Source organism: Mesorhizobium sp. M9A.F.Ca.ET.002.03.1.2 (genome assembly GCF_003952365.1).
Lineage (GTDB): Bacteria > Pseudomonadota > Alphaproteobacteria > Rhizobiales > Rhizobiaceae > Mesorhizobium.
Genome location: NZ_CP034443.1, coordinates 6,266,544 through 6,324,214, shown reverse-complemented (window position 1 = coordinate 6,324,214; position 57,671 = coordinate 6,266,544). Strand labels below are relative to the sequence as shown.

Sequence of the window (57,671 nt, the reverse complement as noted above, 5' to 3'; positions counted from 1 at the left end):
CATTGAACACCAGGAGCCGGTTTTGGAACACGCCCTCCGACAGCAGCCGGTAGCACGAGCGCAATGTGTGCAAGAGGATGATGTTGTGCGCGCATTCGCAGATCGCGTGGTGGAACTCGACGTCGATTTCCGCCTCGTCGTCGAAATTGCCGGTCCGGTGCGCCTCGTCCATGCGCGCCATGATGCGGTCGAGCAGCGCCAGATCGTCCGATGTGGCGCGCCGCGCCGCGTACTCGGCCGCCACCGCCTCGATCTCGCGGCGGTATTCCAGATAGTCGGTCGCCGCCTTGCGGTGCATGGAAATCAGGTCCGTCACCGGCCTGGTGAACAATTGGCCGATGACATCGGCGACATGGGTGCCGCCGCCGGGTCGCGTGGTCAAAAGCCCGCGCCCTTCCAGCGCCTTCAGCGCATCGCGCAGGATCGGCCGCGACACCTCGAACCGGCGCGCCAGCTCGCGTTCTCCCGGCAGCCTGTCGCCGGTGCGTAAGATTCCTTCGAGGATCAGGCTCTCGATCTGCTGCACCACCTCGTCGGCGGTGCGGGAATGCTCGATCCTGGAGAAAATGTCGCTCAACGGGGGCGCCTGAGGGATTGAACCGATGTCACCCAGGATAAAGCCAGTGTCGCCAACTGGTCAAATTATTTATCCAATTCGGCCGTATGGCCGGTTGTGACGCCGCGGCAGTATATTGCTCTCGGCTAACTTGTTGTTTGCGTCCCCCGGCAATTGGCTCTAGAGGGACGCGATTGCACCAAGGGTTTCAGCGAAGCCTGTTTCAGCGAAGCCCGGGGGACCAGCCGTGGCAGACGACCCATCCAATTTCGAATTCCAGCCCCGCGTCAAGGGCAGCGTCATGGGCTTTCCAGCGCATGAGGGACGGCCCGGCGCGCTCGGCGAGGTTCACGCCCGTCCGCATCCGCTGGTCGAGAAACCGCGTGTGCTGGTGCAGCTTTCCTTCATGACCGAAGGCGGGTCCGGCGTCGACCAGGCCGTGCTTTCCGAATTGTCACGGCGCCTCGGCATCGCCGCGCCCGACCCTCATGCCCGCCACCACGCGATGAAGTGGGGCAAGGGCTCGCTGCGCTGGGAGCGGCACACGGAATTCTCGACCTATCTATGGGAAGGGCCGCTCGCAGAAAGCGGCAGGGCTCAGGAAGATTCGCCGTTCGGCCACGGGTTTTCACCGCCTGGAACGGTGATCTCCGGCATCAGGCTCGAAATCAGGAAGTGGACGCAGGCGAGCGAAAAGCTGATCGCCGGCTTCGACACGACCAGCCTTTGCTATTCGCTGGTCGAGCGCGGCAACGCCGCCATCGTCACCGATTTCCGCCAGGACGGCGACGGCATGACCCGCATGCTGGCGCTCGACCGCGGCCTGACGCCGGCACGCACCGGCGCGCTGGCGCAACGGCTGATCGACATTGAAACCTACCGCACTCTGGCCATGCTTGGCCTGCCGCTGGCGCTGACGCTGTCCGCGCGCACGCGCCGCATCGAGGACCGGCTGGCGCAGGCCACGCTGGAAATGAAGGTCGCCGAAACCCGCGACAGCCAGACGCTGCTTGCCGACCTGACCGAGCTTGCCGCCGAGCTTGAGGCCGATGCCGCCTCCAGCCTCTACCGCTTCGGCGCCAGCCGCGCCTATGACGGCATCGTCCGCGAACGGCTGGAGGCGCTGGAGGAAGAGGCGGTGCCCGGCTACGACACCTGGGGCGGTTTCCTGCAGCGCCGCGTGGCGCCGGCCATGCGCACCTGCCGTTCGGTCGAGGAGCGTCAGGCCAATCTGTCGACGAAGCTCACTCGCGCCACCACGCTGCTGCGCACCTGGGTAGATGTCGAGGTCGAGAAACAGAACCGCGATGTGCTGGCTTCGATGAACAACCGCGCCCGTCTGCAATTGCGGCTGCAGCAGACGGTGGAGGGTCTCTCGGTCGCCGCCGTCTCCTACTACGTCGTCGGCCTCGTCGGCTACGTCGCCAAGGGGGTCTCGATCTTCGGCCATACCTTTGCGCCGGAGGTCGTCACCGCCGCCTCGGTACCGCTCGCCATCCTGCTCGTCTGGTGGGGCGTGCGCCGCGTGCGCCGCCAGCACTCCGAACCCGCCAAGCCGGCGGCCGAGTAGGCACGCCTTTACCCTCCCCTTGTGGGGAGGGTCGGCTCATGATCGAAGCGAAGCGAAGATCGTGAGACGGGGGTGCTCGTAAAGCGCATCCCTGCGCCGAGCCCACCCCCTGCTCCGTTCGTTCGCGACCCTGCCTCCAAGGGGAGATGACCATCGCGGCGGATTGCCGCTGCGGAAGGCAGCCCGGCATCGGCGCTCGATTTCGGCCGAAGCAGGATTTGCAACAGGCGTTCGCTGCTGGTAAAAGATTTTTACCAGTTGATCGAAGGAGACTGTTGATGTCCGGTTTGCTGATGCCGAAGCCAGACGAAGCCACGATGCGCCGGCGCGACGAGATCGTCGCCGATATGCGCATCATCGTGCCGGGCGAAGGCGTTGTCGACGCTGCCAACGCCATGCGCGTCTTCGAGAGCGATGGCCTTACCGCCTATCGGCAATTGCCGCTGGTCGTGGTGCTGCCCGAAACGGTGGCGCAGGTTTCCCGCCTGCTGAAATATTGCAGCGCCCGCAACATCCGCGTCGTGCCGCGCGGCTCCGGCACCTCGCTGTCCGGCGGCGCGCTGCCGCTCGAAGACGCCGTGCTCATGGTCATGAGCCGCTTCAACCGCATCCTCGAGATCGATTTTCCCAACCGCATCGTCGTCGCCCAGCCGGGCGTCACCAATCTCGGCATCACCACCGCCGTCGAGCAGGAGGGTTTCTACTACGCCCCCGATCCATCCTCCCAGATCGCCTGCTCGATCGGCGGCAATGTCGCAGAAAATTCCGGCGGCGTGCATTGCCTGAAATATGGCCTCACCGCCAACAACGTGCTCGGCATTGAGATGGTGCTGATGAATGGCGAGGTGGTGCGGCTCGGCGGCAAGCATCTGGACAGCGAGGGCTACGACCTGCTCGGGATCATGACCGGTTCCGAAGGGCTTCTCGGCGTCGTCACCGAGGTCACCGTGCGCATCCTAAAGAAGCCGGAGACGGCGCGCGCGCTTCTGATCGGCTTTCCGACCAGCGAGCAGGGCGGCCAATGCGTCGCCGACATCATCGGCGCCGGCATCATTCCGGGCGGCATGGAGATGATGGACCGCCGGGCGATCCATGCCGCCGAGGATTTCGTCCATGCCGGCTATCCCCTGGATGTCGAGGCGCTGCTGATCGTCGAGCTCGACGGGCCGGGGGTGGAGGTCGATCACCTCATCGGCCTGGTCGAGGCCATCGCCTACAGGAACGGCTCGACCACCTGCCGCATTTCGCAGTCGGAGCAGGAACGGCTGAGCTTCTGGGCCGGCCGCAAGGCTGCCTTCCCGGCGGTCGGCCGCATCTCGCCCGATTATTACTGTATGGACGGCACCATCCCGCGCAAGGAACTGCCGCGCGTGCTGCATGGCATGCGCGAACTGTCCGAAAAATACGGCCTCGGCGTCGCCAATGTCTTCCACGCCGGCGACGGCAATCTGCATCCACTGATCCTCTATGACGCCAACGTGCCCGGCGAGCTCGACAAGGCGGAAAGCTTCGGCGCCGACATCCTGCGGCTCTGCGTCAAGGTCGGCGGCGTGCTGACCGGCGAGCATGGCGTCGGCGTGGAGAAGCGCGATCTGATGCCGGAGATGTTCAACCAGATCGATCTCGACCAGCAGATGCGGGTCAAATGCGCTTTCGACCCCAACCATCTGCTCAATCCCGGCAAGGTGTTCCCGCAGCTGCGCCGCTGCGCAGAACTCGGACGCATGCATGTGCACCGGGGGCAGATGGCGTTTCCGGACATTCCGAGGTTTTGAGGTGATGACGACTCAGAATAGGGGTTCCTCGCCCCCGCGAAGCGGGGGAGAGGTGGCTCGGGCGAAGCCCGAGACGGAGAGGGGGACGCCCGATCCGCCTAGTCGGCGTTCGCCTGAAAGGATCGCTCGCGCACGCGCGCTTCGCCAGGGGGACAATCAAGCGGAAGCAACTCTCTGGTACGAGTTGAAAGCCAAAAAACTAGGTGGCTACAAATTTGTAAGGCAGATGCCGATTGGGCCGTATTTCGCCGACTTTGTGTGCCGAGGCGAAAAGCTCGTTGTCGAGTTGGACGGAAGTCAACATGCCGAGAATTCCTACGACAGACGGCGCGACGAATTCATGCGTGGCGAGGGGTTTTCGGTCTTGCGCTTCTGGAATGTCGATGTTCTGAAAAAACCGAGAAGCGTTTGCGAGACCATTCTCGCGGTACTGGAAGGGCGATTAGCCGAAGACGTGGTCGCCTCGGACCTTCGGTTCGTTTTTGCGGCCAAGACGGTTGGAGGCGTCGCCCTATGATTGCCCCCTCTCCGCCTCGCTGCGCGAGGCACCTCTCCCCCACTTTGTGGGGGCGAGGAACCCAAGTCTTGCTGCCTCATTCCCCAGCATTCCAAGATCGTCAGACGACGGCGTTCCAGGATAGGGGTTCCTCGCCCTCGCGAAGCGGGGGAGAGGTGGCTCGGGCGAAGCCCGAGACGGAGAGGGGGGCGGCCGATGCGCCGAGCCGGCGCTCGCTCGAAAAGATCGCCCGCTCCCGCGCGCTTCGCCATGGCGAAAAGCATGCCGAAACGACTCTCTGGATCGGGCTGAGAGTCGAACACAGCCCCTATCGAAATGTCGCAGCTTCGCCTTTCGCAGCCAAGAAGTCAGGAGGTGGCGCTCTATGATTGCCCCCTCTCCGGTTTGCTTCGCAAACCACCTCTCCCCCACGTTGTGGGGGCGAGGAACCCAGGTTCTGCGCCCATGACCACCTTCACCCCATCCACCGCAGCCGAAACCCTCGCCACCGTCGCCTGGGCGGTGGCCGAAGACTCGCCGCTTGAAATCCTTGGCCATGGTTCCAAGCGCGGCATCGGCCGTCCGCTGCAGGCCGAACACACGCTCGACCTGTCGAAACTCACCGGCGTCACGCTCTACGAGCCGGCCGAACTGGTGCTGTCGGCAAAAGCAGGCACGCCGCTGGCCGAGATCGAAAGCCTGCTTGCCGAAAACGGCCAGCAGCTTGCGTTCGAACCGATGGACTATGGCCCACTGCTCGGCGGCAAACCGGGAAAAGGCACGATCGGCGGCGTGCTTGCCGCGAACCTTTGCGGGCCGCGCCGGCTGAAGGCGGGTGCGGCGCGCGACCACATCCTCGGCATCTCGGTGGTTTCTGGGCGTGGCGAGGCCTTCAAGTCTGGCGGCCGCGTCGTCAAGAACGTCACCGGCTACGATCTGTCCAAGCTGATGGCCAACAGCTGGGGCACGCTGGCCGTGTTCACCGATGTCACCTTCAAGGTGCTGCCATCAGCCGAGACCGAAGTCACGCTCGCTCTGCGCGGCCTGCTCGACGACCATGCCGCCGCCGCCATGGCGCTCGCGCTTGGTTCCAGCGCCGAAGTGTCGAGCGCTGCGCACCTTCCCGAACGCGTCGCGGCGCGGGTTGCCGGCGGCAGTCTCGGCAGCGCCGCGGCGACGCTGCTGCGCGTCGAAGGCTTTGGCCCGTCGGTTGCCTACCGCATCGCCTCGCTGAAGGATCTGCTCCGCAATGCCGGCCCGCTGGAGGAGATTGCGGGCGAAGCCTCGCATTCCATCTGGCGTGATGTCAGGGATTGCGCCCCATTCGCCGATGGTTCGGAAAAACCGGTGTGGCGCGTCTCCATGGCGCCGTCACAAGGCCACCAGATGGTGCTGGCGCTGCGCATGCAGGCGGCGGTCGATGCTTTCTATGACTGGCAGGGCGGATTGATCTGGCTGCGCATGGAGCATGGCGATCCCGAAGCCGATCTGCTGCGCCGACTGATCAGAAAACATGGCGGCGGCCACGCGACGCTGGTGCGCGCCGCCCCGTCGCATCGCGCCGCCGTGCCGGTGTTCGAGCCGCAGGCGCCGCAACTGGCAGCTTTGTCGGCAAGGCTCAAAGCCGAATTCGATCCGAAGAACATCCTCAACCCCGGCCGTATGGCGCCGGCTGCAGGCTCTGCTACTCTTGGCCCGGCAACCGAGGGAGCAGCGTCATGAGCGACATCAATCCAGGCCCGACCGATTCCGGCAAACCCGCACCGCGCCAGACCGACCGCTGGCTGGAACCAGGTTCGACCAACGCACTGGTCATCTACATCCTTTATCTCGCCAGCCTCGTCATCGGCGTCACCGCTATTGTCGGCATCGTTCTGGCCTATATCAACCGCGGCAAATCAGGTGGCTTCGTCGAGAGCCACTACACATTCCTGATCCGCACCTTCTGGATCGGCCTGCTTTATGCACTGATCTCGGTTGTGCTGATGATGGTGGCGATAGGCGTCGTGCTGATGTTCGCCGTCGCCGTCTGGTTCATCGCCCGCTGCATTCTCGGCCTGCAGGCGCTGCAGCGCGGCGAGCCGGTCAAAGACCCGGAAAGCTGGTTCCTCGGACTTTAGGATTCCTCGCGTGCAGACCAATTTTTCGCTTGCCCAGCTTGCCGATCCGCATGTCGCGGAATCGGAGACGATCCTGCGCAAATGCGTGCATTGCGGCTTCTGCACGGCCACCTGCCCGACCTATGTGACGCTCGGCAACGAGCTGGATTCGCCGCGTGGGCGGATCTACCTGATCAAGGACATGCTGGAGAACGGCCGTCCCGCCGACAAGGAGATCGTCACCCATATCGACCGTTGCCTGTCCTGCCTCGCCTGCATGACCACCTGCCCGTCCGGCGTCAACTACATGCATCTGGTCGACCATGCCCGCGCCCATATCGAGGAGACCTACAAGCGCCCGCTGCCCGATCGGCTGACGCGCGCCATGCTGGCCGTCGTCCTGCCTTACCCCTCGCGTTTTCGCGCCGCGCTTAAGCTGGCGAGGCTCGGCCAGCCATTCGCCGGCCTGTTCGAAAAGGTCCCGGCGCTGAAGCCGCTGGGCGCGATGCTCAGGCTTGCTCCGGCTTCGGTTCCCACGGCGTCGCCAATGGCTTCGCCGGGCATCCATGCCGCGCAGGGCACGAGAAAAATCGGCCGCGTTGCCATCCTCACCGGCTGCGCGCAATCCGTGCTTGATCCCGGCATAAACGACACGACGATCGCGCTGCTGACGCGGCTCGGCGTCGAGGTCGTGGTGCCCGAGGGCGAGGCCTGCTGCGGCGCGCTGGTGCATCACATGGGCAGGGAAGACGCCGCACTTGCCTCGGCGAGGCGCAATGTCGATGCCTGGACGCGGGCCATCGGAGAAGGCGGACTGGACGCCATCGTCATCACCGCGTCGGGCTGCGGCACCACCATCAAGGATTACGGCTTCATGCTGCGCCTCGATCCGGCCTATGCCGACAAGGCGGCGCGCGTCTCGGCGCTAGCCAAGGACGTCACCGAATACCTGGCAAGCCTCGACCTGCCCGAGCCGGTACGCAAGCCCGGCACGGTCGTCGCTTATCACTCCGCCTGCTCGATGCAGCACGGCCAGAGGATCACCCGCCAGCCCAAGGAGCTTCTGGCCAAGGCCGGCTTCGTCGTGCGCGAGCCGCGCGAGGGGCATCTGTGCTGCGGCTCGGCTGGCACCTACAACATCCTGCAATCCGAGATTTCGGCTCGGCTGCGCGACCGCAAGGTCAGGAATATCGAGGCGACCGGTGCTGAAATCGTCGCCACCGGCAATATCGGTTGCATCACCCAGATCGCTTCCGCCGCGAAGATGCCGGTGGTGCACACGATAAAACTGCTCGACTGGGCCTATGGCGGCGAACCACCAAGAATGAGTTGATTGCTCTGCATTCGCTCATGAGAATAGGCCGATGTCCGATTTGGAATCATTAGAGATTGAAACCATCGTTCGGCTGTTATCGAAGACGCCGCGCGCGACAATCCAGGCACGCTATGAAGACTGCACGGCAATCGCGGCCCGGCATCTCAAGGGCGGGTCCGAATTCCTATTTGCGCTGATAAAGGCGGCCGTCAAAGCCGACGTTCACCAGACTAGTCTGATTGACGACGTGATTTCGTTTCTCGACGATGCGTATTTGGCCCGTCTGGCATTTTTCCTGCAAGGAGAAGTGAAACGCGGAATAGATGTCGAGGATTTGCTTGCTCACGTCGCCTTGCAGGCGCCAGAATTGTTTCCAGACAGCACCTTGGGCGACATTCCCGATTTCGCGGACTGGCTGACGCATGATGATCCTCGTTCGCCGCCCGCTTGCCATCACTTCATCTTTGAGCAGGGCGCTCCGAGCGACATGTCTTTTCCGACGCATCGCAACCATCCCACCTGGCACCTTCCGGGGGCAGGACCGTCATTTGCGGTTGGCGGCGAGGGGATGGCCACCTGTCCGGCTTGCGGCAAAAGGTTGGTGCATCTCGTCACCTTGGAGGATATTGGAGAGCAAAGAGGTGCATTTCCTCGCCTCCGCCTTGAGACTTGCGAGGGGTCTCTCGAGCCGACCTACTATTCCCATGACGCCGCTGGAGTGCCGACACCAATCGCGCCGTTCCATTCTTCCGAAGACTTCACGTCCGGACCATCGACCAAGGAGAGCATCGCCCGTCTGGCGCCGACGCCGCAGCGATGGCTCAGGCAGTCGTGGTTGACAAGCAATTCGCGGCAAAACCTGTTTCGGCTTGGTGGCTTACCCTCGTGGGTTCAGGGACCGCAGTTTCCGCTTGTTCCCGGAACAGATCGGAAAATGAAATTTCTTCTCCAGTTCGATTCATTCGCCGGCTTCTTCTGGGGCAGCGGCGGAATGCTCTACGTCTTCTGGGACGATCACTCTCGGATCAGCTGCCACGTGCCGCAATTCACTTGATCAACTGCTCACGGCGCCTATTCCGCCGCGAGCTTATCCACCACGCCGTAGGTCGCCTGGTAGAGCGCGCGCTGGCGGCTCAGCGCCACCATCGTGTTGCGCAGCAGGATCGCCACGGTGATGGGCCCGACGCCGCCCGGCACCGGCGTGATCCAGGACGCGACATGCCTGACGCTCTCGGTATCGACGTCGCCGACGATGCGGCTTTCCCCGTCAGGGCCGGTTTCCGAATTGATGCCGATGTCGATGACGGCCGCACCGGGCTTGACCATGTCGGCCTTGATCAGCCGCGGCTTGCCGACCGCGACGAACAGCGCATCGGCGCGCCGCGCGTGCGCCGCCACCGAACGCGTCATGTGGTGGCAGACCGTCACCGTCGCGCCCTCGCTCATCAGCAGGAAGGCGATCGGCTTGCCGACGATCTCTGAATGGCCGACGATGACGACCTCGAGCCCCTTGAGGTCGAGCCCGGTTTCCCTGAGCAGTTCGACCGAGGCGGCCGCCGTGCAGGGCGCAAGGTCGAGCTGGTTGTAGACGATGTTGCCGATCGAGGCCGGGTGCATGCCCTCGACATCCTTGAGCGGATGCACCGCCGCCTGAAGCGTCCTGATCGGGATATGCACCGGCACCGGCCGCTGGATGATGATGCCGGTGACGCGCGGGTCGGCATTCAGGCCATGGATCGCCGCTTCGAGTTCGCCTGATGTGATGTCGGCGGCAAACCGCCTCTCCTCGAAGCCGATGCCGGCCAGGTCCGCCTTGGCACGCTGGTTGCGCACATAGACATCGACCGCGGCGGTGTCGCCGACGGTGATCGACACCAGTTTGGGCGGAAAACCTTCGGCGGTGGCGATCGCCGCATCCTCGCGCACGGAAGCGATGATGCGCTGGGCGACCGGGCCGCCCCTGAGATAGCGGCTGTCGTCGGACAGGGACATGAATGAACCCTTCTGTCTGGAAGCACTGCTGCCGACATAGCAAAAAAAGACCAAGAGGGGCAGCGGGAAAGCGAACCGCTATGCCTGTCGCGCGACATGCCGGCGAGCCTGCGACCCGCCAACCGGATGTCAGCAGAAACGAAAAGGGCAGCGCGGTTTATTGCGCTGCCCTTTCGCGACTGGCCGCATCCCCACACGGCCCGTCCCCCGTTACCCTTCGACTGGTCTCGAAAAGCTTTCCGCTTTCTGCACGATGTGATTCGCAGCCAGGATTATATCACCACGACCGTCGTGCCGACATTGACTCGTTCATAGAGGTCGACAACATCTTCGTTGCGCATGCGGATGCAGCCCGACGACACGGCGCCGCCGATCGTCCAGGGCTGGTTGGTGCCGTGGATGCGGTAGAGCGTCGAGCCGAGATAAAGCGCGCGCGCGCCGAGCGGGTTCTCGACGCCGCCGGCGACATAGGTCGGCAAATAGCGGCCCTTGGCGGCCTCGCGCGTGATCATCTCCGCCGGCGGTCGCCATTCGGGCCAGACCTTCTTCTGCGTGATCTTGTGCTTGCCGGCCCATTCGAAGCCCGGCTTGCCGGTGCCGACGCCATAGCGCCGCGCCTTGCCGTTGTTCTCAACCAGATAAAGAAAATTCTCCCTCGTATCGATGACGACCGTGCCCGGTTTGTGCGGGCCGTCATAGGCAACTTCCTGCGGCAGGTAGATCGGGTCGATCTGCGGGCGCGCAATCATGCGCTTCTTGGCCGGCGCCTGCACCGCCGCCGTGTGCAGTCGGGCGGGTTGCGCCTGCCGCTGATAACGGCGCTGCGGCTTTTGCATCTCTTGCCGGTTCGGCCGGACGATGCCCGGGGCGTGGCCAAGCTGCAGCACCCAAGGCGCCGAAAGGTCGGGGCTCACCACCACCGGCGGCCGGTCGGCATAACGGTCATTGGCGCTGGAGGATGTAGCGGCAGCGGCCAGTACGGCCGCGGCGCCGAGCAGCGGGAACAAAAATCTCTTCATCGGAACGCACCTTGATCGTCGAACATGCCGGGCGAAAAGCGTCCCCGGTTGCCGGGACATTGGGTGCGGAGCGGCAACCGAAACGTGAATCGGAATGCGTAAAATGCTGCTTTGTCAGTAAACCTCTTGGTGTGGTTACCGGCCGGTTCAGGAATCTGGTAAAGCCGGGGTAAAGCGGTGCAGAAAGCGCCTTAACGAATGGAATTTCGCCATGCATGAAAAAACAGGCCTGCTCGCCGGCCCCGATGGTATCGCGCGCTGCTTCTGGCACGGCAACCTACCGGATTATTTGCACTACCACGATCACGAATGGGGCCGGCCGGTCACCGACGACCGCAGGCTGTTCGAAAAAATCTGTCTCGAAGGCTTTCAGTCGGGCCTGTCCTGGCTGACGATACTGCGCAAGCGCGAGAATTTCCGCGAGGCCTTCGCCGGCTTCGATGTCGACAAGATCGCCGCCTTCACCGACGAGGATGTCGAGCGTCTGCTCGGCAATGCCGGCATCATCCGCCACCGCGGCAAGATCGTCTCGACCATCAACAACGCCAAGCGCGCCCGCGAACTGGCCGACGAGGCCGGCTCGCTGGCGGCCTGGTTCTGGACGTTCGAACCCGGCCCCGACGAACGGCCCGAAATCGTCGATCTCGCCCATCTGCGCGCCAACCCGACGACGGCGGTCTCGGTCCGCATTTCGAAGGAATTGAAGAAGCGTGGCTGGAGCTTTGTCGGCCCGACCACCGTCTACGCCTTCATGCAGGCCATGGGGCTGGTCAACGACCATCTCGAAGGCTGCGTCTGCCGCGAGCAGGTGGAGGCGGAGAGGAAGGCCTTCAAGCGGCCGACATAGCGTCCCCTTGTGGGGAGGTCACGCCGAAGGCGCGGGTGGGGTTACTCAGGCGCCGCCGGCGCCGGCCAGAAAAAGCCCGGCGACGATGGCCGCCACAGTGGCAAAAGCCGGGTAGATCACCAGCAGGCCGGTTGTCAGCGCATCGCGCATGGTCGGACCTGGGCGCTCGTCCGCGGCGATCTCGAATGGTCCAGCCGTTTGGCCTGCCGGCCTCGGTGCATGGCCATCGGCCGGCCGCAGCCGTGCGGGCAATTCGCGGGCGCCGCTGTCGATAATGTCGAATTTCCGTGCCGTGGTCATGGCCCGAACCCCTTGTTTCGGCGGGCTTTATCGGCTGCGATTGTGTCGGCACGATGCCGCGCTTATGGCGGAATTGTTTCATTTGTGCGTGGTTTGTTTCAGGAAAGGTGCAAACCCTTGCCGCTCCCGGCTGCATCGGTTAGGACACCCGCGCCGTAGAAATCGGTTACTTGACCGATCCACGGAGCGCTAGGAAACACCGAGTACCCATCCCATGGCTGACAAATCGGAAAAGATGAAAGCGCGGCTGCCGCGCGGGTTTGTCGACCGCGGCGCCGACGACATCCGCGCCGTCGAGAAGATGATGGCGACGATCCGTTCGGTCTACGAGCTTTACGGCTTCGAGCCGGTCGACCAGCCGCTGATCGAATACACCGATGCGCTGGGCAAATTCCTGCCCGACCAGGACCGGCCGAACGAAGGCGTGTTCTCGTTCCAGGACGATGACGACCAGTGGCTGTCGCTGCGCTACGACCTGACCGCGCCGATGGCCCGCTTCGTCGCCGAGAATTACGAGCGCCTGCCGAAGCCCTATCGCAGCTACCGTTCCGGCTGGGTGTTCCGCAACGAGAAGCCAGGCCCCGGCCGCTTCCGCCAGTTCATGCAGTTCGACGCCGACACGGTGGGAACGCCGGGCGTCGCTGCCGACGCCGAAATGGCGATGATGATGGCCGACGTGATGGAGGCGCTCGGCATCAAGCGCGGCGACTACGTGATCAGGGTCAACAATCGCAAGGTGCTGGACGGCGTGTTGGAGGCGATCGGCCTTGGCGGCGACGAGAATGCCGGGCGCCGGCTGCAAGTGCTGAGGACGATCGACAAGCTCGACAAGTTTGGCCCGGAGGGTGTGCGGCTACTGCTCGGCCCGGGTCGCTGGGACGGTGGCAAGGAAGGTGAAGGCGATTTTACGAAGGGTGTAGCGCTCACCAAGTCACAAGCTGATCGCGTTTTACTTTTGTCCAGTCCTAACGAGAGTGATGCGATGCAAAGTCTTCACATGATGTGGGGAGCAGTCGCAGGTTCGGACCGAGGTACGGAGGGCGTTCAAGAACTCGACGAGATCGGCAGCATGATTGCCGCTGCTGGTTACGATGATGGCCGTGTTAAGATCGACCCTTCCGTCGTCCGCGGCCTCGAATATTACACCGGCCCGGTCTACGAAGCCGAACTCCTGGCCGAGATCCCCAACGAAGAGGGAAAAATCGTGCGCTTCGGCTCGGTCGGCGGCGGCGGGCGTTATGACGGCCTCGTCTCGCGCTTTCGCGGCGAGCCGGTGCCGGCGACCGGCTTTTCCATCGGCGTCTCCAGGCTGATGACGGCGCTGAAGAACCTCGGCAAGCTCGACACGTCGGATGTCATTGCGCCGGTCGTCGTGCTCACCATGGACAAGGACACCGAAAGCCTCGGCCGCTACCAGAAGATGGTGGCCGAGCTGCGCGCCGCCGGCATCCGCTCCGAAATGTATCTCGGCGGCGCCGGCATGAAGGCGCAGCTCAAATATGCCGACCGCCGCGGCAGCCCGGTCGCCATCATCCAGGGCGACGACGAGCGCGCCAAGGGCGAGCTGCAGATCAAGGACCTGATCGAGGGCGCCCGCATGTCGGCCGAGATCGTCGACAACGCCGAATGGCGCGCCGCGCGCCCGGCGCAGGTGACGGTGGCGGAGGGTGAGCTGGTCGCTGAGGTGAGGAAGATACTCGCGGCGCAGGCGGAGGAACGGGCGCGTGGCAAGTAGGGCGCCAGCCTTCCCTTCTCCCCTTGTGGGAGAAGGTGGCCTCGCGAAGCGAGGTCGGATGAGGGGTGTTCCAGGGAACGCCGACGCCTCATTTCTTCTAGCACCCCTCATCCGTCTTGGCGCTGCGCGCCAAGCCACCTTCTCCCACAAGGGGAAAAGGCAAGGTGGCGTCTCGTGACCTCCCGCTACCCCGCCATCGCATCGGACATCGCCAAGCTCTTCGCCGCGCGAAACACGCATGAGGTTGAAGTCGCGGTGCTGCAGCCTGCCGACCCGTTCCTCGACATGGCGGGAGAGGATCTGCGCCGGCGTATTTTCCTCACCGAAAGCGAGACCGGCCAGACGCTGTGTCTCAGGCCGGAATTCACCATTCCGGTCTGTCTCGACCACATCGCCAGCCAGGCCGGCACGCCGCGCCGCTATTCCTATCTCGGCGAGGTGTTTCGCCAGCGCCGCGAGGGCGGCAATGAATTCTTCCAGGCCGGCATCGAGGATCTCGGCGACCGCGACACCGCGCAGGCCGACGCCCGTTCGCTGGTCGATGCGCACGCGCTGCTTTCGCTGGCGCTGCCGGGCCAGGCACTAGCAGTTACGCTCGGCGACCAGACCATTTTCGAGGCGGTGCTGGCAGCTCTTGGGCTGCCGCGCGGCTGGCGCATGCGGCTGGCCCGTGCCTTCGGTTCGGCGGCGATGCTGGAGGCAGCCCTTGCCGACCTCGCCAATCCGCCGCGCAACGGCCAGCTCTCCGGCCCGGTCGCCGCCCTCGTCCTCGACGGCGATCTGGAAGGGCTTTCGTCGCACATCGTCGGCGGCATGGAGCAGGCGGGCCTCTCGGCATCGGCCGGGCGCTCGCCGTCCGACATCGCGCGGCGGCTGATCGAGAAGGCCGAGCTGCGCAGCGTGCGGCTGTCGAACGAGGCGTTCTCGGCGCTAAAAGATTTTCTGGCTATCCACGTGCCGCTTAACAGTGCGGCACAGGCGCTCGAAACCTTCGCGACCGACGCCGGCCTTTCGCTGGGCGCGGCGCTGGACAATTTTTCGGCGCGCGCCAAGGCGATCGAAGCGCATGGCCTGCCAGTCGAAAAAATCCGCTACGACGCGGCGTTCGGCCGTCCGCTCGATTACTACACCGGCCTGGTCTTCGAGATTGCGGCGCAAGACAGCGACCGGCCGCTGGCCGGCGGCGGCCGTTACGACCGGCTGCTGACGCTGCTCGGTGCCAAAACGCCGATCCCCGGTGTCGGCTTTTCCGTCTGGCTCGACCGCATCGAGGCGTTGCGGGAGAAGGCGCGATGATCACGCTGGCGATCCCGTCGAAAGGCCGGCTCAAGGAGCAGGCGCTGGAGGTGCTGGCGAGCGCCGGGCTTGCCGTCAGCCTGCCCGGCGACGAGCGCAAATACCGTGCCCGCATCGAAGGCGTGGATACCGTCGAGGTGGCATTCCTGTCGGCGTCCGAGATCGCTGGCGAGATCGGCCAGGGCTCGGTCGATCTCGGCATCACCGGCGAGGATCTGCTGCGCGAAAGCCTCGCAGACTGGGAGGCGCGCGCGGAGATCGTCGCCCACCTTGGCTTCGGCAATGCCGATGTCGTGGTGGCGGTGCCCGACATCTGGCTCGATGTCGATACCATGGCCGATCTCGACGATGTCGCCGCCGACTTCCGTCAGCGCCACGGCAGGCGGCTCAGGATCGCCACCAAATACTGGCGGCTGACCCAGCAGTTCTTTTCGCAAAAGCACGGCATCCAGGTCTATCGGATCGTCGAGAGCCTGGGCGCCACCGAAGGCGCGCCGGCGGCGGGATTGGCCGATGTCATCGTCGACATCACCACGTCAGGCTCGACGCTGCGCGCCAACCATCTGAAGGTGCTGGCCGACGGCGTCATCCTGCGCTCGCAGGCCTGCCTCGTCGCATCGCGGAAGACGCGCGCGGCAGCCGACGAGGCTTTTTTGCGCGACATCGCGGCGAAGATGGCATCGGTGAAGAGATAGCTCGTCCAACTCGTGTTGATGTCGGCGCCGCCCCTCAACCCCCTGCCGGGACCTTCTCCCCGTGAAGGACGGGGAGAAGGGACTTGGCCGCAACGCTGGCGCCATTTCTGCATCGCTGGAGATTGGCGAAATCCTTTGCGAAGGCGTCCTTCTCCCCGTCACTATACGGGGAGAAGTGCCCGGGAGGGCGATGAGGGGCAGCGCCAACCTGGAGCGATTGCCCCCTGAAGCATGGCATGTTTGTTCTTGCTTTGTGCCGTCACTTATGCTATCAATTCGAGCATGGTGCGAATTTGCGCCAACGACCCGCCCGCCGAGGCGGGTTTTTTGTTTCGGCGCCTTCCCTCACAGGGCTCCGACTTGAGGTGCGACCTGACTTCGAAGCCCTGCCCATACCATCGGCGGGATTTCCACCGCCCGGGCAGGCTGATAGACTCGGGTTTGTCCGTGGAGGAGACAGCGATGCCGATCAATCTCGACGAGTTGAAGAACGCCACCAACCTGCGCGGCCCGCGCAAGGACGGCACCTTCGTCGCGCCGGTCGACGGCAAGGCGCATGTATCGGGCGAGCGCACCGTGCCGCTGCTGCAGCAGACGATCCCGGCGCTGCTTTCCGATACGGTCAGCAAATACGGCACGCTCGATGCCGCCGTCTTCGTCGACCAGGACAAGCGCTTCACCTGGAGCGAGCTGTACGACACCGTCGATGCGCTGGCCGCCGGTTTCCTGGCGCTCGGCCTGGAAAAGGGCGACCGCGTCGGCATCTGGTCGCCCAACCGCTGGGAGTGGCTGGTGACGCAATTCGCCACCGCGCGCATCGGCCTGATCCTGGTCAACATCAACCCGGCCTACCGACTGACCGAGCTGGACTACGCGCTGAACAAGGTCGACTGTAAGGCGCTGGTCACGGCGGCCAGGTTCAAAACCTCCGACTATCTCGGCATGATCGAAACGCTGGCGCCGGAGATCGCGACGGCGACGCCGGGCAAGCTCGAGGCGAAAAAATTGCCGGCGCTGAAGATCGTTATCCGCATGGGCGAGGAGAATTCGCCCGGCATGTTCAATTTCGCCGACGTGCTGGCGATGGCAGGACGCGACGAGCATGACAGCCTCGACCGCATCTCCGAGGGGCTGAAGCCCGACGACGCCATCAACATCCAGTTCACCTCAGGCACGACAGGCGCCCCCAAGGGCGCGACGCTGACCCACAACAACATCGTCAACAACGGCAATTTCGTCACCTCGGCGATCAGGCTCACCGTCGACGACCGGCTGTGCATCCCGGTGCCGCTCTATCACTGCTTCGGCATGTCGATGGGCACGATCGGCTGCGTCACCAAGGGCGCCACCATGGTTTTCCCGGGGGAGGGCTTCGATGCCGGCGCCACGCTGAAAGCGGCGGCGGGCGAGCGCTGCACCGGCCTCTACGGCGTGCCGACCATGTTCGTCGGCCTGCTCGATCATCCCGATTTTCAGTCCTTCGATCTTACCAGCCTGCGCACCGGCATCATGGCCGGCTCGCCGTGCCCCATCGAAGTGATGAAGAAGGTGGTGTCGCTGATGCACATGGAAGAGGTGACCATCGCCTATGGCATGACCGAGACCAGCCCGGTGTCGTTCCAGAGCAGCGTCGACGATCCGCTGGAAAAGCGCGTCTCGACGGTCGGGCGCGTCCATCCCCATGTCGAGGTCAAGGCGATCGATGCCGACGGCGCCACCGTTGCGGTCGGCGCGCCGGGCGAGCTCTGCACGCGCGGCTATTCCGTGATGAAAGGCTATTGGGACGACGAGGAAAAGACCAGCGAGGCGATCGACGCCGACGGTTGGATGCACACTGGCGACCTCGCCACCATCGATGCCGAGGGCTATTGCAACATCGTCGGCCGGGTCAAGGACATGGTCATCCGCGGCGGCGAGAACGTCTATCCGCGCGAGGTCGAGGAGTTCCTCTATCGTCATCCCAAAGTCAGGGAAGTGCAGGTGTTCGGTATTCCTGACCCGAAATACGGCGAGGAGCTTTGCGCCTGGGTCGTGCTGAAGCCCGGCCAGATCGCCACCGAGCAGGAAATCAAGGCCTTCTGTAAGGACCAGATCGCCCACTACAAGATCCCGCGCCACATCCGCTTCCGCAGCGAACTGCCGATGACGGTGACAGGCAAGCCGCAGAAGTTTTTGATGCGCGAGGCGATGGTCGAGGAGCTGGGGCTGGTGGCGGCGAAGACGGCGTGAGCCAAGGTCGCAATCCTGCGGCATCTTGTGGAGCCGCGGTGATGCCGTTTGTGAGGAGTCGAACGCCAGCCGATGGGGCCTGCCGGTTTGCGCAAGATGCTCTAAACCGCGTCGCGTCTGAAAGGATTCACGCGACGCGCTTTAAGTTCTTGTTTTTATGCATGTCGTTATCCCAAAACCGCTGCGCACTTTTGGGCGACATGCATTAGGCTTTCCCCCAAGATTCGCGGAAGCGCAAAGGCTGCAATGAGTGGTTTCGCAAGATCGGCGGTTTCTTATGCGATGCCGCTGGCCGCCCTGGTTACGGCCATCGCGGTCAGGGCCAGCGGGCTCTCGGTAGACCAAGATTCCCTCAACATCAGGATCGTTATCGGAGCGCTTTCGAGCGCTATCATGTTCACCACCATCTTTGTGGTGCTCGACCACGCCGAGGCGGTGGCTCGGCGTGTAGGGGAGCCCTACGGCACGTTGGTGCTGACCATTGCCGTGACGGCCATCGAAGTATCGATCATCGTTTCCATGATGCTGCATGGAGAGAACAACCCCACGCTTGCACGCGAGTCCGTCTTCTCGACGGTGATGATCACATCCACCGGGGTTGTCGGCACGTGTCTCACGCTTGGCGGCTGGCGTCATCGCAAGCAGACAATCGTTCGACAAGGGACCAGCGCCTATTTGGCGGTCCTGATCGCGCTGACCGTCATGACGCTTATTCTGCCGACCTATACGCGAGCTACGGATCCTGGCACATTTTCGGCGGCTCAACTTGGTTTTGTGAGCGCACTTTCAGTGCTGCTCTATACGGGTTTCCTGTTCGCGCAGACGGTCCGGCACCGGGACGATTTCCTCGAAGCGCACGGCGCTTCGACGCGGGCTGCCCCTCATGAGAGCATCTCGGCGAGCGCCCTGCTCTTGGTAATCGGACTGATCGGAATTGTCATGCTCGCCGAGCAAGTCGCCGCCAGCGTTGAAGATGCGCTCATTGCTTACCAGGTGACCCAGGCCGATGCCATTGTTGGGGCATTGATCGCGGGCCTGGTCCTGATGCCGGAATCCGTTTCAGCGGTTCGTGCCGCACTCAACAACGAGCTGCAGCGCGGTTTGAATGTCGCGATGGGTTCGGCTTGCGCGACAATCGGTTTGACGATACCGGCAGTCGCGGCCGCGAGCCTGCTGACGGGAAGGGGCCTAACCCTCGGGCTCCCTGCTTCTGACACCGTACTTTTGGTCTTGGCGCTTTTCATAAGCAGTGTCAGCTTCAGCAACGAAAGAACGACGTTCCTGACCGGTCTGGTCCACCTGGTAGTCTTTTTTACCTACGTATTTCTGATCTTTGTTCCGTGAATCTCTTTTTGTGCGATCGCGCGAGCGCCGAAAACGATCGGATAAGCGCTTGTCGGGGGATCGCCTTTTGCTTGTGGCGCTGAGCACTTCCAGCGTGAGATTGATCGGGCAGCCTGATCGGTGTTCGCGCCCATATTCCGTCGTCCTTCAAAACCGCTTGCATAATCGCAGCAGTAGACCTAGATTGCAACCAGTTGTTAAATGCAAGCACAATGGAAGGAGTCGACCGATGAAGCTCTACTCTGCGCCCGGTTTCTCCAGCCTGGCCGACCATATCGCGATGCTGGAGGCTGGAATTCAGTTCGACGTGGTCAAGGTCGACATCGAGACCAAGCAGATCGAAGGGGGTGGCCGCTATACCGATATCAATCCGACGGGCTATGTACCCGCTCTCGTGTTCGACGACGGAGAGGTGCTGACCGAGAATGTCGCGATCCTAGCCTGGGTCGCGGATCGCGCGCCGGAGCTCGCGCCGCACGGTCATCTGGGCCGCTACCGCCTGCTCGAGATGCTGAGCTTCATCGCGACCGAGATTCACAAGCGCTTTCCCACGTACCTGGCGCTTCCAGAAGACGTCAGGGAGCCGGTCACCCAGGAAATACTGCACTGGCTTCGCTTCGCCGCGGGCCGGCTGGAGCGGGGGTATCTGTTCGGGGAGACCTTCACCGTCGCGGATCCTTATCTGTTCCAGTTGGCCCGCGGCGCGGCGGAGCTCGGATTTCCACTGCCCGAGCCGCTTCGCGATTACATCGCGCGCATCGAAGTGCGGCCTGCCGTTCAAGCGGCTCTGCGCCGCGAAGGCCTGGCATGAACGATCTGGTGATCCCCGTGCCGATGGGGTCGATCTCGCGACGCAGAGCGTCGGCAATCCGGCCCAGCAGCCGATACTTCTCGTCATGGGCGGAATGGCCTCCATGCTGTGGTGGCCCGAGGAATTCTGTCGCCGGCTAGCCGCACGGGGCCGGTTGAGCAGGATGTTCGTTAGCGCCGCTTTCACGGCGGCGCGCGGCGCCGTGATCTCTCGGTTAGTTATCGTCAGTTCGTCAGGCGCTTGTCGAGCCCGGCAAGAATCTGCTCCCAAGATTTGCCGTGATGATCTGCGTGCTCTTGGTCGTAGAAGCCGCGGTGGATTAGCGTCAGCGTACATCCACCTGCGCGCGGCTCAAGATCGACAGAAAGCACGGTCTCTGCGCCCTGCGTGCCATCCGTGCCCGTGAGCCATGTCAGTTCGACCTTGCGGTCAGGCTCCAGCGTGAGAAAGCGACCGTAATGGGGATGGCGTTTGCCCTCGTGCTCCACCACGAAGAACAACTGGCCGTTCAGGACCGGATCGGCGATGAGAGCGCCTTCGAGTGCGAACCAGCCCTCCCAGTCCGTCGTGAAGCTCCTGTAGATGGCTTGGCATGAGGCGCTCATCACTCGCTCGACGCGCGTATCATGCGGTCGATCGCTCACGTCGGGCTCAACGAGTTTTCGGTCCATATTTTCCTCCTTGGATCACGTGGTTTGATCGCCTGACCCGAAGGGCCTTTCTCCGATACCGCCGGCTGCTGGTCCCAAATTTTCTGCACGACGAGTTTCCGCTCGGTCTTACTCGAACTGTTGGTCCTCGATATCCTTCGGATAGCGATCGAGCGTCAGGTTCAACTGGATGCCGTGCTCGAGCCACGCCTTTAGCCCCGCAAGCAAAAGCGTGAAGCCTTGCGTGGAATCGGCGACATAGCGCATGAGCTTATCGGCATCTCCCGTCCATCCGGATTCCTGCACGCGTACAAAGGTCGTGCCGCCGGGAATGGATTGGAACGTCCATTCCACAGTCGTCGGGCCGCTATAGCCAGGCCACTCGATCACCACCCGCTTGTTGGGCTCCACGACCTTCGGCGTCACCTCGATGGAGACATCGTGGCTCTCCCATTCCCACGTGACCGCCTTGCCGGTCTCGAGCCTTCCGCTGCCCTTGCTGAACCAGAACTTCGTCGTCACGCCGGGGTTCACAATCGCTTCGAATACATGCTCGACCGGCTTGCGGATGAGCATTCCGGTCTTGGCGATTGGATTGCGCGTGAGTTGCAGATTGTTCATGACGCTTCCCTTGAGCGATCTCACACAAAACGTCATCTCATGTGGATCGTTCCGGCCGCCGCGCCTTTTGTCGCGCTGCGCCTTATCGGGAAGTCTCTCATTGACTGAAAAAACGGCGCGGCCGCACATTCCAAATGGCACGGAACCTTTCTGGTCGAGGAGGAGTTAACGCCGAGCTTAGTCCGGAGAAAGCAAATGAACCTGCGGAAGATCTACACCGCATTGCTGACCGCGGACCTTGCGGCGGCCGAAGGCTGGTATACGAAGCTGCTCGGTCGTGGGCCGGATTACCGGCCGATGGACACGCTGGTGCAGTGGGAGCTTTCCGACCAGGGCGGGGTCATGCTTTCAACCAGCAACGAGATCGCCGACAGAGGTGTGATATTCCTTTACGTCGACGATGTCGCGGCCGAGCGCCGCAGGCTGCAGGGGTTGGGGATTGCACTCGGAGACGACATCGAGGGCGATTATTCGACGCTGGCGCAGGTACGTGATCCAGACGGCAACCTGCTCACGCTGGCGACGCCGCCCTCGCGGCCCTTTCCACCGGCGTGATCGCGCCGAAAGAGCGAATCCGCTTCAAGCAAGATGCGCTGGCCGATTCAGGTCGATCGAATTGAGCCAAGTGCGCCCAGTGATGGCGCAACCCTGCAGCTTCACTCCAAGCGATTCGAATTTTTCACCGCCGAGAGCCGCCTTGCCTCCGCTCCCGAATATATGCCGATCTCGACCAGCGTAGCCGATGCGGCTCTGGCTTAATCATGGCGGCCCTTGGCGGTAGTTGGCGCGCCGGATGCGATTCGAACGGTGCACCCGACGTCCGCTTTCGCGCCAGCCGACCTGTCGGCTGGGAGTTGGTCGCCCCCTTTAGGTCGAAAGCGAACTTTGACTGGCAAGTATGCGGCACCTGCGCCTCACGCCGCCAACACCACCTCTCCCAACCCCCGAATAATCTTCGCCAGCTCGACGCATTCGTCGTGGCGAACCTTGTTGCGCCGCCATGCGAGGCAGATCGTGCGTTGCGGCATCGGCTCCTGGAACGGCACGATCTTCAGGTCTCGCATGGCGCCGGCCGGGCCTGCCGCCATTTCCGGAATGAGCGTGACGCCGAGCCCATGCGCCACCATCTGTAAGAGCGTCGTCAGGCTGGTCGCGCCGTAGCTTGCCATCGCCACCGGCCGCACGCTGCCGCAGACGGCGAGCGCCTGTTCGCGCAGGCAATGGCCTTCCTCCAGCAGCATCAGCCTTTCCAGCGCCGGGCTTTCCGGTGGAACCGGCGGCGAGGCGAAGGCGGGATCGCCGGTCGGCACGGCCAGGAAGAAGCGGTCGCGGAAGAGCTCTTCGGTGATCAGGCCGGGCTGGTCGAGGGGAAGCGCGGCGATGAAGGCGTCGAGCCGTCCCGTGGTGGTATCCTCGACCAGCGACGCGGTCACCGCTTCGCGCAGTTCGAGCTGCAAGGCCGGAAACTGCCGTTTCAGCTCCGGCAGCACATGCGGCAGGAGATAGGGCGCCACCGTCGGGATGATGCCGAGCCGGAAGCGGCCTTCCATGGCCGGGCGGCCGCGCCGGGCCGCGGTCTCGATCTCGCGTATGTCGGCAAGAATGCGCTCGATGCGCGGCAGCATGCCCAGCGCCTCGTCGGTCATCCGCACCGATTTGCCGCCGCGCTCGAACAGCCGGCAGTTGAGCCGCAGCTCCATCTCCGCGATCTGCGAGGACAGCGCCGGCTGGCTGACGCCGGCCAGCTTCGCGGCGCGGCCGAAGTGAAGCGTCTGCGCCAGCGCCTCGAAATATTGCATCTGCCGGACGGTGAGACCAATCATAAGGAAATCCTATCGCAATAAACAGGAAAGGCAATTTGTCTTTATCGGCAATGCGGCCTAGTCTGGAACCATTCCAGAGTGGCGTGGCTCATGGCCCGTCGGGAAAACCAACAAATCCCGGAAAAGTCAGCAAATCGGAGAGAACGATGGACGCAAAGACCGATGACAGCAGCGCGGGCAAGTGCCCGGTCGTGCACACAACCATTGCCAGGGCCAATCGCGACTGGTGGCCGAACCAGCTGAACGTCCAAATTCTCCACCAGCAGTCGGCCCTGTCCGATCCGATGGGCGAGGCGTTCGATTACGCCAAGGAGTTCAAAAGCCTCGACCTGAACGCCGTGATCAAGGACCTGCATGCCCTGATGACGGACTCGCAGGAGTGGTGGCCGGCCGACTTCGGCCATTACGGGCCGCTGTTCATCCGCATGGCCTGGCACAGCGCCGGCACCTATCGCATCGGCGACGGCCGCGGCGGCGCCGGAGCCGGCCAGCAACGCTTCGCGCCGCTCAACAGCTGGCCTGATAACGTCAATCTGGACAAGGCCCGCCGGCTGCTGTGGCCGATCAAGCAGAAATACGGCCGCAGGATCTCCTGGGCCGACCTGATGATCCTCACCGGCAACGTCGCGCTGGAATCGATGGGTTTCAAGACGTTCGGTTTCGCCGGCGGGCGCGCAGACGTCTGGGAGCCCGAACAGGACATCTACTGGGGGCCCGAAGGCAAGTGGCTGGCGGACGAGCGCTACAGCGGCGAACGCGATCTCCAGAACCCGCTCGCTGCCGTGCAGATGGGCCTGATCTACGTCAATCCGGAAGGGCCGAACGGCAACCCGGATCCGCTGGCCGCGGCGCGCGATATCCGCGAGACCTTCGCGCGCATGGCCATGGACGACGAGGAGACCGTCGCGCTCATCGCCGGCGGCCACACTTTCGGCAAGACCCACGGCGCCGGCGATGCCGCGCTGGTGGGCCCGGAGCCGGAAGCCGCCGGTATCGAGGAGCAGGGCCTCGGCTGGGCGAACACGTTTGGCACCGGCAAAGGCGGTGACGCGATCGGCAGCGGCCTGGAAGTGACCTGGACCACGACGCCGACGAAATGGGGCAATAACTTCTTCGACAATCTGTTCGGCTTCGAATGGGAGCTGACCAAGAGCCCGGCCGGCGCGCACCAGTGGACGCCGAAGGGCGGCGCGGGCGCGCGCACGGTGCCGGATGCGCACGACGCGGCCAAGCGTCACGCGCCATCCATGCTGACCACCGACCTCTCCCTGCGGTTCGATCCTGCCTACGAAAAGATCTCGCGGCGCTTCCATGAGAATCCGGACCAGTTCGCCGATGCCTTCGCCCGCGCGTGGTACAAGCTGACCCATCGCGACATGGGTCCGATCGTGCGCTATCTCGGCCCGCTCGTTCCCGAGGAAGAGCTGCCGTGGCAGGATCCAATCCCGGCAGTCGACCATGTACTGATCGACGAGCAGGACGTTGCCGCCCTGAAGGCGAAAATCCTCGGCTCCGGCCTTTCGGTGCCGCAACTGGTCTCAACGGCCTGGGCGTCCGCCTCGACCTTCCGTGGCTCCGACAAGCGCGGTGGCGCCAACGGAGCGCGCATTCGCCTCGCGCCGCAGAAGGACTGGGACGTCAACCAGCCGGCTCAACTGGCGACGGTGTTGGAGACGCTCCACGCGATCCGCAACGAGTTCAACGCTGCACAGTCCGGCGACAAGAAAGTCTCGCTTGCCGACCTGATCGTTCTCGGCGGCGGCGCCGCGATCGAAAAGGCCGCGAAGGCCGCCGGCAACGACGTGAAGGTTTCGTTCACGCCGGGGCGCATGGACGCGTCGCAGGAGCAGACCGACGTCGACTCCTTCGCCCCGCTCGAACCGGCCGCCGACGGTTTCCGCAACTATCTCAGCGGCAGGCAGCGCCTGTCCCCCGAGGAGGCGCTGGTGGATCGGGCGCAATTGCTGACGTTGACGGCGCCAGAGATGACGGTCCTCGTCGGCGGCCTGCGTGTTCTCGGCGCAAATGCCGGGCAGTCGAAGCACGGCGTCTTCACCAAGCGGCCTGAGACGCTGACGAACGACTTCTTCGTCAACCTGCTCGACATGGGCACGGTGTGGAAGGCGACATCGGATGCCAAGGAGGTGTTCGAAGGACGCGACCGGGCGACAGGCGAGCTCAAATGGAGCGGCACCCGTGCGGACCTCATCTTCGGTTCGCACTCTCAGCTGCGCGCTCTCGCGGAAGTCTATGCTACCGCGGATGCGAAGGAGAAGTTTGCCAAAGATTTCGTGGCGGCGTGGAACAAAGTGATGAACACCGATCGCTTCGAACTCGCCTGAGCCGGGAAAGGCCCTGTCCAAACAAAAAGGCGCGGGCTAGGCCCGCGCCTTTCTTGATTCAGGCCTTTGGCCGTCAGTCTTTCTCGAAGATGCGCGTCTTGGCGACCACGCCTGCGATCGCGCCGCCGATCAGCGGTGCGACGATGAACAGCCAGAGCTGGCCGATCGCGGCACTGCCCGAAAACAGCGCCGGGCCGATCGAGCGGGCTGGATTGAGCGATGTGCCGGTCACCGGAATGATGGCGAAGTGCAGCCCCGCCAGCGTCAGCCCGATGACCAGGCCGGCAAAGGCCGTCGCGTGGCTGCCGCTGGTGACGCCGAGGATCACCGTGACGAAGGTAAAGGTTCCGATCAATTCCCACAGGAATGCCGAGCTGACGCCCCATTTCGTCGCGTCCCAGCCATTGGCGCCGAAGCCGCCGGTATGTCCGCCGACCTGCCCGGAGACGATGATCCACAGCGCCAGCGAAGCGATGATGGCGCCGATGACCTGCGCGATCCAATAGGGGACGACATCCTTGGCCTGCATCCGGCCGGCAAGGAACACGCCGAGCGTCACCGCCGGGTTGAGATGCGCGCCCGAAATCGGGCCGATCGCATAGGCCGCCGCAATCAGGCCGATACCGAACGCAAGGCCGATGCCTTCCTGGCCCAGCGGCAACGCGCCGCCGAAGCCGCCCGTCACCACCGAAGCCGTACCGATGAACACCAGTAGAAATGTGCCCAGAACTTCCGCCAGATAAGTTTTCATTGCCCTCTCCTCGTATCGATCCGCGGCTCCGCCTTTTCTGCGACGCGAATCACAGCGGGGAGAGTATTCGCAACCGAAAAACTTGGAAAGCAGAGCGTTGCTCCAAGCGGCATGCTTGTGCGCGCCAGTTGCGCGCATTAGAGACTTGTCATGTATTGACCGAGTTGTTTGTTTTCCGCAGGCCGGCGCCCACTTGGTCGGGGCGGCTCGCGATGCATCGACGGACACTCGCCGCCTTCCGGATGGTTCGTTTCGCCATCGGGCAAACAGAACTGTTTCATTCACGGCATGAAAAGCTCTAAGAGCAGGGCCGGAATTGATTTGCTGAATAATGGAAGACAAAGATGAGACTGGGCGGACGGCTGGCGGCAGCCATCGAAGTGCTGGAGGATATCGGCCAGCGTCACCGGCCGGTGGCCGATGCGCTGAAGGACTGGGGTCTGTCGCATCGCTTTGCCGGCGGCGGCGATCGCGCGGCGATCGGCAACATCGTCTACGACGCGCTGCGCCGGAAGCGCTCGGCCGGGTTTTTGCTAGGCGAAGACACGCCGCGCGCCATCGCTTTCGGCGCTCTGCTGCTCGAATGGGGCCAGACGGCGCAGTCGCTGAACGAAGCGCTCGATGGCGACAAGTTCGCGCCGCCGCTGCTCAACGCCGACGAGTTGGAGGCGGTCGCCGATGGCAGGCTTGCCGATGCGCCGCCGGCGGTGCGCGCCGATATTCCGGATTGGTGCGAGCCGCCTTTCGAGCAGGCCTTCGGCGCCAGCTGGGTCGACGAAGGCGCGGCGCTGGCGACCCGCCCGCCGCTGGATCTGAGGGTCAACACGCTGCGGGCCGATCGCAGCAAGGTGCTCGCCGAACTGGCCGAGACCGGCGCCAGGGCTGCGCCGATCGCGCCGCACGGCATCCGCATCCCGCCGATCGTGGGTGACGGCCGGCACCCCAACGTGCAGGCCGAACCGGCCTTCCAGAAAGGCTGGTTCGAGGTTCAGGACGAAGGCTCGCAAATCGCCGCCACGCTGGCTGGCGCGGAGGCCGGGATGCAGGTCCTCGACTTTTGCGCCGGCGCCGGCGGCAAGACGCTGGCACTGTCGGCGGCGATGGACAATCGCGGCCAGGTCTTTGCTCATGATGCCGAAAAGGCGCGGCTGGCGCCGATCTTCGACCGCATCCGCCGTTCGGAAAACCGCAATGTGCAAATCGTCACCAAGCCGGCGGAACTTGAGCCGCTTTCGGGCCACATGGACATCGTCCTGGTCGATGCGCCCTGCACCGGCAGCGGCACCTGGCGGCGCCGGCCCGACGCCAAATGGCGGCTGACGCAGAAGCAGCTCGACGCCCGCAAGGGCGAGCAGTCGGCGATCCTCGACGCAGCCAAAGCCTTCGTCAAACCAGGCGGGCTGCTGGTCTACATCACCTGCTCGGTGTTCGACGAGGAGAATGGCGAGCAGGTCGCTGCCTTCCTGGATCTTAACAGCGGCTTTGTCCCGGTTGATCACCGCCAGCTCTGGAACAGCCGCTTTCCGGGCCATGAAGCGGCCGCACGTATCGGCGCCGCAGGCGGCATTTCGCTGTCGCCGGCGCTGAGCGGTACCGACGGGTTTTACGTCTGCGCGCTGCGCAAGGGTGGCTGAGCCATGCCGGCGGACCTGATTGTTGCAGTGCAGCAATAGCGATTGCCTGCCGCTCATGCCTCTGCGATAAGCTTTTCCGACAGGAGCGTGACAAGCCATGGCAGCAAAGATCGTACCCGCCCCCGACTATGAGGATCGCGTCAGGACGTCCTTCGCGCGCCAGAACGCCATGGCGACCATCGGCGCCGAGCTGACGCTGGTGACGCCCGGCATCATCGAGATCGAAATGCCCTATTCGGCAGCGCTCACCCAGCAGCACGGCTTCCTCCATGCCGGCGTCATTTCGACGGCGCTGGACTCGGCCTGCGGTTATGCCGCGTTCTCGCTGATGCCGGAAAGCTCGAGTGTGCTGACCATCGAATTCAAGGTCAATCTGCTGGCGCCGGGCAGAGGCGAACGCTTCCTGTTCCGCGGTTCGGTGACGAAGCCCGGCCGCACCATCATCGTCGCCGACGGCCAGGCCTATGCCTTCGCCGCCGATGGCGAGGCCAAACTGATAGCCACCATGACCGGGACGATGATGACCGTGGTCGGCCGCGACGGCATTCAGGGCTGACCCGATGCGCAATCTCGTCCGGATCGCAGGCAGGGATGTCCTTTTCGCCATGGCCGCTGAGGCGGAATACGGCCCGCATCTGCAGCGGCTCTTCACGCCTGTCATGACTGGGGTGGGGCCGGTCGAGGCAGGTGTTAGGCTGGGCGCGGAGCTGTCGCGGCTGAAATCTGAAAAAGCGCTGCCGGATCTCGTCGTGTCGCTCGGTTCGGCGGGCAGCCGGACACTGGAACAGACGGAAATCTACCAGGCCGTTTCGGTCGCCTACCGCGACATCGATGCCTCGCCATTGGGCTTCGAGAAGGGCGCGACGCCGTTTCTCGACCTGCCGGTGACGGTGACGCTGCCGTTCAGGATTCCTGATATAAGGGAGGCGACGCTGTCGACCGGCGCGGCGATCATTTCCGGCAGCGCCTACGATGCGATTGCCGAGGACATGGTCGACATGGAGACCTTCGCCTGCCTGCGCGCCTGCCAGTTGTTCGGCGTGCCGCTCGTCGGCCTGCGCGGCATTTCCGACGGGGCTGCCGATCTCCGGCATGTCGGCGACTGGAAGGAGTATCTCCATGTCATCGATGAGAAGCTGGCAGACGCGGTCATGCGGCTGGAACAGGCGATCGGATCCGGTGCGCTGAAATTCGATTCATCGCATGAAGACGCGCAATCGCATTGAGAGACGCCTCGCGACCCATTGCGCCGACTCATTTCTTTCTTTAAACGCTCGCCATGAAGACAGCCAATCATCCAGACACCGTCCTGATTGTCGATTTCGGCAGCCAGTTCACGCAGCTCATCGCCAGGCGCATCCGCGAGGCCGGCGTCTTTTCCGAGATCGTGCCGTTCCAGTCGGCCGAAGCGGCGTTCAAGCGCATCAACCCCAAGGCGGTGATCCTGTCCGGCGGCCCGGCCTCGACCAGCGACATCGGCAGCCCGCGCGCGCCGCAGATCGTTTTCGACGCCGGCGTGCCGGTGCTTGGCATTTGCTATGGCCAGATGGCGATGTGCGTGCAGATGGGCGGCGTCGCCGAAAGCTCCGACCATCGCGAATTCGGCCGTGCCTTCGTCGAGATCGAGAAGGACAGCCCGCTGTTCGAGGGCCTGTGGGCGCCCGGTCAGCGCCATCAGGTGTGGATGAGCCACGGCGATCGCGTCATCTCCTTGCCCGAGGGGTTCGAGGTGTTCGGAAAATCGGAAGGCTCGCCCTTCGCCATCTTCGGCGATGTCGAGCGCAAGATGTACGGCATCATGTTCCACCCCGAAGTCGTGCACACGCCGGACGGCGCCCGGCTGCTGCGGAACTTCGTCCACAACATCGCCGGCATCGAAGGCGACTGGACCATGCGCGCCTACCGCGAGCATGCGGTCGAGACGATCCGCAGACAGGTCGGCAAGGGCAAGGTCATCTGCGCGCTGTCGGGCGGCGTCGATTCCTCGGTCGCCGCGCTGCTGATCCATGAGGCGGTCGGCGACCAGCTCACCTGCATCCTTGTCGACCACGGGCTGATGCGCAAGGACGAGGCGGCAGGCGTGGTCGAAATGTTTCGCCAGCACTACAATCTGCCGCTCATCCTGGTCGATGCTTCGGACCGTTTTATTGGCGCGCTGGAAGGCGAATCGGACCCGGAAAAGAAGCGCAAGACCATCGGCCGGCTGTTCATCGAGGTGTTCGAGGAAGAGGCCAAGAAGCTTGGCGGCGCCGATTTCCTGGCACAGGGCACGCTCTATCCCGATGTCATCGAAAGCGTCTCCTTCACCGGCGGCCCCTCGGTGACGATCAAGTCGCACCACAATGTCGGCGGCCTGCCCGAGCGCATGAACATGCAGCTGGTCGAGCCGCTGCGCGAACTGTTCAAGGACGAGGTGAGGGCGCTCGGCAAGGAACTCGGCCTGCCTGAGAGCTTCATCGGCCGGCATCCGTTTCCCGGTCCCGGTCTCGCCATCCGCTGCCCTGGCGGCATCACCCGTGAGAAACTGCAGATCCTGCGCGAGGCCGACGCCATCTATCTCGACGAGATCCGCAAGGCCGGCCTCTACGACGCCATCTGGCAGGCCTTCGCCGTGCTGCTGCCGGTGCAGACCGTCGGCGTGATGGGTGATGGCCGCACCTATGAATTCGTCTGCGCGCTGCGCGCCGTCACCTCGGTCGACGGCATGACGGCGGACTTCTACCACTACGACATGGCGTTCCTGGGCACTGCTGCCACCCGCATCATCAACGAAGTGCGCGGCATCAACCGCGTCGTCTACGACGTGACGAGCAAGCCGCCGGGCACAATCGAGTGGGAATAAAGGTGCATCATTAGCTAGCTTTCGGTAAGTATCGATCAGAGTTGTATAAGCCTCTGAAATAAGTGTGTTTTCCTTACTGCATCTATCGCCATCTATCGCCTGGAAGCGGAATCATTTGGCGGTAAATTTGACGGCATGCGTTTCAGCGTTCTCTTTCCTGCCATGCAATACCGTCGTCCCGCCGATTGCAAGCGCACTCACTTCTTGCCCATCAAAGCATTGAAATACAATGATCGTTCCTAACAGTTGACGGTAAAATTAATGACGGTAAAATTGGCGGCCGAGAAACCCAAGTTGTGATCCGATCCTCTGTCATTATGTTAACAGATATTGCCCTTAAGCGGCTGAAACCGAAAGACAAAATGTACAAAGTTGCCGACCGTGACGGTATGTACGCTGCGGTGTCTCCGACTGGGCAGATTGCGTTTCGGTACGACTACCGGACCAATGGTCGGAGAGAGACTGTGACGCTGGGCCGATATGGGAACGGAGGTCTCACGCTGGCAGAGGCACGCGACCGCTGCCTTGCCGCGCGAAAAATGGTGGCAGCCGGAAAGTCGCCGGCGCAAGAAAAGCAGCGCGAGAAGCGTCGCCTGTCAGGCACGGCGAGCTTCGGGGATCAAGGCAAGCGCTGGTTAAAGGAAGCGAAGATGGCGGATAGCACCCGCTCGATGCGCAAGGCTATTTTCGATCGCGACATTTTGCCGATTTGGGAAAAAAGACTCCTAACCGAAATAACACCTGACGACTTGCGGGCGCTCTGCGCAAAGGTGAGGGATCGTGGTGCGCCGGCAACCGCCGTCCATATCCGCGATGTCGTGAAGCAGATCTATAGCTACGCCATTCTGCACGGCGAGAAGATCGCCAACCCTGCGGACGAGGTGGGACCAGCCTCAATTGCCACGTTCGAGGCGAAAGACCGCGCTCTGTCGCCTGCAGAAATCCGGATAATGCTGAAAGAGTTGGAAAACGTGCCGACGCTGCCGACGATTCGGGTCGGCCTAAAGTTCATCCTGCTCACGATGGTCCGAAAGAGTGAACTACTCGAGGCGACTTGGGACGAGGTCGATTTCGAGAACGCCGTCTGGAGCATCCCAAAAGAGCGAATGAAGCGGAAGAAGCCGCATAACGTCTACCTGTCACAGCAATCCCTCGATATCATGATCGCGCTCAAGACTTGTGCGGCGAACTCCCGATATGTGCTGCCGTCCCGCTACGATGCCGATGAGCCCATGTCGCGCGCGACGTTCAATCGGGTAACCGCGGCGATTGTCGAGCGGGCAAAGCAGCAAGACTTTCCGCTCGCGCCTTTCACAGTGCACGACCTTCGGCGCACCGGCTCAACACTCCTGAACGAGATCGGATTTAATCGCGACTGGATTGAGAAATGCCTTGCCCACGACGACAGGCGGTCCTCTCGAGGTGTCTACAACAGAGCTGAATATGAGCCGCAGCGTCGTCATATGCTGCAGGAATGGGCGGACATGGTCGATGCGTGGGCGGCAGGCAAAAAGCACACGCCCAGACTCCAGCCGCCTGCAGAGGCAGCGGTTATCCTTGATCCGATTTGACGGGTCTTGCCTTTCGTAGTCTTACGTCAGGCGCAGGCTTGGTCTTGATTTTTCCGACAGATGACGCATTCCGCCGCTCCTCGATCCACGCTTCGACTTCTGCCAAGTCCCAAACAACACAGCGGGCGGTGAGATTGAAGCGTCGTGGGAACTCGCCACGCTGTTCCATCTCATAGACGGTCGTATCAGACAGGGGAACGATTTCTCGCAGCTGCGACCGGCGAACAGTTCGCACTACTCGACGCGACGCGATGTGTGGTAGAACCAGAAGTGGATCCGGCTGCCCAATTTCGATGCCCTTGAATTTATCGACCTCGGAAGACTGCTGCCGTTTGACCATTTGCGTGACCGGGATGGATTGCCTTACTGGCCAACAATCGCGCAACTTTTCGAGGTTTCGTACAGCCCTCAATTGCGACCACGTATCCTCGCCTACTGACGTGAAGACTCAAGGGCATTTCACTGCGGATTATGTCAGGACCGCACCACCAATGGGATCCATCGAGCAGGCGCTGCATAAGGTCCGACAGGCGATCCTTGCTGCAGGCTTCTCGATGCTCGAATATCTCAAGCTGCGCGCTGACAATGACCTTGCGCCAATTGACGCGTTAATCGGCCGGCGCGGCTAGATCGCGGCGGAGGCGAAGCGCCGCGAGATCACGCTCACAGCCGAGGACGCGAAGCGCCGCCGGCTTCGCAGTTACGCCGTCGCCGATCTCACCAATCATGAGAGATTGCCGACATGGACAGCGAGACTTGGTCTTTGGTTAAACGGCAGCAGGCTCGGCGGTCGCAACGGCTACCTTGTCAAATACTGTGATGAGAAACGTTGCATCGCCAACATCTTCATCGAAGATGTGCTCGCATATTTCGAATTCCTGCGTGCCTTAGCGTGGCTGATCACGGAGGACGGCAGAACAGCCGATGCCGACCGACAAAAGGTGAAAGGCAATGAAGGCGAGCATAGTTCCTGCTCCGCTTGGTTGTTTGCGGAACCGGACCGAGTGTTGGAAAATGAAAGTTGGGGACAGTGCTCTCCGGCAGTTGATTGCAGACGCATCACAATGCGTATTACTCCGACTCAACCGCGCGGGGAAAACCAATGGCGAAGAAACCCAATGAGACTACGAGCAAGAAAGTTGCTTCGACGGCATCCAAGTTGCTTCGTTCTAACAGCTCCTCAAAGGCAGTCAAATCGGTCGCGGGATCCGCTCTTACGCAAAGGGTGAAAAAAAAGAAATAGCGCCGGTTTGACAGACATGAAGCAGTTTTGGCCTCATTCAGAAGAGCGCCAAGGAGTTTGGTTTCCGGCGAACTGGTTGTGTCCGAAAAGGTGGACTGCACGTTGGCGTCGACGCCATCCACAAACTGGAGAGCGCAGAGATTGGCGTTTTGGTTTGCCTTGATCCACCAACGGCACCGATGCTGAGAGAGGCTGCATCCGAGGGTGAGGTCGGCCCGCGCTCAAAGCAAGTTCCTAAAGTCCAGATTTAGAAGACGCCCGTCGAACGCCTGGGGGATGATAGATCTTCCGGAAGTAGGAAGACAGCCGGCTGTTTCGCCACAAAAGCTTGGCCGCAAGCGGGTTGAGGGTCAAACGGAAATGATGTTTCCAATGTCTTCAAACAGCAGAATGTCGAAGGGCCAAAACGCAAGGGAAATGGGCCCATCCGGACGGTCGACATCGAAGTGACCCGCGGACCATAGCCGAAAACAAAATAGCCTTTAAGGGCCCGCTCGACTGAATCCAGGAGCGGGCTTTTCTAATTCAGGGCGGGGTTCGAACCCACGAGACCGATGAAGGTCCACCTCCTTATCAGGGATGCGCAATCGACCGCTCTGCCACCTATCCACAACGTTGGTTCGATTGATCGATCTTCAAGCCCCGAGACATTCTCGGTGCGAATACGGCGGACTTTTGCCGCAAGCACGGCATTTCGGCAGCGACCTTCTATAAGTTCAAGGCGAAGTTTGGCGGGATGGAATTGTCCGACGCCCGTCCCCTGACGGCGCTGGAGGACGAGAACGCGCGGCTCAAGAAGCTGCCGGCGGAGCGGATGCTCGACAATGGATCTTGAAGGATGCTGCCGCAAAAATGTATGGTCCGCCCCGGGCAAGGTGTCGCGAGATCGCGAATGACCTATGGAAGGGCCGATACCCTCGAAGAGCGGCTTGGGTTGAAGCCGCTGGTTGGCCAGCGCATTGCGCCGATCATCATCTTCGCCGCCAGCATCGAACATCACCTGGAGCGGCGTTGTGGAAGCTCAAGGGCGTCAATCCAAAGGGCATTCGACCCGAGACCGACGCGAAGATGATCTCTGATTTGATCGGGATGCTTGAAACATTCGCGTCAACCGCTGCCAGCGGGAGACGAGCGCACCCTTCTTCAGACATGGTCCAATGCGGCCAGTCTTGCATTTGCGATCAGGAATGACATCGCTCATGGCGTGCCACCAACTTGGGCGAGAACGCGCAAGAGACCGTCCAGCGACTATTGGGCCGACGATCACTCTCTCGATCTCGTTCGTCACGCCTTCGCGGTTCTACTGCGCGTCACTGTTGGCGTTTCGACAGAGAAGATGCCGTTGATCGAGCTTGCGAACCCATCTTTGCTACGTGCCCTCCGCCGCGAATTATTCTGAGCGAGATGGCCTGCAAAGACTATAATCCGACCTTCAGAAATACTAAATCGGCAGCGATGGCTTCCTATTTCCCCGCGAGCGCTACACTGGTCACTTCAAGAATGGCGGCACCGTACCGCGGGCGCGCAGGCCAGGATGTCCAGTTCGACGTCACGGAAGGCCAATCGAAGACACGATCGAGGCATTCAACAATCTTGGATTTAACGATCGCACGATGACGATCAATCGTACGGCTACTCGGGCTATATCGCTCGAACTTGGACCGATTGCCCTTGGCCGCTTCCAGGTCGCATTGGTTTCGAGGTTGTGCCGGCATTCAACGAAGCTTTCTACGGCGCGCTCCACGTCGATCATATCGATCACAGCTGGAATGAGAATGACGGCCTCGCTTTTCGCATTCAAAATACACTTGGCCTTGCCGGCTTAGTGGTCGGCGGCAAAGTAGAGTTCTGCAAGATAAGCGGCACCATTCCAATCGGCGGCGCGCTGGTTACCTTGGGCGCGAAGTCGGCGACGGGGTCGACATCGCTTGATACGCCCAATGGCGACAGCACAACCTACCATGTGCGGCTCACGCAGCCGATCTACATGCTCGCCCATGTCGTCACGCCGGTGTTTTCAGGTACGGTCCCCCTGTGGTTCAAGTTGGAACTGACCAAGGGCAAGATCCCTACAACGCTGGGACAGAAGGGGTCGATCCAGATCACACCGACAGGACAGCGCCGTGACTACGTCCTTGTCGTTAGGCTCGATCAGGCCGCCTTTCTCCCGCAAGGGCTGACCGCGTCGGGCAAAGTCGACGTTAATTGGCAGGCACCGACCACGCTGCCGCCGACCGCGGCCGGCATCACGATGCCGCACCAGTAGCGAATTTCTCGCTGTAGCCGGGTTTGAGCGCAGCAAGCGATCTATTCGTCGCACTGCAATCGGCCTATGGCGAACTGAGTGCGAGGCCCTTTTGGAGGGCTTTTCCGTGTTGGCCGAAACGGTAGCTTTGGGTCAGGTCACGACTATGCCTAGCGGGGTGCCTCAACGTTCGTTTCCGACTATTTGTGCCTTAAAACTGCCAACCTGCAACGGCCCAACGCCGCCTGGCAGCTTTTGCGCCTCGTGTCGGCCATAGAGGCGAACTTTACCTCTGCCCGGAAGCAGACATTTCGGTTGACAACGCGCGCCGTCGCGGTCGCGCCATGAACAGGCATGGAATGTGGGTTCAACTGAAATGGATAGCTGGAGACTAGTATTGGCAAAAGTGCTTGCATCGCGGTGCGAACTGACGCTCTCTATTAGCTTAAGGTAAGATCAATTAGCTAAACCTAGTGCCATGGGCGATACTGACATCAACGCCGCTTTCGCGGGGGTGGACATAGCGCGATTTGCCCCGAGGGGGCATGAGCGTTTTGATGGTCCTATTCGAACGTTCTCAGACGCAGATGGGACAACTCTCTCAGCAATATCGGATCGAACGTTTCTTAGGTGGATAATCAGAGAACTCGGCGATCTGAGGGGGAAGCGCATATACGAAATTGGAACAGGAACTGGTTATCTGGTGTCAGTACTCTCCTTGCTAGCCGGCAGGGAAGGAGACGTCCCACTGATATTTGGTTGCGAGATTATTCCCGACCTCTTCGATCAATCACAGCGCGCCCTCATCGGCACTTCTGGTGTGCGCGTGCAATTAGGTGATTGGGTCGATCGACTACCCGAGCTGGGTCTCTTCGACGTCATAATAGCCACTTCTGCGTTTCGTGGCATCCCGCGACTGCTTCGCGAGGCGTTGCGGGTGCCGGGAGGCATGCTCGCTATGCCTGTAGCGATTCCGGGTGGCGGGGACTGCTTTACGATCTTCCTAGCAACCGAGAAAGGACTACTCACGGTCGGCGCTAGGATGTCCGTGTCCGTCCCTACAACCGGTTCCATTGCAGATGAGGACACATGGTACATCCCGCTTGAAAAGCTTATTGATCCGCGACCGAAGTCCTTCTTGCATATTGAAAAGGGCCGAGGCTTTGGTCACCCTGTTTTGGATTCTTTGGCATTCCGGAGCTACCTTTTTGGCGCTGAACCGAATTTCCGCGCTGTGAACCTAGGCGTCGAGCGTACATTCGACCTCACACACTACTCTTTCGGTCTCATCGATAGCGAGCGCCGCTCGGGCGCGCTTTATCACGGCCGCGACATAGTCGTGTTCGGTGATCTGGGCCTCGAATTTGCCGGCACCTTGGCAGCCCATCGGGAACGATGGCAAGCAAATGGGCAGTCGGATCTTAGCCGAGTGCACTATCATATCCCTTGGACCGCGTTCGATGCTGACCAGTTGCCAAGCGGATATGTTGCTGCCCTTGGAGGCTGAGGATGTTGCAGACGGCTCCTCCAGACTTGTCATACGTTTGTCCCGATGTGAGATTTCGGGAAATAGGTTGCATCCCCATCATCGGAATGAAGTGCGCAGCAGAGCTGATGGAAACTCCCTGGGTGTCGCGAGACGTTTCCGCTCTGGATGAACTTGCTGCCCTCCTCACACCCCAGCGTATCGCGGCACGGCATGGGACGCGCTTGGTCACGCTCGAGCATAAGGAACGATGGCGGAACCTCCGGGCGCAACAGAGATTGGGCGATTATCTCGCTGGTCTCGACACAACTGAATTTTATCTCAGGCAGAGTGACGCGTCCTTCGTCGACATCGCGCATCGATTGCCTGTTTCACCTCGATCACGCGAGCCGGCATACTTCGACAACATATGGATCGGTCCGCCAGGAACGGTGCAAACCTTTCATCAAGATAACCACAACGACTACGTCACGAACCATAATTACTTCATTCAGTTGTTTGGGTGGAAATATGTTGCAGTCTGCCACCCACGGGATACCTTCGCGCTCACGGACGGCGCCACAGTGCGAGGGCACCATTGCGATGCCTCGCCGACGGACCCCAATGTCTGGCAACGCGTGCCGTCGTTACGTCATGCAATCGTCGGTCCATGCGACCTCCTGCATATCCCTCCCAGTTACTGGCATTACGTCCAATCCCTCTCAGTTAGCATTTCGGTGTCGCGTTGGTGGTTCGATAACCACTTGGCAGAGATCATTTACAGCGTTGGGCAAGAGCGTTGGGAGCGTCCTGCAATCGTTGTGGCGGATACTAGGACATTCTTGGCTGACCTTGAAGAGTTTGGCGGCGCTTCTGCTTTGAAGCGTGTCCTTTTGCAATTGGCTCCCATCGCAAGATTTGCAATTATAACGGCGTTCAGTGAATTCTATGGCAAAGGAGTTTTCGACTATGTCTGAAGCACCGCTTTCCTTCGAACTGAGTGAAGATCAAGCTAAGGCCCTCAGGTCCCTCGCTGGAGGTAAAGGCATACGCATTTCCGGTTATGTCGATGGGACAACCCTGAAGGTCGACAACATTGCCATCAACGCAGGGATAATCGGTATCAGCAGTTCACCCTTCAAGGACGGCATGGCCCCTTTTATCGCTTGCAATGGCCCGCTCGAAGTTGAAAAATGACAATGGACTACGTCGCGCGTTTTGTTGAAACTGCCCTTGACGAACAAGGCGACATAGCAACGCGCGACTACCTTCGGCTGTTTGGCGACGCTGTTGCACGTCACGTGCCGCCATACTTCCTCGCCGACTACGGCAACAGTTTTAGGTCGCATATTGAGAACCCGGTATGGGTGCTGCAGTCGCTTGTCTCGAATGCGATCAAAGAGGGCGAGGGTTCCCGCGACTTAGCGAAGATTGCCAACGCTTGCACAAGTGCCGGGCTTGTTGACGATCTGAGCCAGCATGTCGAGGATGAGGCAGGTCATTGCCGAATGTACCTTCGTCTCGCCGATCTGGTATTTCCAGACGCATTGCCAGATAATGTGCGCGGGGCCGTTGAGACCCAGTTTCCCCCCATGCAGCACAGCCAGGTCGAGGCCGCTAGCCTCGAAACCTGGAGGGTGCTCGACTATTTGATTCAGGTGAACCTCGGTGAGGTGAGGACCCGCATTCACCAGAAGTTGTTGGAGCCCGTGCTCGAGGCATATTGCCCGCACCGTAACCTAGACATGCTGGGTCGAACGCTATGCAAGTTAAGTGGCGACGAGTGTAGCCACATCCGCTACACTGCAAGACGCATCGGAGAACTGTCCAAAGAATTTGCCTCGACTCGGGTTGAAGAACTCTTTTGGCAGAGATTGCTACAGTTCACCGCATACACAGAGCGCGAATTGGGTAGCCAGAGGGCTGGAGGGTTTGCGACGTCCCTAGTTAGGGATCGGTGATTGCTCCGTGGGGATCGTGTTGGCAGGCACGCTCTTATTCAGGTCGCCTTCGCCGTTGACCCGCGCCGTTAGATCTGTCGACCTCCTGGATGAAAATTCGCTTGCGAACCGCGGGGAGTCAACCGGACAGTTCTCAGGACGGCTGTTGGCGCCAAGCGGTCCGCGCTATGCTGGACGTGTTAGTCCGTTTCTAGACCGGCCAACCCGAAAACAAATAGTCCGCTTGCGGCCCAGAAGCCGACGCATCTGGCCGCCGACAGCGCCTACGGATCGGCAGCGAACCTCGCCTGGTTGGTCAAGGAACGGGAGATCGCGCAGCATATCCCCGTGTTCGATAAAACCGCACGGATGGCACTTTCTCGCGCGCCGACTTCATGTTCAGCGGAACTACTGGTTCGCCCTGAGCGAGGATCGACCGCTATTCTTTTTCGCCGGCCTTCGGACGCCTTGGCATGGTATCGGAAGGTTACTCGGGTCTAGCCGGCGCGGCCGTCTTGTCCCGTTCCTGCCCGCTCCTTCGCTCCGCTCCCGTGTTGGGGACAAGCCAGCCCTGCACGCCGTCTCCTTTGGAGCCGTCCTCCCGGGACAGCGCGTCGGCCGCATCCAAGTCTGACGCTTCGTGAAACGAACGCCACCCTGCGACGGCGTTCGTCACGTCTCTTCGATTGAGTGCCAGGAAGGGCGGGCCTGAGACGTACATTCCCGCTGGAAGCTCTGTGTGATAGCAACGGCTTGGCGCGGGTGTTTGAGCGCCCCCACGGCAGTGCCGGAATGGCGGATCGCTCAATTGCATGGCGGAGAACAAGAACCAGCACTTTGTTCCCCGGGTACATCTATCGCCCTTCAGCGTGTGTGCCGAAGGCAAAGCCATTCACCTGTTTAACCTTGATCGCAACCAATCATTCTTCGATGCCCCGGTGAAGAATCAGTGTTCCAGGGATTACTTCTACGGGCAGGACCCAAGGCTCGAAACCGCAATCCAGACCGTCGAGGGACACTATGGCGACTGCGTTTCGTCGTTGCTCAAGCCACGTGCGGTCATCAAGGATCTTCATGCCACAATCCTCAGGCGTTTCGCCTACCTGCAGCATGTCCGCACAGAAGCCGCCGCGCGTCGATCCGCGGAGTTTGCTTTCGCTGCCACGTCAGTCAAAGGTGCGGACTTCGAACAACCGTCTTTCAAGGAGGCCGTCAAAAGTGCGGTGATCTCGGCGATGCATCACTACGCCAAAACGATGAGCGTCGTAGACGATCTAAAGGTGCGGGTTGTTCGCAACCTTACCTCGGTGCCGTTTCTCACATCAGATGACCCTGCTGCTCTCGCCAACCGCTGGCATCAACAGCACAGGCATGCGCAGCACAGATCTTTTGGAATCTCCAGCGCAGGTGCGCTTCTCTTCCTGCCGCTTTCGCCAACGCTGTTGGCTGTTCTCCTGGATGGCGACGTCTATCAAGCCGAGCACGTCGGTGGCTGGATCGATGTGTCAAATACGGCGGACATTCTTGCGTGCAACCACCAGCAGGTACTGAACTGCGCGGCAAATCTGTACTTTGGCGAGCGTAGCTCTGGGGATGATGTGCAAGCTATAGCGATCTCAGTTGCGCATCTGCGACCCCCGAGTCGGTTTGACGTGGTTATGGCGGTAGCCGACGGCAGAACCGAAACTCATACTCACTACGCAGTCGTAGATGCCCCCGACGCTCGGGAGCATGACGACGTGCTTATCCACGTGAGAACTGTCAGGCCGGTTCCGCCAACGTGGCCCTCGTTCCTGAAGTTTCGAAACAATCGTTTCGTCTTCACCAACGATACGGGCGCAGGCTTCCGCCGTCGGAGGACTGCGACGTCAAGTCTTTGGGGTAGTCCGCCTTGGCGGAAGGTTCGAGGCTAAGGAGACCAATGCTATTCTGGCGCTTCGCCATCATTCTCACCTGGCGGCGTTTTCGGGTTGTTCGGTTTCATCGAAGACCAAGAAGAGGGTGTCGTCATCCTCGTTCATGGCCCTTTCCGCCAATCCTTTTGCCAATCGCAAAGGCAACGCGTTGGCCGATGGCGGGATGCTGGTCCCCGAGTGGGTCATAGAACGGAGGTACGGCGTCGGCTTTGACTTTACAGCTTAGCGTGTGAAGCACGAAGAGCAGCCGCTATCGTTTGCGGGAGTGGCGTCCCATGCGAACTGGGACAGATTGGTTAGGTTAGTCTCCTACGGGCTAAGCCCACCCGACGTCGTCCTTTCTGGAAAGTCTCAAAAACAGATCGAACCAGAATCGATATTCGGCATCTTCACGATTGCCAGACACTTCCAAGGGACACTAGGCGACCGACGTGGTAGCGTCCTTGCCGTGCCTTCGATCTCGGCTTCCATCGCCTCGTCGTCGGATAGGAGTGCCCAATCTTTAACAATGTCATACTGGCTTCGCACATCGATGCCCTCCGTCTTGCCGAGAAGCAGCCTTAGGTACCCCGACGCCTCCCGACCTTCAACACAATGACAATGGCCATCACCAGCCCCGACGCGGCCAAGACGCCGTAAAACCCTTCGGCCGTTATTGCAAAGCCCCAGAAGTCGATTGTGATCTTGTCCATTGGTTCGGTTGCCTTCACCAGATTCCAGGTTCAAACGACAGACTGAACCGTCTGCGCTCGTGTTGCGTTTTACGGCGCAAGCATGAGGCACCCTTGCAGGCGTCAATTGCAAAAGCGCCATCTTAGAAAATTATACCTACAAAATGCGTCGTTTCAGTCCCGGCTGGGGCCGAAATCTGTCCTTCGCGAACCGGTCGCGCGCTGCCTTGGCGTCAATTGCCGTTATTGGGCAGTTTTTGTAGCCTCAACCCCATTTTTTCAGCTCGGCAAGGAAGCGATCCTGCTCCTCCAAGGCTTTCAGCATCGTTCCATGACAGTGGAATCCGTCATGCGCCGCAATTCTCGCTGAATGGACGATTCGTGAAGACCCAGCGCCGTCCTCAGCGCCAGTGAGTCTAAAACACCATGTACCTCTTTCCTGAGGGGCGTATCGAGGTATCCAGCCGCGGCCTTTTGGAGAGCAGATGCTTCCGAAAAATTGTACATACTCGCCGTCTCTTTGGCTTTCCGCATAAGGTACTCGCTAGCCGAGTCGGAGATCGATGACGTCGTGCGCGAGGGCGCTCTCGCCGTCCTTGCAGCTCTCGTTGCCGCCGCTTCGTTCATGAATTTCTGTCTGTTCAGCTTCCAGCGCCCCTGCCATCGACGGATCAAGGTAACGTCTGTCTCCCTCCGCGAGCTGGACATATCATTGAGGACCCGCCTCATGGCTGAAGTCGCCTTCATGGAAGGATTATCCAGCAAGATACTTGCGACCTTGGCAAGGGCCTGATCGTTGTTCTTGACGCCGCTGCCAATTGGGCGGCCGACGCGGCGCTTCTGAATCTCTTCCATTGCTTTGCCTCCAGTTGGTGTCGGTCTGCCCCGTGCGCTCTTTGATATTGTAGCAACGGATGGATTCTCAAGCGATTTAAATAGCTCCGATCAGTTTAAAAGCGCGGAAAATTCCCGCTCGTGAATCCAAAAGCGCGGAAAATTCAGCGACACGTAATTTTCCGCGCTTTTACGGCTTACGGAGAGGCTGAGCGCGAAAAATTCCAGCCGGTGCGGCGTTTGGCAATCGGCGTTTTCATCCGAAAACGGCCCCGCATTATTCCTCTAAAGCTTAGAACTGCCGGCCATAGCGCGGGCGAGCGGCACTGCTGAGGTAAGCAACTCAGCTCCCACCTTGCAGGACCTGGATGACGGACTGCCCGCAGGTGCTGCCCCATCTGCTTTGGACCGCATCTGCGAAATTCTCACGTATCCTGCCTGTGCGCATGTAAGCATAGGGTAGCGCCTGGGCTCGATTGGCCACCACACTAAGAACCACCGTCGGCATGGCGACCGCAGGCTGATGTCCCAAACGCCACTCCAAAAGGATCATCCTCTCATGGATCCCAATGCCATCATTGCGTCCCTGCCAGTCGCCGGGGCTGATCGATCTGTGCTCATCGAAGTCGCTAATGCCGCGTTCGAGCCCGTCATTGAGCGGATTGAACCGAATATTAGGAACGACCCGAAGCCTTTGGGATGCTGATAACTACATCGACAATAGCCTTCTCGGCGTCTCTCCCACAAGTCCGTGGGAAACGGCTCAGGAATTCTTTGCGGCTCTCGCACGCAAGGAAACCTTGTTCACCCATACTTGGCAGCTGGTCGGCAGAGAAGCTCCCCTTGCTGAAGCCTTGGAAGCACACAAGAATCCGGACGTTGGCGTGACGCTGGTAACGGGGTCTGGCGGCGGCGGCAAATCTCGAGCTCCAAGCCATTCTGGACCAAATCGCCGCCGATCAGTCTGCGACTAGGATCAGGCTTGTCTCACCGACAATGGAGATCACCAAGGTGTCTCTAGAAGAGCTTGGTTCCGGTGACCTGCTCCTCGTCGTCGATGATGCTCATGACAGCGACAAGTCTCCAGCCATTGTTCAATTACGCCGCGGCCAACGTGGGTCGTGTAAAATTGCTCATTGTCTTCCGACGATATGGAGTTGAGCATATCCGGGCCCAGGCAAGCAGCTATTCCTTTTCTGGAGACCGTCTGAGCGTCATCGACGTACCGCCTCTTTCCAAGGAGGAGTCGGAGTCGCTTGCCCGCCAGGTGCTTGAACACCTAGGTGGACCTATGGAGCTTGCGGCCAGCATTGCTCATCTCACCCAAGATTGCTCGCTCGCCACAGTGGTCGGGGGCTCAGACCTGCATGAAGCCCCATCTTGTGCAGCGTCCTTTGCTTAGGCGCGGAACCATACGGAGCGATACGGGAAGATTTCTGATTTTGGCCCACGAGAAAGCCAATGAAATCAACGGTCCCGGCACATCCTCCGGGCCCACCATTGTCGTTATTTATCAATGATTTATAGGGTGGTTCGCCACGGGTCGCCAATAGGTTCGCCAAGCAGTGGCTTGCGCGTTACCAGCCGTACGACTCGATCCAGGTTCTGTCGCAAACTCGCGTGAGGGATGCGATCAGCGTGGGCTCGGGACATTCAGGCGGCGAGGATTTCGAACTGTTCGGCGATCGACGGGCTGGGATTGTAGGGATACCTCGCCTGTCGCTTGCGCATCATGTGGATCATCTCGATGCCGGACAGGATGTTTGCGGCGCTCGCCTGGGACTTGAAGCCGAGCATTGATCGGATGCGGCGCTTGATGCGCCGGTGGTCCTGCTCGATCCGGTTGTTGAGATACTGGCTCCGCCGAATGCGGATCGGTTTCGAGGAACGCCGCGAGCGATCCCGCAGCCGGCTTTCACCGTCGCAGGTGATGATTGCCTCCCGATTGGTCTGGCTGCCGTCGATGACGATGCGCTGGGGCCGGCCATGGCGCTCCAGCGCCTTTCTGAAGAAGCGTTTCGCCGCCCGCAGGTCACGGTGTTCGCTGAACAAGAACTCGACCGTGTCGCCCACGCTGTAGATGGCGCGACACAGATACATCCAGCGGCGGCCGACCTTGATGTAGGTCTCATCCATGTGCCACTGCCTGTGACGGTCCGCTTGCGCCGGTTGAAACGCTCCAGCAGCTGCGGTGCGAAGCGGACGACCCAGCGATGCACGGTGGAGTGATCGACCCTCAGGCCACGTTCCGCCATCATCTCTTCCAGATCGCGCAGGCTCAGATTGTAGGCGAGGTACCAGCGTACGCACAGCAGGATCACCGACTGGTCGAAATGGCGGCCCTTGAACATGACGAACTCCCTCGAAACCAAGAAGCCTTCATGCCCTCACCGTCATTACCGAAGAGTTTGCGACAGAACCGCCTGAAGGTCATGCGTGATGCGAAGGCGGACCCAGGCAGGCGTGATGAAAGCGGCGGCTCCCTATGCGCCGCGGTGGCGGATCGATCCAGACCGTCGACCTCACGAAGCTGAGCGGTGCTGGTCATGAAGGATCTGCAGCCGATCCCGCCGGCTGGAATGCCGGTGGCTTACGTCGCTTTCGTGGCGGCTTAAAACACCGCGAGGTATTTCAGCAATGAAATGATGCCGATGATGATCACGATAACCCGGGCGATCTGGCGGGTACGACCGTCAAGCGGCAATCGGTTTACGAGATACAACACCAGAATGATGACAAGGAAGGTGATCAGAATACCGATCAAAGGTGTGCTGGCCATTGCCCCTCACTGACATGAAAATACAGAAATAAGCCAGCAACACCGCGTTGCGTGGTCTGAAAGTCCCCATGCTCAAGCGCCTATCACCTCGCGAACGATTCGAACAGCTTGTCTCCACTCACGAGCCGATGCTTCGTGCTGCCTGGATCGAGGCGATCGACGACATTCAGTCCAACATAGTCCTCCGCCGGTTGTGGAGCGCTTGTGGCAATGAGCCTCGACGAGTCGGCTTTCCGACCGCTGGATGAGGCAATCCGGCAGGCGTTCAATGGCGGCGGCGTTGCCACCGTTGAGCAAATGCCGGCGCTTCGCTCCCCGAGCGGATTTCAGATCGTGGTAGGGTGGGATGCCCGCAATGTGGCCGCAGAGGCTTGGCTGCGCGACCACTCGTCGACCCTGATCCGCAGTATAGTTGCCGACCAGCAGGAGAGCATTCGCGCTGCCCTTTCTGAGGGCCTCGCCAAGGCAGCGATCCGACAAAGGCGGCATTGGAGGTGGTCGGGCGGGTCAACAGGGTGACTGGCCGCAGGGAAGGCGGGGTGATCGGGCTCACCACGGTTCAAAGCGACTATGTTGCCCGAGCCCGCTATGAACTGCTCTCCGGCGAGCCCGACCGATTGAGGGCCTATCTGAATAGGCGGCGACGCGACAAACGGTTCGATCGCACAATCACAGCTGCGATCCGAGATGGTAAACCAATCCCTACCAAGCTAGTGGCGAGGTTCGTTGACCGGTGGGTGCGCTGCTGGACTATCCGTTCCCGAAATTTGGCTATCCTCGAGGTATGCGCCTAAGAACATGCACAGGCTAGGGCGCTCAGTGGCGTCTGTTCTTGGGTCTCTGCAAGAGATCCATCGCACGCATGTCCCTCTCGATCTGTGATTATTCTCCCACTCATCGCCTTCGCTTCGATCGTGACCACCACTACTCTTCAATCTCGCAGAGGAACCCCGACACCACAGCCATGCAGCGGTCCTTCTCCTCAATATGCGGCATGTGGCTAGAGTTTTCGAACACCACCGCACGGCAACCAGGCACGCGCTCGACATAGGGCCGGACAACTTCCGCCGTTGCCTCGTCAAACCTGCCGGAGATCAGCAGGGTCGGCGCCTCGATGAGCGGCAGGCGTTCCTCGATCGTCCAGTCCTTCAGCGTTCCGATCACATGGAATTCCGTTGGACCGTTCATGTTGCGATAGACCGTATTATCCTCGTCCATGATCGCGAAAGTACGCGCCACTTCGGGCGGCCATGGCACGACGCGGCAGACATGGCGATCATAGAAGACGCGCGACGCGGCGATGTAGGCGGGGTCGGTGATAGTGCCGGCGTCTTCATGCCGCTGCAGCGTTTCCTGCACGTTCTGCGGCAGGCCACGACGCAACCGGTTTGCCTCGGCAACCCAGGTTCGCATACTGGCCGGCGAATTGGCAATCACCAGCGCCTTCAGGCCCGGCGGTCGGCGCACCGCATGCTCGGCCCCGAGCATGCCTCCCCAGGATTGGCCCAGCAGTGCGTAGCGCTCGCTGATGCCAAGATGGTGGAGCAGGTTGCCGAGTTCGTCGAGGAACAGAGACACCGTCCAGAAGTCGGCGCCCTTTTCCGGCAGCCGAGTGGAATTGCCGTTGCCGACCTGGTCGTAGTGAACGACCGCGCGGCCGTCGAGGGTGGCGATATCCTTGAAAGAATCGACATAATCGTGAGTGCAGCCCGGCCCCCATGCACGACCACGAGCGGCAGCCTGGACGAGTCCAACTGGCCGGTGACACGATACCAGGTGCGATAAGTGCCGAACGGTGCATGGGCTTCTACCGTTTCCAATGCGGTCACCTGCGCCTCCTTCGCTGCGGGCCGATTTTAGCGCGGTTGCCAAACGCTCGGCAGCTATCACAACTGATAGGTCACATTGGGAAAGGGTAGGCTGTTCAGTGCTCCAGCAGCCGGTAGTGCGAGGCCCTAACCACCGCTTGCGTGCGGTTCCTAGCGCCGAGCTTTTTCGCCGCGCTGTTAAGATGCAGCACCACCGTCGGTACGGCCCTGTTGATGATGCGCGCGATTTCCTTGGCTGAAAGTCCTTGCGCGGAATAACGCAGGCATTCGCGCTCCCGCTCGGTCAGTCGCGCCGCCCCTGCTGAGCGCATGGAGTCGTCGTCAAACAGCGAGAAGGCGGCTTCGTGAAAGACGTGAGCGAGCAGGCTGAAGTCCGCAATATGGCGCAACGCATCCTGTTCGTCGCCCGCTCGTCGGCCGAAGCGCACTGCCGTGACCGTCGCGTAGTCGCCGTGCGGCATGTGGATCGGCACTGTGACGCCGCTCAAAACTTCCCGCTCGCGCAGGTAGCGCGCGACCGGAGCCGTCTCCTCGGTCAGAAAGCACTTGATGCGGGTCTCGGCATCTGCATCGTAGCTCCAGAAGAACGGAGCAGATGTGCGCGTCGCCAAGATCTGCACCGGGTCGATGCGGAAATAGCCGCGGACGCACCAGTAGTCGTGCATGTCCTCGGCCATGTTTCGTAGCTTGAGCAGCGATGGAATATTGAGGCTTCCGTCGAGGTCGAACGGCACCGGCGTGTAGTCGTAGACCAGGCCGTCGAAGCCGAGCCCCTTTGCCCTCTGATAGATCTCGTCGACCTGGCCTTCCAAGCTATCTTGGCTGTCGAAGCGCTGCCGCAACGGTGAGATTTCGTCGAGCATACTCCGCTCCAACAATCCAGAACCAAACGAACCTATCACTTCTTATAGCTGTCGTAGACCCGCCATTCCGCTAAAATTTAATCATGCTCAAATGTTGAGCAAATACTCCAGGAGCACTCGGCATGTGGCGCGAGATGACGCCGGACGACCGCATTGAAGTGACCGTCGACGGTTTTCGCGTGGTCGCCTACAGCTTCGGCAGCGGGAGCGAGACGGTGTTTTGCCTGAATGGCGGGCCCGGCTTGCCGTGCGACTATCTGCGCGAGTCGCATTCGTGCCTGGTGGATCAGGGTTATCGCGTCGTGGCCTTCGATCAGCTCGGCACCGGCGCATCGGAAAGACCCGAGGACGCCACGCTATGGACAATCAGCCGCTATGTCGAGGAGACCGAAACCGTGCGCAAGGCGCTTGGCCTTGGCAGGGTTCATATGCTCGGCCACTCCTGGGGCGGCTGGTTGGCGATCGAATATGCGCTGAGCTATCACGACAATCTGCGCACGCTCATTCTCGAGGACACGGTCGCGGACATGCCGCATCTGATCGTCGAGCTGGAGCGGCTACGCGCCGCGCTCGGCTCTGAAACGGTGGCGATGATGCAGAAGCACGAGGCGCAGGGTACGTTTGACCATCCCGAATACGCTGCCGCCGTGACCATTCTCAATTACCGCCATGTCTGCCGGTTGCCCGACTGGCCGCCGCCGGTGCGGCGATCGCTCGACGATTGGAACATGGGTCCCTACACCGCCATGCAAGGTCCCAATGAATTTCTCTACATCGGCAACCTGAAGGACTGGAACCGGGTGCCCGACCTGCCCAAGATCACCGTTCCGGTGCTGATCACGCATGGCGAATATGACGAACTGACGCCGGCCTGCGGCCTGCGCATGAAAGTGGGCCTGCCCAATGCCGAGCTCAGGATCATCGCAAACGCCAGCCACATGCCTTTCTACGAGAACCCGGAGGTGTATTATCCTATCCTGACCGAATTCCTGTCGAGGCACAGGACCGGCCGATGTATCTGAAACCGCTGCCTCGCGACTTGCGTAGGAGAGCCTCGAGCAGCCATGAACCGGTATAGGTTCGTTCTCTACCGCCCCCTCCAATTCCTGCCGGTGCTGCTAGGCATCAGCATCATCACCTTCGTGCTCGTCCGCCTCATCCCCGGCGATCCTGCACGCGTCCTGCTCGGCTCGCGCGCCACCCCGACGGCCATCGCCAGCATTCGCGCGCAATATGGCCTCGATGAGCCGCTTTGGGTGCAGTACTTCTACTTCATCGGCAATCTCGGCCAGGGCGAGATGGGCAAGTCGATCCTCTACAAGATCGACGTGCTGCGGCTGATCGCGACGCGACTGGAACCGACCCTGGCGCTTGTGCTTTCGAGCGTGGTGCTGTCGATCCTGATCGCCGTGCCGCTGGCGGCGCTCGCGGCCCGGAACCGGACACGCCTCCCCGATCACGCCGTACGCATCGTCTCCACGCTCGGCATCGGCTTTCCGCCGTTCTGGTTGGCGTTGATGCTGATCATCCTGTTCAGCGTCAGGTTCGGCATTTTTCCCGTGTCTGGTTACGGCGACAGCCTCACCGACAAACTCTACCATCTCGCTTTGCCCAGCCTCACGGTCGCCTTGTCGCTCTCCGCAGTCCTGACCCGCAGCCTTCGCGCGGCGATGGTACAGGCGCTCGAATCCGACGTCGCCACCGCGGCGCGAGCGCGCGGCATGCCGGAGAGTATCGTGTTTTGGCGTCATGTCCTGCCCAACTCGCTGGTGCCGACGGTCAATCTTCTCGCCGTCAACATCGGCTGGCTGATCGGCGGAACGGTGGTGGTCGAGAGCGTCTTCGCGCTGCCAGGCATGGGGCAATTGCTGGTGCGCGCGATATTCTCGCGTGACTACATGGTCGTGCAGGGCGTCGCCATGGTGTTCGCCTGCGCCACGGTGCTGGTGAACTTCCTGGCCGACATCGTCACCGTCGCCGTCGATCCGAGGGTGAAGCTGTGATCCGGCAATCGGCGCTCTCGTTTCCGTTGTCATGGCGCCGGCTGTTCGGCGGACGAACCACGCTCGCCGCCGGAATAGCCGTGCTCGGCCTGTTCCTCGTGCTGGCGGTGTTTGCACCCTTCATCGCGCCCTACGACCCGATCTTCCAGGACGCCGCAGCGCGGCTGCAGGCTCCCTCGCCGGCGCACCCGCTAGGCACCGACAATTTCGGCCGCGACATTCTTTCCCGGGTCATCTGGGGTGCGCGCATCGACCTGCAGATTGCGGTGATCGGCGTGGTGTTCCCTTTCATCATAGGCACCACGTTGGGAACCATCGCCGGCTTCTTCGGCGGCATTGTCGATGTCATCTTCATGAGAATAGTCGACGTCGTCCTTGCCTTCCCATTCCTCGTCCTGATGTTATCGATCATCGCTATTCTGGGTCCGGGCCTTGGCAGTTTCTATATCGCCATGGCGCTGGTGGGCTGGGTATCCTATGCGCGGCTCATCCGCGCGCAGATCCTGGTGCTTAAGAACAGCGACTACGCCGTCGCCGCTATCAGCCTCGGCTTCAGCCGCAGCCGCGTCATGTTCCGCCATTTGCTGCCCAATGCGGCGGCGGGCTCGCTCGTCTTTGTCATGTCTGACGCGGTGCTGGTGCTGCTCAACGGCGCTGCGATCAGCTATCTCGGGCTTGGTGTCCAGCCGCCCGTCGCCGAATGGGGCGTCATGGTCGCGGACGGGCAATCATTCATCACCACGGCCTGGTGGATCACTTTGTTCCCCGGCCTTTCCATCGTGCTGTTGGCATTCGGCTTCAGCCTGATGGGCGACGCGTTGGCTGACCTGATGGGCGTGCACGAATGAGTGCGGCGCTGCTCTGCGTCCGCGACCTTAGCGTCGCTGTGCAGGATGGCGCAGGGAGCCGCGTTCTGCTCGACCGGATTTCCCTCGATCTCGGCGCGGGCGACGTGTTGGGCCTGGTTGGCGAGAGCGGTTCGGGCAAGAGCCTGTTCTGCCGGGCTTTGGTACGGCTGCTGCCGTCGCCGAAGCTCCGGATCACTGGCGGCGCCGCCTTTCTCGAAGGCCGTGATCTTGTCACCGCCGACGAGCGCGAAATGCTGAAAGTACGCGGCGGCGAGATCGGCATGATCTTCCAGAACCCGACCAGCCATCTCGATCCGGTCATGCGCGTCGGCGACCAGATAGCCGAAGGCATCCGCTATCACCAGGGCCTCAGCCAGCGTGCCGCCCACGCTGCCGCCGTCGAGATCCTGGCGCAGGTCGGCTTTGCTGACCCAAATCGCCAGTATAACGGCTATCCGCACGAATTCTCCGGCGGCATGCGCCAGCGCGCAATGATCGGCGTCGCATTGTCCAGCAATCCGAAAATTCTGATCGCCGACGAACCGACAACCGCCCTCGACGTCACGATTCAGGCACAGATCCTGCGGCTGCTGCTCGACATTCGCGACCGGCGCGGCCTGTCGGTCATCCTGATCAGTCACGATCTCGGGGTCGTGGCGCAAACCTGCGATCGCATCGCCGTGATGCGGAATGGCGAACTGGTGGAGCAGGGCGACAAGCGCTCGCTGCTGGCTGCGCCGCAGCATCCCTATACCAAGGCGCTGATCGAAAGCCATCCGTCCATGCCCGGCGAAGGTGTGGCGACCACAGCGATCGCGCAGCCCGAACCGGCGCTCAGGCCACTGCTGGAGATCGACGACCTGCACGTCCGTTTCCCCAGCGGCGCCGGCCTGTTCGCGGCAGGCCCGAAGACGATTTCGGCCGTCAAGGGCGTCAGCCTGCGCATCCTGCCCGGCGAGACAGTCGGCATTGTCGGCGAATCCGGCAGCGGCAAGAGCACGCTTGCCCGCGCTGTTCTCGGCCTGACGCCGCTATCGTCCGGCCACATCAGTTTCGATGGGGTCGATCTCGGCCAAAACCGTGCCAAGGCGCTGCAAAAACTGCGGAGCGAGGCCGCAATGGTGTTCCAGGACCCGTTCAACGCGCTGAACCCGCGGCTGACCATCGGCGAAATGGTGGCCGAGGTGCTGCACGTCCACGGCAAGGCAGCAGCGGACATACCGGCGCGCATCGGCGAGTTGCTCGACCTGGTCGGGTTGGAGCGAGAATTCGCCGACCGCAAGCCGCGCAGCATGAGCGGCGGCCAGTGCCAGCGTGCCGGCATTGCGCGGGCGCTCGCAGTTGAACCGCGCATGATCATCGCCGACGAATGCGTGGCCGCTCTCGACGTTACCATCCAGGCTCAGATCATCGACCTGTTTCGTGCGCTGACGGCCAGGATGTCGCTGACGCTGCTGTTCATCGCGCACGATCTCGCGATCGTTCGCAATCTGTGCGAGCGCGTCGTGGTCATGTATCGCGGCGAGATCGTCGAGGAAGGGCGCAGCGCCGATGTCTTTGCGCGACCGCAGCATGCCTACACCGCTTCCTTGATCCGCGCTATCCCCGATATCGATCCGGACAAGCCCTTGCGCGCGGATCTCCTTTCGCCACGTGTCGCCGAGCCTGGATCGGGTCGCGTGTCCGATCGACCGTCAGCAGCATTCAACTGGTAGCAAAAAAGAAGGGAACACACATGTTGAAGAAATGGATGAAAATCGGCCTGGTCACCGTCATGACCAGCCTGTCTGTCGGCGCCGGCCTCGCCGAAGCGGCGGGCGTGCTTACCATCGGCCGGCGTGAGGATTCGACCACCTTCGACCCGATCAAGACGGCGCAGAACATCGACTTCTGGGTTTTCTCGAACGTCTATGATGTGCTTGTCCGCGTCGATAAGAGCGGCTCCAAGCTGGAGCCCGGCCTTGCCGAAAGCTGGACGGTTTCGGAGGACGGGCTAACCTACACGCTGAAGCTGCGCGAGGCGAAGTTCTCCGACGGATCGCCGCTCACGGCAGGCGATGCCGCTTTCAGTCTGCTGCGCATCCGCGACGACGAGGGCTCTCTGTGGAGCGATTCCTACAAGGTCATCGACACTGCCGTGGCGAGCGACGATCATACTCTGGTGATCAAGCTGAAGACACCGTCGGCGCCTTTCCTGTCGACGCTGGCAATGCCTGGCGCGTCCATCATCTCGCAGAAGGGTATGGAGACGCTCGGACCTGATACCTATGCCGAAAGCCCCATCGCCTCAGGCGCGTTCACGGTCAAGGAATGGCGGCGCGGTGACCGCGTCATACTGGAAAAGAACCCGGACTTTTGGGAAGCCGACCGTGTCAAGCTCGATGGCGTCGAGTGGATCTCTGTGCCGGATGACAACACCCGCATGCTCAACGTGCAAGCCGGCCAGCTCGATGCCGCGATCTTCGTGCCGTTCTCGCGCGTCGCGGAGTTGAAGAAGGATTCGAACCTCGTCGTCCACATGGATGAGTCGACGCGCGAGGACCATCTGCTCATCAATCATGAAAAGGGCGCGCTGGCAAAGAAGGAAGTCCGCCAGGCGCTGGATATGGCAATCGACAAGCAGGCAATTGTCGACACCGTCACCTTCGGCTTGGGGGAGGTCGCCAATTCCTTCATCCCGAAGGGCGCACTGTATCACTACGCCGAAAATCTGCAGCGTCCATTTGATCCTGAAAAGGCCAAGCAGATGCTGGCCGACGCAGGCGCCTCCGACCTCGAGCTGAACTATGTGGTGCGTGCCGGCGACGAGATCGTCGAACAGACCGCCGTCCTTTTGCAGCAGCAGTTGGCCAAGGCAGGCATCACCGTCAACATCCAGAAAGTCGACCCCAGCCAGGAATGGGACATGCTGGTCGCTGGCGACTACGACGTTGGCGTCAACTACTGGACGAACGACATTCTCGATCCGGATCAGAAGACCACTTTCGTCGTGGGGCACGACACCAACATGAACTACATGACGCGCTACAAGAACGACAAGGTGAAGGACCTCGTCACGGCAGCCCGCATCGAGATGGATCCGGCAAAGCGCGAGGCGATGTATATCGACATCCAGAAGATCGCCAAGGACGACGTCCACTGGATCGACCTCTACTACAGCCCCTACATCAATGTTTCGCGCAGCAACATCGAGAACTTCGACCAGAACCCACTTGGCCGCTTCTTCCTCGAAGACACAGTCAAGAACTGACCCGAGCTGGCGTCGCTCACAACGGCGCCAGCAACGCATAGAATGTAGGCGGGCGGGCCAAGACAGACATTCTGGCGCATAGCGCCGGACGTCTTGAATTGGCGCAAGCACGACAACGCTGGATGTCGCTTCGGCTCTTCGTAAGAAGGGCCACTTACCTAGTGGCTGGGTCCGCTTCGTGCGATACGGACTGAGATACAAACTGTGATACAAATCGGTGCGGAATCCTCAAAAAAACGGCGTAAAATCAATGCCGCGAACGGCGCGGCGTTGCTTCTCGTGAGACTCGTGTTCAACTGTAATAGATTGATATTATTCAGTCATTATTTTGCAGGTGCGGAACATCTCTCAAGGCCCATGGAAATACTGATTCGAGTCTGCATGTTGCGGCCTCTCTTTGCCGCCACGCGCTTTTTCCGGGACCATTGCCGGATGGCGAACGAGATCGGTATCCCTCTGTTTGTTCATCGGGGTAGGAGCGGCCGCACTACTCCTTGAATTCACCAGCGTTGCGGCGGCAGCCAGCGCCGCCGGGGTCAATACCTTCGTCCTCGCTCCAGAGCGGCGGGAGAGGGGGCCACTCCGTGCTGCTTATCGATGTCGTGGGTTCACCGGTTCACCGAAGGAAACTTTGTCTCTCGAACGGCGAATGACCGCTTCGCGCCTCAGCCCCCATTCCAGAAACCTCATCGATCGACCGTTCCTACGCATCCTTCCTGTTCGCAAACCGTAAAGATTGACCCTTACGGCCACATCGATCAGATCAAGCTCAAGACGCGCGGTTTCAGGTAGGGTGGAGAACCTTCCGCAGCACTCCCGCTTCCCCGCCGCAATAGCGCCTTGCCGGCTTCACACAACTTTACATTCGCCCGCAACGACCGAAACATTGCGCTCCTAGTCTGGCGCAGTCGCGGCAGAGATGCCGCATTAGCGAAAGGACCAGCATCATGGAAACTAACCATCAGGAACCGGCCGGCCTCTCCGGCACCCCGCAGAAGAAGAGCTGGGGCAAGCGCATCGCCATAGGCGGCATTGCGATAGCGGCTCTTGCCGGCGTCGGCGTCGCCGGCGCGCTCAGCCAGGATTACGGGCGCATGCAGCACTTCGGCATGGGTGGGGGCGACGGCGGACCCGGCATGCACATGCAAGCCAATTTCCGCCACGGCATGGGTTTCGGCGGGCACCACTTCGAGCGCATGCTCGAGGAGATCGACGCCACACCCGAGCAGGAAGAAAAGCTGGAGGCGATCATGGACAAGCTTCATGACGATGTCCGCCCGATCATGCGCGGCTTCCGCGACACACGAGACGATGTCGCCAAGCTGCTCGGCGCCGCAACGATCGACCGCGAGGCGGCGGAGAAGCTGCGCGCCGAGCGGGTCGCGGCGGTCGACGAGGCCTCGCGCAAGCTGACGACAGCCCTGCTCGATGCCGCCGAGGTGCTGACGGCCGAGCAGCGCGCGGAGCTCGCCGAACATTTCGAGGATCGCGGCTGGCACCGCCGCTGGTAAGCTCTGTACCGGCACGGTTCGAATCGGAGCAAATAAACGAATGGCGGACCAGGTTCTTATTGTCGACGACGACAGGCGCCTGTCCGCCATGCTCGCAGAATACCTGACGGGCAACGGCTTTCGTGTGCAAGCTGTGGAGACGGCGGGCGCCGGTATTGCCGAGATGGCGCGGCTATCGCCCGATGCCGTGGTTCTCGACGTCATGCTGCCCGACATGGATGGCTTCGAGGCACTCAAGCGCATCCGCGCGAGCTCCGATGTGCCGGTGCTGATGCTGACGGCGCGTGGCGACGAGACGGACCGTATCGTGGGGCTGGAGATCGGCGCCGACGATTACCTGCCAAAGCCGTTCAATCCGCGCGAGCTGCTGGCGCGGCTGAAGGCGATCCTGCGCCGTCGCAACGCCGGCACGAACGCCTCCCCGCGCATCCTGCGCTTCGGACGGCTGGAGATCGACCCTGCATCGCGCTCGGCTCGCGTCGACGGGCGCGACTGCCCGATGACCAGCTACCAGTTCGACCTGCTGGTGGCGCTCGCCGAAAATGCCGGGCGCACGCTGTCGCGCGAGCAGCTCATGGACATGGTCAAGGGCGAGGAACTGGAAGCGTTCGACCGATCGATCGACGTGCACGTCTCGCGCATCCGCGCCGCGATCGAGACCGATCCGAAACATCCTTGCCGCATCATTACGGTGCGCGGCGCGGGCTACGTCTTTGCCCGTTTCCAGGACAGTGACAGATAGGCCATGCGCGGCAGCCTTTTCGTCAAGATCTATCTCACGGTGTTGGCCAGCCTCGCGGTCGTGGCGATCGCCAGCGGGATCTTCGTGCACATGGGCCAGGAGCGCGAACATGCCGGCTGGAGTGGCCGGCGCGACGCTTTCATCGAGGCGATGCTGCCGGCGGACTCCGACCCGGCCTTGCTGCAGGCGACGGCCGAGCGGCTTTCGGCGGCCTTCGATGCCGACATCTCCGTCTACGGTCCGCAGGGTCGGCTACTTGCAGCGGCTGGCCGGCCGATCCCCCCGCAAGAGATCGGATCCCGGCGCAGCATGCATCCCGGCGGGCAACACCTGCTGATCAGCCGGCAGCCGGACGGAAGGGTGATCGCGGCGCGGCTGAGAATGCCGTTCGGCCCGGCCGGCCGCAACCCCCTTGGCTATCTCGCGCTGATCGCCGGGGTGATAGGACTCGCCGCGTTTCCGGTGGTGCGCCACCTTACACGCCGCCTTGAAGCGTTGCGCCAAGGCGTGGATCGCTGGGGTGAAGGCGCTCTCGACACGCGCGTCGCCGTGAGTGGCAACGACGAGGTGGCGGCGGTGGCGGCGAGCTTCAACCGCGCCGCCGGGCAGATAGAGCGGCTGCTTGCCGCGCACCGCTCGCTGCTTGCCAATGCCAGCCACGAGCTGCGCTCGCCGCTTGCGCGCCTGCGCATGGCGATCGACCTCGAAGCCAACGGACAAAGCGACCCGATGCGCGACGAGATCGTGCGCGACCTCGCCGAACTCGATGCGCTGGTGGAGGAAATCCTGCTTGCCAGCAGGCTCGACCATATCGAGAAGCTGGAACGGGTGGAGCCGGTGGATCTGCTGGCGCTCACGGCCGAGGAAGGCGCGCGCTCCGGTGTCGACGTCTCAGGCGAACCCGGCGTCGTGTCGGGCGACCCGACACTGCTCACGCGGCTGGTTCGCAATCTCATGCAGAACGCGCAGAGACATGGCAGTCCGCCGGTCACCGCGCATGTGGGAACCGAAGGCGGCTCAGTGGTGCTCAAGGTGCGCGATCACGGACCGGGCCTGCCGGAAGGTACCGGCGAGCGCGTCTTCGAGCCATTCTTCCGACCACAGGGCCGCAGCGAGACGGCCGGCGGCTGGGGCCTCGGCCTGTCCCTGGTGCGCCAGATCGCCTTGCATCACGGCGCGACCGTGCACCACGAATCGCCGTCCGGCGGCGGTGCCTGCT

Annotated in this window: 51 protein-coding genes and 4 pseudogenes (2 of these 55 cut by a window edge); 40 read left to right on the top strand and 15 right to left on the bottom strand. The window is 61.7% G+C overall.

Going from position 1 to position 57,671, the window contains the following annotated elements; translation table 11 throughout:
- Positions 1-577, bottom strand: the 5' portion of a protein-coding gene (locus EJ066_RS30790) for an FCD domain-containing protein (RefSeq protein ID WP_126043623.1). The gene continues 227 nt to the left of window position 1, outside the view; 577 of the gene's 804 nt are visible here — the first part of the coding sequence; the start codon lies at positions 575-577; the stop codon falls past the left edge of the window.
- Positions 578-803: 226 nt separating this feature from the next.
- Here EJ066_RS30790 and EJ066_RS30785 point away from each other — a divergent pair, with 226 nt between their 5' ends.
- From EJ066_RS30785 to EJ066_RS30750, 7 genes are all read left to right on the top strand, one after another.
- Positions 804-2,126 carry a DUF3422 family protein gene (locus tag EJ066_RS30785; protein ID WP_126043622.1) on the top strand — a complete coding sequence of 441 codons (1,323 nt, stop codon included), beginning with the start codon at positions 804-806 and terminating at the stop codon, positions 2,124-2,126.
- 278 nt (positions 2,127-2,404) lie between these two features.
- Positions 2,405-3,901, top strand: a complete 1,497-nt coding sequence (locus EJ066_RS30780) for an FAD-linked oxidase C-terminal domain-containing protein (protein WP_126043621.1) — start codon at positions 2,405-2,407, stop codon at positions 3,899-3,901.
- Positions 3,902-3,905: 4 nt separating this feature from the next.
- Positions 3,906-4,418, top strand: a complete 513-nt coding sequence (locus EJ066_RS30775; protein WP_126043620.1) for an endonuclease domain-containing protein — start codon at positions 3,906-3,908, stop codon at positions 4,416-4,418.
- A gap of 444 nt (positions 4,419-4,862) precedes the next feature.
- Entirely contained in the window at positions 4,863-6,119 is a 1,257-nt protein-coding gene (gene glcE / locus EJ066_RS30765; RefSeq protein ID WP_126043619.1) for a glycolate oxidase subunit GlcE, read from the top strand.
- Positions 6,116-6,517, top strand: coding sequence for a DUF4870 domain-containing protein (locus tag EJ066_RS30760; RefSeq protein ID WP_126043618.1), 402 nt, complete (start codon positions 6,116-6,118; stop codon positions 6,515-6,517). Before glcE ends, EJ066_RS30760 begins: the two co-directional genes overlap by 4 nt.
- A gap of 10 nt (positions 6,518-6,527) precedes the next feature.
- A complete protein-coding gene (gene glcF / locus EJ066_RS30755) occupies positions 6,528-7,829 on the top strand; it encodes a glycolate oxidase subunit GlcF (RefSeq protein WP_126043617.1) in 1,302 nt (433 codons plus the stop codon).
- Between the two features lie 31 nt (positions 7,830-7,860).
- Complete coding sequence (locus EJ066_RS30750; protein WP_126043616.1) at positions 7,861-8,865, top strand: hypothetical protein; 1,005 nt, start codon at positions 7,861-7,863, stop codon at positions 8,863-8,865.
- A gap of 17 nt (positions 8,866-8,882) precedes the next feature.
- Here EJ066_RS30750 and EJ066_RS30745 read toward each other — a convergent pair whose 3' ends face one another.
- Entirely contained in the window at positions 8,883-9,803 is a 921-nt protein-coding gene (locus EJ066_RS30745; protein ID WP_126043615.1) for a bifunctional 5,10-methylenetetrahydrofolate dehydrogenase/5,10-methenyltetrahydrofolate cyclohydrolase, read from the bottom strand.
- Between the two features lie 272 nt (positions 9,804-10,075).
- Positions 10,076-10,822, bottom strand: a complete 747-nt coding sequence (locus EJ066_RS30740) for a L,D-transpeptidase (RefSeq protein WP_126043614.1) — start codon at positions 10,820-10,822, stop codon at positions 10,076-10,078.
- A 211-nt stretch (positions 10,823-11,033) separates the two neighbouring features.
- On the opposite strand from EJ066_RS30740, the gene EJ066_RS30735 reads away from it, so the two are divergent.
- Positions 11,034-11,669, top strand: a complete 636-nt coding sequence (locus EJ066_RS30735) for a DNA-3-methyladenine glycosylase I (protein ID WP_126043613.1) — start codon at positions 11,034-11,036, stop codon at positions 11,667-11,669.
- 45 nt (positions 11,670-11,714) lie between these two features.
- Here the strand turns inward: EJ066_RS30735 and EJ066_RS30730 are convergent, their stop codons facing one another.
- A complete protein-coding gene (locus tag EJ066_RS30730) occupies positions 11,715-11,969 on the bottom strand; it encodes a hypothetical protein (protein ID WP_126043612.1) in 255 nt (84 codons plus the stop codon).
- 214 nt (positions 11,970-12,183) lie between these two features.
- Here EJ066_RS30730 and hisS point away from each other — a divergent pair, with 214 nt between their 5' ends.
- From hisS to EJ066_RS32320, 7 genes and pseudogenes are all read left to right on the top strand, one after another.
- A complete protein-coding gene (gene hisS / locus EJ066_RS30725) occupies positions 12,184-13,704 on the top strand; it encodes a histidine--tRNA ligase (protein ID WP_126043611.1) in 1,521 nt (506 codons plus the stop codon).
- A 174-nt stretch (positions 13,705-13,878) separates the two neighbouring features.
- Positions 13,879-15,000, top strand: coding sequence for an ATP phosphoribosyltransferase regulatory subunit (locus EJ066_RS30720; RefSeq protein ID WP_126043610.1), 1,122 nt, complete (start codon positions 13,879-13,881; stop codon positions 14,998-15,000).
- A complete protein-coding gene (hisG, locus tag EJ066_RS30715) occupies positions 14,997-15,695 on the top strand; it encodes an ATP phosphoribosyltransferase (protein WP_126043609.1) in 699 nt (232 codons plus the stop codon). The genes EJ066_RS30720 and hisG overlap by 4 nt, the downstream gene beginning before the upstream one ends.
- 462 nt (positions 15,696-16,157) lie before the next feature.
- Entirely contained in the window at positions 16,158-17,924 is a 1,767-nt protein-coding gene (locus EJ066_RS30705) for an AMP-binding protein (RefSeq protein WP_126043607.1), read from the top strand.
- 246 nt (positions 17,925-18,170) lie between these two features.
- Positions 18,171-19,268 carry a calcium:proton antiporter gene (locus tag EJ066_RS30700; RefSeq protein ID WP_126043606.1) on the top strand — a complete coding sequence of 366 codons (1,098 nt, stop codon included), beginning with the start codon at positions 18,171-18,173 and terminating at the stop codon, positions 19,266-19,268.
- A 229-nt stretch (positions 19,269-19,497) separates the two neighbouring features.
- The gene (locus EJ066_RS30695) at positions 19,498-20,079 is read left to right on the top strand and encodes a glutathione S-transferase N-terminal domain-containing protein (RefSeq protein WP_126043605.1); all 582 of its coding nucleotides are present in this window, start codon (positions 19,498-19,500) and stop codon (positions 20,077-20,079) included.
- Positions 20,076-20,233: pseudogene (locus EJ066_RS32320) on the top strand (alpha/beta hydrolase); the annotation flags it as partial. The gene EJ066_RS30695 and the pseudogene EJ066_RS32320, both read left to right, overlap by 4 nt.
- 70 nt (positions 20,234-20,303) lie before the next feature.
- Here the strand turns inward: EJ066_RS32320 and EJ066_RS30685 are convergent.
- Both EJ066_RS30685 and EJ066_RS30680 read right to left on the bottom strand, forming a co-directional pair.
- Positions 20,304-20,750: an SRPBCC domain-containing protein gene (locus EJ066_RS30685; RefSeq protein ID WP_126043604.1), complete on the bottom strand. Its 447-nt coding sequence runs from the start codon at positions 20,748-20,750 to the stop codon at positions 20,304-20,306.
- 108 nt (positions 20,751-20,858) lie between these two features.
- Positions 20,859-21,350, bottom strand: a complete 492-nt coding sequence (locus EJ066_RS30680) for an SRPBCC family protein (protein WP_126043603.1) — start codon at positions 21,348-21,350, stop codon at positions 20,859-20,861.
- Between the two features lie 195 nt (positions 21,351-21,545).
- Here EJ066_RS30680 and EJ066_RS30675 point away from each other — a divergent pair, with 195 nt between their 5' ends.
- Entirely contained in the window at positions 21,546-21,905 is a 360-nt protein-coding gene (locus EJ066_RS30675) for a VOC family protein (protein WP_126043602.1), read from the top strand.
- Between the two features lie 359 nt (positions 21,906-22,264).
- Here the strand turns inward: EJ066_RS30675 and EJ066_RS30670 are convergent, their stop codons facing one another.
- A complete protein-coding gene (locus EJ066_RS30670; RefSeq protein WP_126043601.1) occupies positions 22,265-23,173 on the bottom strand; it encodes a hydrogen peroxide-inducible genes activator in 909 nt (302 codons plus the stop codon).
- 146 nt (positions 23,174-23,319) lie between these two features.
- Here EJ066_RS30670 and katG point away from each other — a divergent pair, with 146 nt between their 5' ends.
- Positions 23,320-25,515 carry a catalase/peroxidase HPI gene (gene katG, locus EJ066_RS30665; RefSeq protein WP_126043600.1) on the top strand — a complete coding sequence of 732 codons (2,196 nt, stop codon included), beginning with the start codon at positions 23,320-23,322 and terminating at the stop codon, positions 25,513-25,515.
- A gap of 73 nt (positions 25,516-25,588) precedes the next feature.
- Here katG and EJ066_RS30660 read toward each other — a convergent pair whose 3' ends face one another.
- On the bottom strand, positions 25,589-26,266 hold the full coding sequence (locus EJ066_RS30660; RefSeq protein ID WP_126043599.1) for an aquaporin: 678 nt from the start codon (positions 26,264-26,266) through the stop codon (positions 25,589-25,591).
- 344 nt (positions 26,267-26,610) lie between these two features.
- On the opposite strand from EJ066_RS30660, the gene EJ066_RS30655 reads away from it, so the two are divergent.
- From EJ066_RS30655 to EJ066_RS30635, 5 genes are all read left to right on the top strand, one after another.
- Complete coding sequence (locus EJ066_RS30655; RefSeq protein WP_126043598.1) at positions 26,611-27,900, top strand: RsmB/NOP family class I SAM-dependent RNA methyltransferase; 1,290 nt, start codon at positions 26,611-26,613, stop codon at positions 27,898-27,900.
- A 97-nt stretch (positions 27,901-27,997) separates the two neighbouring features.
- Positions 27,998-28,456 (top strand): PaaI family thioesterase, encoded by a 459-nt coding sequence (locus tag EJ066_RS30650; RefSeq protein ID WP_126043597.1) that lies wholly within the window; start codon positions 27,998-28,000, stop codon positions 28,454-28,456.
- Positions 28,457-28,460: 4 nt separating this feature from the next.
- The gene (locus EJ066_RS30645) at positions 28,461-29,126 is read left to right on the top strand and encodes a 5'-methylthioadenosine/S-adenosylhomocysteine nucleosidase (RefSeq protein WP_126043596.1); all 666 of its coding nucleotides are present in this window, start codon (positions 28,461-28,463) and stop codon (positions 29,124-29,126) included.
- 53 nt (positions 29,127-29,179) lie between these two features.
- Positions 29,180-30,742, top strand: a complete 1,563-nt coding sequence (guaA, locus tag EJ066_RS30640) for a glutamine-hydrolyzing GMP synthase (protein ID WP_126043595.1) — start codon at positions 29,180-29,182, stop codon at positions 30,740-30,742.
- A 317-nt stretch (positions 30,743-31,059) separates the two neighbouring features.
- Positions 31,060-32,313 carry a site-specific integrase gene (locus EJ066_RS30635; RefSeq protein ID WP_091595769.1) on the top strand — a complete coding sequence of 418 codons (1,254 nt, stop codon included), beginning with the start codon at positions 31,060-31,062 and terminating at the stop codon, positions 32,311-32,313.
- On the opposite strand, the gene EJ066_RS30630 is transcribed toward EJ066_RS30635, so the two are convergent.
- Positions 32,294-32,548 (bottom strand): AlpA family phage regulatory protein, encoded by a 255-nt coding sequence (locus EJ066_RS30630; protein WP_091595894.1) that lies wholly within the window; start codon positions 32,546-32,548, stop codon positions 32,294-32,296. The two genes, EJ066_RS30635 and EJ066_RS30630, sit on opposite strands and share 20 nt — an antisense overlap.
- Before the next feature lie 256 nt (positions 32,549-32,804).
- Between EJ066_RS30630 and EJ066_RS31585 the strand changes: the two genes are divergently transcribed.
- The 9 genes and pseudogenes from EJ066_RS31585 to EJ066_RS30580 all read left to right on the top strand — a co-directional run bounded on the left by EJ066_RS31585 (position 32,805) and on the right by EJ066_RS30580 (position 41,119).
- Positions 32,805-32,942, top strand: a complete 138-nt coding sequence (locus EJ066_RS31585; RefSeq protein ID WP_164746654.1) for a hypothetical protein — start codon at positions 32,805-32,807, stop codon at positions 32,940-32,942.
- Between the two features lie 1,245 nt (positions 32,943-34,187).
- Positions 34,188-34,382 (top strand): annotated as a pseudogene (locus EJ066_RS30620) (transposase); the annotation flags it as partial.
- Positions 34,383-35,261: 879 nt separating this feature from the next.
- Positions 35,262-35,822 (top strand): hypothetical protein, encoded by a 561-nt coding sequence (locus tag EJ066_RS30615; protein WP_091595768.1) that lies wholly within the window; start codon positions 35,262-35,264, stop codon positions 35,820-35,822.
- 457 nt (positions 35,823-36,279) lie between these two features.
- Positions 36,280-37,308, top strand: a complete 1,029-nt coding sequence (locus EJ066_RS30610; protein ID WP_091595766.1) for a hypothetical protein — start codon at positions 36,280-36,282, stop codon at positions 37,306-37,308.
- A gap of 2 nt (positions 37,309-37,310) precedes the next feature.
- Positions 37,311-38,243: a cupin-like domain-containing protein gene (locus EJ066_RS30605; protein ID WP_126043594.1), complete on the top strand. Its 933-nt coding sequence runs from the start codon at positions 37,311-37,313 to the stop codon at positions 38,241-38,243.
- Entirely contained in the window at positions 38,236-38,463 is a 228-nt protein-coding gene (locus EJ066_RS30600; RefSeq protein ID WP_091595762.1) for a hypothetical protein, read from the top strand. The genes EJ066_RS30605 and EJ066_RS30600 overlap by 8 nt, the downstream gene beginning before the upstream one ends.
- A gap of 2 nt (positions 38,464-38,465) precedes the next feature.
- The gene (locus tag EJ066_RS30595; RefSeq protein WP_091595760.1) at positions 38,466-39,227 is read left to right on the top strand and encodes a hypothetical protein; all 762 of its coding nucleotides are present in this window, start codon (positions 38,466-38,468) and stop codon (positions 39,225-39,227) included.
- Positions 39,228-39,473: 246 nt separating this feature from the next.
- Positions 39,474-39,607 (top strand): annotated as a pseudogene (locus EJ066_RS32315) (IS5/IS1182 family transposase); the annotation flags it as partial.
- Between the two features lie 411 nt (positions 39,608-40,018).
- Positions 40,019-41,119 (top strand): DUF4238 domain-containing protein, encoded by a 1,101-nt coding sequence (locus tag EJ066_RS30580; RefSeq protein WP_091595756.1) that lies wholly within the window; start codon positions 40,019-40,021, stop codon positions 41,117-41,119.
- Between the two features lie 563 nt (positions 41,120-41,682).
- Here the strand turns inward: EJ066_RS30580 and EJ066_RS32500 are convergent.
- The 4 genes from EJ066_RS32500 to EJ066_RS30565 form a co-directional block, all read right to left on the bottom strand.
- Entirely contained in the window at positions 41,683-41,814 is a 132-nt protein-coding gene (locus EJ066_RS32500; protein ID WP_268929511.1) for a hypothetical protein, read from the bottom strand.
- A 297-nt stretch (positions 41,815-42,111) separates the two neighbouring features.
- Positions 42,112-42,648: a hypothetical protein gene (locus EJ066_RS30575; protein ID WP_126043593.1), complete on the bottom strand. Its 537-nt coding sequence runs from the start codon at positions 42,646-42,648 to the stop codon at positions 42,112-42,114.
- 1,632 nt (positions 42,649-44,280) lie between these two features.
- Positions 44,281-44,978 (bottom strand): IS6 family transposase gene (locus EJ066_RS30570; protein WP_189644405.1). Its coding sequence is split into 2 segments (ribosomal slippage): positions 44,281-44,771 and positions 44,771-44,978, totalling 699 coding nucleotides; the frame shifts between segments, so codons are not numbered across the junction.
- 260 nt (positions 44,979-45,238) lie between these two features.
- Complete coding sequence (locus EJ066_RS30565; protein WP_126043591.1) at positions 45,239-45,406, bottom strand: Thivi_2564 family membrane protein; 168 nt, start codon at positions 45,404-45,406, stop codon at positions 45,239-45,241.
- A gap of 210 nt (positions 45,407-45,616) precedes the next feature.
- Between EJ066_RS30565 and EJ066_RS31580 the strand changes: the two genes are divergently transcribed.
- The gene (locus EJ066_RS31580; RefSeq protein ID WP_189644404.1) at positions 45,617-45,925 is read left to right on the top strand and encodes a hypothetical protein; all 309 of its coding nucleotides are present in this window, start codon (positions 45,617-45,619) and stop codon (positions 45,923-45,925) included.
- A 405-nt stretch (positions 45,926-46,330) separates the two neighbouring features.
- On the opposite strand, the pseudogene EJ066_RS30555 reads toward EJ066_RS31580, so the two are convergent.
- Together EJ066_RS30555 and EJ066_RS30550 are read right to left on the bottom strand one after the other, a co-directional pair.
- Positions 46,331-47,235 (bottom strand): annotated as a pseudogene (locus tag EJ066_RS30555) (proline iminopeptidase-family hydrolase).
- A gap of 95 nt (positions 47,236-47,330) precedes the next feature.
- The gene (locus EJ066_RS30550; RefSeq protein WP_126043590.1) at positions 47,331-48,098 is read right to left on the bottom strand and encodes a LuxR family transcriptional regulator; all 768 of its coding nucleotides are present in this window, start codon (positions 48,096-48,098) and stop codon (positions 47,331-47,333) included.
- 122 nt (positions 48,099-48,220) lie between these two features.
- Here EJ066_RS30550 and EJ066_RS30545 point away from each other — a divergent pair, with 122 nt between their 5' ends.
- The 8 genes from EJ066_RS30545 to EJ066_RS30510 all read left to right on the top strand — a co-directional run.
- A complete protein-coding gene (locus EJ066_RS30545; RefSeq protein WP_126043589.1) occupies positions 48,221-49,120 on the top strand; it encodes a proline iminopeptidase-family hydrolase in 900 nt (299 codons plus the stop codon).
- A 42-nt stretch (positions 49,121-49,162) separates the two neighbouring features.
- A complete protein-coding gene (locus EJ066_RS30540) occupies positions 49,163-50,101 on the top strand; it encodes an ABC transporter permease (protein ID WP_126043588.1) in 939 nt (312 codons plus the stop codon).
- A gap of 26 nt (positions 50,102-50,127) precedes the next feature.
- Entirely contained in the window at positions 50,128-50,949 is an 822-nt protein-coding gene (locus EJ066_RS30535) for an ABC transporter permease (protein ID WP_245455247.1), read from the top strand.
- The gene (locus EJ066_RS30530) at positions 50,946-52,664 is read left to right on the top strand and encodes an ABC transporter ATP-binding protein (protein ID WP_126043586.1); all 1,719 of its coding nucleotides are present in this window, start codon (positions 50,946-50,948) and stop codon (positions 52,662-52,664) included. The genes EJ066_RS30535 and EJ066_RS30530 overlap by 4 nt, the downstream gene beginning before the upstream one ends.
- 35 nt (positions 52,665-52,699) lie before the next feature.
- A complete protein-coding gene (locus EJ066_RS30525) occupies positions 52,700-54,199 on the top strand; it encodes an ABC transporter substrate-binding protein (RefSeq protein ID WP_245455041.1) in 1,500 nt (499 codons plus the stop codon).
- A 947-nt stretch (positions 54,200-55,146) separates the two neighbouring features.
- Positions 55,147-55,710, top strand: a complete 564-nt coding sequence (locus EJ066_RS30520) for a Spy/CpxP family protein refolding chaperone (RefSeq protein ID WP_126043584.1) — start codon at positions 55,147-55,149, stop codon at positions 55,708-55,710.
- A gap of 40 nt (positions 55,711-55,750) precedes the next feature.
- Positions 55,751-56,452 (top strand): response regulator transcription factor, encoded by a 702-nt coding sequence (locus EJ066_RS30515; protein WP_126043583.1) that lies wholly within the window; start codon positions 55,751-55,753, stop codon positions 56,450-56,452.
- Between the two features lie 3 nt (positions 56,453-56,455).
- Positions 56,456-57,671, top strand: the 5' portion of a protein-coding gene (locus tag EJ066_RS30510; protein WP_126043582.1) for an ATP-binding protein. It continues 29 nt past the right edge of the window; 1,216 of the gene's 1,245 nt are visible here — the first part of the coding sequence; it begins with the start codon at positions 56,456-56,458; the stop codon falls past the right edge of the window.

Coding starts and splice junctions, on each gene's coding strand:
- hisS (WP_126043611.1), top strand. CDS start 12,184: ATGGCTGACAAATCGGAAAAGATGAAAGCGCGGCTGCCGCGCGGGTTT.
- EJ066_RS30650 (WP_126043597.1), top strand. CDS start 27,998: ATGGCAGCAAAGATCGTACCCGCCCCCGACTATGAGGATCGCGTCAGG.
- EJ066_RS30660 (WP_126043599.1), bottom strand. CDS start 26,266: ATGAAAACTTATCTGGCGGAAGTTCTGGGCACATTTCTACTGGTGTTC.
- glcE (WP_126043619.1), top strand. CDS start 4,863: ATGACCACCTTCACCCCATCCACCGCAGCCGAAACCCTCGCCACCGTC.
- EJ066_RS30730 (WP_126043612.1), bottom strand. CDS start 11,969: ATGACCACGGCACGGAAATTCGACATTATCGACAGCGGCGCCCGCGAA.
- EJ066_RS30775 (WP_126043620.1), top strand. CDS start 3,906: ATGACGACTCAGAATAGGGGTTCCTCGCCCCCGCGAAGCGGGGGAGAG.
- EJ066_RS30675 (WP_126043602.1), top strand. CDS start 21,546: ATGAACCTGCGGAAGATCTACACCGCATTGCTGACCGCGGACCTTGCG.
- EJ066_RS30645 (WP_126043596.1), top strand. CDS start 28,461: ATGCGCAATCTCGTCCGGATCGCAGGCAGGGATGTCCTTTTCGCCATG.
- EJ066_RS30635 (WP_091595769.1), top strand. CDS start 31,060: ATGTTAACAGATATTGCCCTTAAGCGGCTGAAACCGAAAGACAAAATG.
- hisG (WP_126043609.1), top strand. CDS start 14,997: ATGATCACGCTGGCGATCCCGTCGAAAGGCCGGCTCAAGGAGCAGGCG.
- EJ066_RS30565 (WP_126043591.1), bottom strand. CDS start 45,406: ATGGCCAGCACACCTTTGATCGGTATTCTGATCACCTTCCTTGTCATC.
- EJ066_RS30735 (WP_126043613.1), top strand. CDS start 11,034: ATGCATGAAAAAACAGGCCTGCTCGCCGGCCCCGATGGTATCGCGCGC.
- EJ066_RS30745 (WP_126043615.1), bottom strand. CDS start 9,803: ATGTCCCTGTCCGACGACAGCCGCTATCTCAGGGGCGGCCCGGTCGCC.
- katG (WP_126043600.1), top strand. CDS start 23,320: ATGGACGCAAAGACCGATGACAGCAGCGCGGGCAAGTGCCCGGTCGTG.
- EJ066_RS30740 (WP_126043614.1), bottom strand. CDS start 10,822: ATGAAGAGATTTTTGTTCCCGCTGCTCGGCGCCGCGGCCGTACTGGCC.
- EJ066_RS30610 (WP_091595766.1), top strand. CDS start 36,280: ATGGGCGATACTGACATCAACGCCGCTTTCGCGGGGGTGGACATAGCG.
- EJ066_RS30760 (WP_126043618.1), top strand. CDS start 6,116: ATGAGCGACATCAATCCAGGCCCGACCGATTCCGGCAAACCCGCACCG.
- EJ066_RS30700 (WP_126043606.1), top strand. CDS start 18,171: ATGAGTGGTTTCGCAAGATCGGCGGTTTCTTATGCGATGCCGCTGGCC.
- EJ066_RS30680 (WP_126043603.1), bottom strand. CDS start 21,350: ATGAACAATCTGCAACTCACGCGCAATCCAATCGCCAAGACCGGAATG.
- EJ066_RS30520 (WP_126043584.1), top strand. CDS start 55,147: ATGGAAACTAACCATCAGGAACCGGCCGGCCTCTCCGGCACCCCGCAG.
- EJ066_RS30670 (WP_126043601.1), bottom strand. CDS start 23,173: ATGATTGGTCTCACCGTCCGGCAGATGCAATATTTCGAGGCGCTGGCG.
- EJ066_RS30600 (WP_091595762.1), top strand. CDS start 38,236: ATGTCTGAAGCACCGCTTTCCTTCGAACTGAGTGAAGATCAAGCTAAG.
- EJ066_RS30780 (WP_126043621.1), top strand. CDS start 2,405: ATGTCCGGTTTGCTGATGCCGAAGCCAGACGAAGCCACGATGCGCCGG.
- EJ066_RS30575 (WP_126043593.1), bottom strand. CDS start 42,648: ATGGAAGAGATTCAGAAGCGCCGCGTCGGCCGCCCAATTGGCAGCGGC.
- EJ066_RS30515 (WP_126043583.1), top strand. CDS start 55,751: ATGGCGGACCAGGTTCTTATTGTCGACGACGACAGGCGCCTGTCCGCC.
- EJ066_RS31580 (WP_189644404.1), top strand. CDS start 45,617: ATGAGCCTCGACGAGTCGGCTTTCCGACCGCTGGATGAGGCAATCCGG.
- EJ066_RS30655 (WP_126043598.1), top strand. CDS start 26,611: ATGAGACTGGGCGGACGGCTGGCGGCAGCCATCGAAGTGCTGGAGGAT.
- EJ066_RS31585 (WP_164746654.1), top strand. CDS start 32,805: ATGGGATCCATCGAGCAGGCGCTGCATAAGGTCCGACAGGCGATCCTT.
- EJ066_RS30550 (WP_126043590.1), bottom strand. CDS start 48,098: ATGCTCGACGAAATCTCACCGTTGCGGCAGCGCTTCGACAGCCAAGAT.
- EJ066_RS30545 (WP_126043589.1), top strand. CDS start 48,221: ATGTGGCGCGAGATGACGCCGGACGACCGCATTGAAGTGACCGTCGAC.
- EJ066_RS30695 (WP_126043605.1), top strand. CDS start 19,498: ATGAAGCTCTACTCTGCGCCCGGTTTCTCCAGCCTGGCCGACCATATC.
- EJ066_RS30530 (WP_126043586.1), top strand. CDS start 50,946: ATGAGTGCGGCGCTGCTCTGCGTCCGCGACCTTAGCGTCGCTGTGCAG.
- EJ066_RS30705 (WP_126043607.1), top strand. CDS start 16,158: ATGCCGATCAATCTCGACGAGTTGAAGAACGCCACCAACCTGCGCGGC.
- EJ066_RS30605 (WP_126043594.1), top strand. CDS start 37,311: ATGTTGCAGACGGCTCCTCCAGACTTGTCATACGTTTGTCCCGATGTG.
- guaA (WP_126043595.1), top strand. CDS start 29,180: ATGAAGACAGCCAATCATCCAGACACCGTCCTGATTGTCGATTTCGGC.
- EJ066_RS30750 (WP_126043616.1), top strand. CDS start 7,861: ATGTCCGATTTGGAATCATTAGAGATTGAAACCATCGTTCGGCTGTTA.
- EJ066_RS30595 (WP_091595760.1), top strand. CDS start 38,466: ATGGACTACGTCGCGCGTTTTGTTGAAACTGCCCTTGACGAACAAGGC.
- EJ066_RS30685 (WP_126043604.1), bottom strand. CDS start 20,750: ATGGACCGAAAACTCGTTGAGCCCGACGTGAGCGATCGACCGCATGAT.
- EJ066_RS30525 (WP_245455041.1), top strand. CDS start 52,700: ATGAAAATCGGCCTGGTCACCGTCATGACCAGCCTGTCTGTCGGCGCC.
- EJ066_RS30580 (WP_091595756.1), top strand. CDS start 40,019: ATGGCGGAGAACAAGAACCAGCACTTTGTTCCCCGGGTACATCTATCG.
- EJ066_RS30540 (WP_126043588.1), top strand. CDS start 49,163: ATGAACCGGTATAGGTTCGTTCTCTACCGCCCCCTCCAATTCCTGCCG.
- EJ066_RS32500 (WP_268929511.1), bottom strand. CDS start 41,814: ATGGACAAGATCACAATCGACTTCTGGGGCTTTGCAATAACGGCCGAA.